This is a genomic window from Pseudomonadales bacterium (assembly GCA_024234615.1).
In the GTDB taxonomy this organism is placed as follows: Bacteria; Pseudomonadota; Gammaproteobacteria; order Pseudomonadales; family IMCC2047; genus JAJFKB01.
The window spans coordinates 520,172-577,842 of record JACKNY010000001.1 but is presented as its reverse complement, the minus strand read 5'-3'; the positions used below and the strand labels follow the sequence as shown (position 1 = coordinate 577,842).

The window sequence follows — 57,671 nt, the reverse complement described above, 5'->3', positions numbered from 1 at the left end:
CAGCAACCTAAGATTGATAACATAGCTCTTCGATTTGAATCGCTTTGCACCAAAAGCCTGCGGCAATACTGCTGTTTGATTATCATTATTTCGGAGTCCCATCGATGAAACTGGAAACCCTTGCTATCCACGGCGGTTTTAAACAAGACCCTACAACGAACGCCGTTGCTGTACCCATCTACCAAACAACGTCCTATGCTTTTGACGACACTCAACATGGCGCAGACCTGTTCAACCTAAAGGTGCAAGGCAATATCTACACGCGCATCATGAATCCGACCTGGGCCGTGTTAGAGGAGCGGGTGACGCAGATGGAAGGCGGCATCGGTTCGTTAGCCATGGCCTCAGGGATGGCGGCCATTACCGCTGCGATCCAGGCCATTGCCCGCACCGGCGATAACTTTGTCAGCGTCAGTCAGCTTTATGGTGGCACTTACAACCTGTTTGCCCACACCATGCCAGCCATGGGTATTGAAGTAAGAATGGCTTCGGGAGATGATCTGGCAGCACTGGAATCAAAATTTGATGACAAAACCAAGGCGCTGTTTTGTGAGTCCATCGGCAACCCGGCGGGCAATATTGTCGACCTAAAAGCCCTGGCTGATATAGCCCACAAATATAATGTGCCATTGATCGTCGATAACACCGTAGCCACACCCATGTTGTGTCGCCCTTTTGAGCATGGCGCCGACATCATTGTGCATTCGCTTACAAAGTACATGGGTGGGCACGGCACCAGTGTCGGCGGTATTATTGTCGACTCCGGAAAATTCCCCTGGAAAGATAACCCGCGCTTCCCGCAATTCAACGAACCCGACCCCTCTTACCACGGCGTGGTATATACCGAAGCCTTGGGTGATGCTGCTTTCATCGGTCGCTGTCGCGTAGTGCCGTTGCGTAACATGGGGGCTGCGCTGTCGCCCTTTAACGCTTTTTTGATTTTACAGGGCATCGAAACACTGGCACTACGTATGGAGCGGCACTGTGAAAATGCCCAAAAGGTCGCCGAATACCTGCATCAGCACCCACAGATAAACTGGGTGAGCTATGGCGGCCTCGCAGACAGCAAGTACTATGAGCTGGCAAAAACCTATATGAACGGCAAGCCTTCCGCAATCCTCAGCTTTGGTATCAAAGGTGGATTTGATGCAGGCGCTCGCTTTATCGATGCACTACAGGTCATCAAGCGACTGGTGAATATTGGTGACGCCAAATCTCTCGCCTGTCATCCCGCCTCCACCACACACCGCCAACTCGGCGAAGAGGAGTTGAAAACTGCGGGGGTCAGCCAGGATATGGTGCGCCTGTCTATCGGCATCGAAAATGTAGAGGATATTATTGCCGACATTGAGCAGTCATTGGCGGCCGCAAAATAGTACCTTCGTGAATGCCCTCTCCGTTTTGGGGAGGGTATTTATTCATCTAGAGAACCAAGTTTAGGATTAAATCTCTTCTCCTTAGAGAGCGCCCAAGAGCATAATAAAAGGCTAGGATGAGGGATTGGCTCAAAGTCCAATTCCAAATATTCTCAAACCTTAGAGTGAGTCAAAACCTTAATTCTCTGCAACTAGTTTTTATATAATTAACCGAAGGGTTGTCTTTTAAAATAAATGCCCCCTTTATTCTTTTTTTCTTTTTCCGAACCGCAAGGTTGTCAGTTTTTTTACAGCAGCATATACACATCCCTCGTAACCAACTGAATTTATACATTTAATTACAAATGGAACGATAATTGCTAAATTTTTTGTATCCTTATTTCCTAAGGGCTGATCAAAATGAAAAAACTGATTACATCACTCCTATTAGTTGTACTCGCTTCTTCCGCGAATGCCACAGTGATTTACTCCGGCAATTTCTCGGGCTCCAATACTACATCCAGTAGCGCAGTTCAAAGTCTTTCTGGATCATGGAGTTTCGAGTTTGACGAGAATCTCGTCATGCCTTCTGCATCATTCCAGATCCTTTATGGTGCAATGACATCGTTATCTTTGACCCCTGATCCTCTTGGTGCGACAAGTTTTAACACGTCAAACACATCCGCTCTTCTATTGTTCGTTAGTGGCGCGCTGAATAACATAAATATCTATGGTCGAGTTGGTGGCAACAGTCTTGAGCTGACGGCCGACGATTTCTATGTTGATTACAATGTAAACACCGGCAATACAAATCAGGTTCGCTGGAGTTTGGCGAGCGAACCTAATGATTCGGTTTTAGCATCTAGGGACACACTTGCGGGAAGTTTTAGTATATCCTCGGCTTCAGTTCCATCACCGTCTACGATGTGGCTGTTTGCTGTGGGTTATGTTGCCGCTAGCTTCAAGCGTCGTAAGCACCGAAACGATGGAATCAGGGAGTAGGTCTTGCTTTTTGCCCATCGGATATAGGGGCTAACAACCGCCTTCTTTTGATTGTCCCAATACTATGTACGTCCAAGTATGTGCGTAGCAATTTGTTAATCGACATTTGAAGTCAGTGTAAAAACTCCTGCCAGTTGGGCAAAAGGCAAGACCCGACCCTCATACCCTTGACTCTCATGCTCTCTCTCACAAAAACCTCCTTGAAAGATGATGGCTCGATAAAAGCCTAACAGGGCTGTAGAAAAACCTAGATTTCTGGTGACATGTTTACTTCATTATTGACGGGCATGTATCAGAGTCCGTGGCGTTAAGTAAACTGTCCTCGCAACTCAATCTATGAAAAAATAGTCAGGATGTTACTGCTAATCATTTTTATCCTCATTGCTGTGGTTTGCTCTTTTTTGTGCTCCATTGCGGAAGCGGTATTGCTGAGCATTCCCACTTCATACATCGTCAACGCCGAACAGCAAGGTAAGGCTTCTGGTCCGCTACTGCGCGCATTAAAAGACGATATCAATAGCCCCTTGGCAGTCATTCTTACCCTCAACACCATCGCCCATACCATGGGGGCAGCAGGTGCGGGCGCTCAAGTGGTGGCCGTATTTGGCAATGTCTATTTAGGCATTTTTTCCGCAGTACTCACCTTCGTTATTCTAGTTTTTTCTGAAATTATACCCAAGGCGTTAGGAGCGCATTATTGGCGCCAGCTCGCGCCTATCACTGGCCATACTCTAAACTTCTTTATCCGCGTCCTTTTTCCCTTCGTTTGGCTCTCCAATAAGATTACTCGTGGCGTAGCGAATGAACCAACACTGCAAGGTTTTAGTCGCCAGGAATTTCAAGCCATGGCGGAGCTCGGCGAGCAGGAAGGACAGCTGGACAAGCATGAGTCTATCGTCCTTAAAAACCTGTTTCGACTACGCGAAGTTCAGGTACGCAGCGTTATGACACCACGTTCAGTCGTCTTCGCGGTGCAGGAAGATATTGCAGTTGCAGATTTTCTCGACAAATACAGCCGCCGCGTATTTTCGCGCATCCCTATCTATTCAGACCCGGAGAAAATGACTGGTTTTGTACTGCGCAATGATCTCCTAGTGGCGCAAAGCGAAGGGCAAAGCCAGCGACCGCTTTCAGCATTTCGCCGTGAACTGCACGCGATATTGGACGCCTCCTCCCTACTACAAGCCTTCGACACTTTTGTCAGTACCAGTGTACAAATCCTTCTTGTGGTGAACGAGTACGGCGACACACAGGGCATCCTGACGCTGGAGGATGTACTGGAAAGCCTGCTTGGCCTGCAAATCATGGACGAACTGGATAGGGTAGAAAATATGCAGGTGTTGGCGCGTCGCTTGGGTGCGATGAGGCGTAAAAAAATGGGCTTGGATCAGGATCTACCTGAAACAAAATAAATCATCGGCAGCATTTCGAGAGAAGGTGATTGGGAAAATACTCCACTATGCTGCTTTGTTCTAGAGAAATAATCTACCAAAACAAAATGTTTCCCGAAACGACCTTACCGCATTAATCCCGCAAATACAAAAACCAGTAAATCATCGCCACAAACAGGCTACCGCCAACGATATTACCCAGCGTTACCGGCAGTAGGTTGTTCAACAGGAAGTTGGAAAGGCTGAGGCTCGTAATGTCTAAACCCGGCTTGATTTGCTCGGCGAGTTGCACCACTTGCGGCTCTAACTGCGCCAGCATTCCGGCTGGAACAAAGTACATATTTGCCACTGAATGTTCAAAACCCAGAGCAACAAACGCCGTAATGGGGAACAGGATTGCCAGAATTTTATCGGTGACACTGCGTCCGGCAAAACATAGCCAGACCGCCAGACATACCAGAATATTGCACAAAACCCCTCTGCTGAAGGCTTCTAAAAAACTGAGGTTTAGTTTGGACTCTGCGATGATCAATGCTTTAGCACCAACTGCTCCTGCGCCAGTCAGCCAATGTCCGCTCAGGTAAATCAACACGACCAAGCCAAGCGCACCGATAAAATTACCGACAAAAACGATAGACCAGTTTTTCATCAACTGAGTGAAGGTAATCTTTTTGTCCATGTAGGCCATCACCAGCAAGTTGTTGCCGGTAAATAGCTCGGCACCGGCTACCACCACCAGGATTAATCCCAAACAGAAGGATAAACCGCCGACCAGACGCATGAGTCCCTGATTGACCGCTATCGAAACATCATAGGTAACCAGTGTGAAAAATGTCGCGCCTAACCCAATAAAAGCACCCGCTAACAGCGCCAGCACAAATACCCGCAACGGGTCAGTCATGCTTTTGCTGATGCAAATTGTTTCAACACGGGCGGCAATTTCTTTGGGCGTATAAGCTTCTACGGCAAATTTATCCATGTTCGCAAATTCCCCTTGAGTGAGCTCGATGCTACGCCGCCATCATAACCGGACTCCGCTCAGCGTGCACCCAAATTCCCCTCACCCTGCCCCTCTCCCAAAGGGGGTGGGGATTTAATGGCTTCCAGTGCTTCGCTTTGCTGCAACCACTGGTCTTCGAGCTGCTCTGTTTGCTCGCGCAATTGACCCTGCCTTTGCAGCAGGCTTCGTAATTCGTCTTTACCGGAATCTTGGTACAGATCGGTGTCATGTAATCGCGTTTCGATGGCGGCTAGTTCTTTTTCATTATTGGCTATTTGTTGCTCGAGCTTTTTGATTGCCTGCGTGAGTGGTTTTAGCTGTTCACGCTGGGCCGCAGCCTCGCGCCGCAGCTGACTTTTATCGACCTTTTTCTCTACCCCGCCAGAGCTGCTATCGCTTAAACCTTCGTTCGGTTCACCTTCATCGCGCTGGGCGCGCACCAACCAGTTTTGATAATCTTCCAGGTCACCTTCAAACTCGCGCACCTTGCCATGCGCGACCAAGAGGAACTCATCGGCGCTGCTGCGTAACAGGTGACGGTCATGGGAAACCAAAATCATCGCGCCGGAAAAACTCTGCAAAGCCGCTGTTAGCGCCTGACGCATTTCTAAATCCAAGTGGTTGGTCGGCTCATCCATGATCAGTAGATTGGGTTTTTGCCAAACTACCAAGGCCAAGGCCAAACGCGCTTTTTCACCACCGGAAAAGTGTTCAATTGAATCGGTGGCCATATCACCACGAAAATCAAAGCCGCCCAAGAAATTACGAATGCTCTGCTCGCTTTCTTTGGGAGAAAGACGCTGTACATGCAGCATCGGGCTGGCATTAATATCCAATGCTTCTAGCTGGTGCTGGGCGAAATAACCCACCTTGAGGTTTTCTCCCAGTACCTTTTCGCCGCTTAACAGCGCTAGCTCGCCGATCAGCGTTTTCAGCAGGGTCGACTTACCTGCGCCGTTGGGCCCCAGCAACCCGATGCGACTACCTTCCATAATAATCAGGTTGACCTGATGTAAAACCGCCTGATCGCCATAGCCTAAATCTGCGTGCTTGAGCGACAACAGCGGATTAGACTTTTTGCCCGGCTCGAAAAAACTGAAATGGAAGGGGGAATCCACATGCGCGGCTTCAATCAGCTCCATTCGCGCCAGGGATTTTAATCGGCTTTGCGCCTGCTTTGCTTTTGTCGCCTTGGCGCGGAAGCGAGTGACGAAGCGTTGAATCTCCTCGACTCGTGCTTGCTGTTTCTGGTATTGCGCCTGTTGCAGCGCGAGCCGTTCCGCGCGCTGGCGCTCGTAGTTAGAATAATTACCGGTATAACAGTGGATGCTATTGCGTTCGATTTGGGCAATATGCGTGGTCACCATATCGAGAAAATCGCGGTCGTGAGAAATCAATAACAGCGTACCGCGATAGCGCAATAGCCATTGCTCCAGCCAGAGCGTTGCGTCCAAATCCAAGTGGTTAGTCGGCTCATCGAGTAACAGCAAATCGGAGGGGCACATTAGCGCCTGCGCCAGATTAAGGCGAATACGCCAGCCCCCGGAAAAGGCTTTGACCGGGCGTTGATAATCATCAATGCCAAAGCCCAAGCCATGCAGCAGTTGTTGCGCACGACTCGACGCACTATAGCCGTCTATGGCCTCCAGTTTCGCATAGGCATGCGCCAAGGCATCGTTATCGCCCTCTGTCTCCGCCCTGGCTATCTCTCTTTCGGTTGCGCGCAGATCCTCGTCACCGTCCAACACATGGTCTAATGCAGTCTGCTGGCTATGCCCCACTTCCTGCGCCATATGCGCGATGCGTCTATCTTTGGGAATGTAAAGTTCACCCGCATCAGGTTGTAGCTTGCCGAGGAGCATTTGAAACAGACTGGATTTGCCACAGCCATTGGCGCCGATAACCCCCACGCGCTGTCCGCTATGCACCAACAGGTTGGCATGTTCCAACAGCGGCTTGCCGCCACGCAGTAATTGAATATCACTAAGACTAATCATGGCGGCGGATTGTACCAGCCTAGGTTACAGCAGCAATAGCAGATGCAAGCGAAAAGCTTATGCTGTTGCTATTCAGGTTGCTGAATAGATTGAATATAGTCAGTTAGCGCCTGAATTTTTTCTTTGGCGTGCCTGACGGCGCTGTCATCATCTCCTTCACGTACAGAAAATTCGTAACCCCAGACCGGCATTCGTCTCGGAAAATGGGTTACGTCATCGCGCTGTCCATCAATCACTTGGTACACCAGATCCGCTGGAAAAATACCCGCGCTGGATTGCCTCAGGTAACGCAGATCGGGAATCGGTAATCCGATATCAACGCTGGCCGGGCCATCACCTTCCGCATAAATACCATGACAGTTCGCGCAATTTTCCTGAAACAGCGTTTGTCCGGTTTTCAAGCTGTGGCTCTGGCAGGCTGCTAGTAACACCATAACGCCCATAACAACAAAACATGTATATCTTTTTGGCATATTGAAGCCCCCAAGTTTTTTGCAGTGTAGCCTTTTCATAAGGCCGCTAACAAATAAATCAACGCTTCAACTTGACAGCACCCCATCACCCCCGATACTTAGATTACGAGTTTTTCTAAGAAAACATAAGATGAAATCCGGATTGGTGTTATCAGGTGGGGGGGCACGAGGTGCCTATCAAGTCGGCGTTTTAAAGGCCATGGCCGAGCTATTGCCCAAACATACCCATAATCCTTTCTCCATTATCAGCGGAACATCATCCGGTGCTATTAACGCCGTTGCACTGGCGGCCTCGGCCAATAACTTTCAACTTGCGGTTAAAAAAGTCGAACGCATTTGGCGTAATCTACATGTTGATCAGGTTTACGAATCTGGTGTCATAGACCTGTTGAAAAGTTGCGGGCGCTTGGTCGGATCGATGTTCAACCAAGGTATTGGTACTTCACGTCCGCTGGCCCTGTTGAACACAGACCCGTTGCGAGAGCTACTAAGCCACACAATTCAGTTTAAAAACATCCAAAAACGTATTGATGAAGGTTATCTCGAAGCTGTTTCCGTTACCGCATCCGGCTATACCTCTGGCGAGAGCGTTAGCTTCTTCCAAGGCAATCAACGGATAAAAAAATGGCGTAAAACTCGTAGCGTTGGGGTGCCAGCACTACTGGACATCGATCATCTACTCGCTTCCTCCGCCATACCTACCATTCTACCGGCGCAGAAAATTAGCCGGGAATACTTTGGCGACGGCGCGCTGAGACAGTTATCACCCATCAGCCCGGTAATTCATATGGGTGCCGACCGAATTTTCGTCATTGGCGTTAGCGGGCACCCTAAGCATCTGCCAAAAGAATATAGTGATACACATTCTCCCTCACTGGCCCACATGGTTGGCCACGTTTATAAATGCGCTTTTATCGACAGCCTGGAAGCCGATATCGAACACTTAGTTCGCGTCAACAGCTTGGTTAAAGGTTTAAAAGAATGCAATCAAGGTAAAATGATAGAGAAATTGCGTTATCTGGAGTTTCTTGCTATCGAACCGTCAATTCAGTTTGATGAAATAGCCGATAAGCACGTACGCGATTTACCTGCTGGCATGCGAGCAATCATGAAAATCACCGGCGCCACCGGTGGATTGGGCGGCGCGAGTATGGCCAGCTATTTGCTGTTTGAATCCGCATTTTGCCAGGAGCTGATTGATTACGGCTATCAGGATGCCATGGAGCAGGAAGCGGAAATTCTCGCCTTTCTGGGGTAAACCCTGATTACAGATGCTTGCCCTTGTCCCAGCCTTGGGCGGCGAGATATTTTTGCCCTGATTCAATCGCACCTTCTTCCAGGGTTGTACCCATTGAGTCATTCCAACGATTCAAATAACCAAATAGTGCTATCACACCGAGTATTTCCACAATTTCACCATCATCCCAATATTTTTTAACTTCTGCGCTGACCGCCTCATCCACGGCGTTGGGGATCTGAGAAGCAGCTATCGCCAATTCTAACGCCGCTCTCTCGGCATCGTTATAGAGGGGGCTGGTTTTAAATTCCCAAATCTTATCCAGCTTTTCCTGCTCAGCACCATAGCGTTCAGCGGCGCGAATGGTATGCGCCTGGCAGTAGCGGCAACCCGCCGTATGACTGCACATGTAGCCGATTAATCGTTTTAATGCACTGGTAACACGGCCATGATTTTCCATTACGGCTTTATTCAGATTGATAAAGGCAGTCCCAATCGCTGGCCGGCGCTGCATGGTTAATACGCTATTCGGACAAAACCCCAGGGTTTCGTTAAAGAATTTAGCCAACTCAGCAACTTCAGGGGAGGCATCAGGTGATAACGGTGTAACTAATGGCATTGCAAATTTTCCTCCGTATAAAGACCATCAGCAAAGATGCTAGGGATAGCTGAACTATTCGTAGACAAATCGATACCACAGCAAACCCAACATTTCGTGCAGCATTAATACACTATTGTGCAGCGCAGACGCTTGTGGCAGATAATCCAATATTTCCGGCATGTCATCATTACCAGATCTAAACCCAGTGGGTGCTGGGGTGAAGGCTAAACCGGCTTTTTTAAAACTGTATACCGCTCGCGGCATATGCCAAGCATGAGTGACGAGCAGTACTTTTTGTATCTGGTTTTGCTCGGCTATTTGTTGTGTATATTTTGCGTTCTCCCAGGTAGTGCGGCTTTGGCTTTCCTGCCACAACACGGAACCCATAAATTCATGCTCAATGATATTTTTCAAAAATTCAGATTCCGGAACCTTGTCCTTATCCCACATACCTCCAGCCACCAGAATTGGCAACCCCGTTTTACGCTGCAGCAGAGCACCATAACGCAAGCGCTCCAAGCCCATCGCTTTCGGCACATCAGCACCATACTCGACAGCATCTCGATACCTTCCTGCACCCAAAATCACAATCGCCTGATACTCGGATGTATTGATTTTTTTGATTTCCAAGGCCGGATAAGTTTCCAACGTTCGTGCTAAATATTCTGTGCTGACCGGCAAGGCTAACAGGGCGAGGCTGGCGATGGAGAGAAAAATCAGACTGTTACGCAAACGTGGCCGTGACGCCAAAAAAATGAGCGCAAAAAGGATAATCAGGATATTTATCGACGGTGGCAGCGCCAGTGTTTTTAGCAACGATCTAATCAGCATGGGAATCCTTTTGCAGCAACCCGTCTGTTCAGTTGGCTGACTTGCGGCGGTAAGTATCGCCGCCACACTCCAGGCAGTTTTCCAGCATTTTCGACTGAGTGATGACGTAAATATCTCCGCAATTTAAGCAGGAGAATGTTCCGGCAACCACGGTTTCGCCGGCCACATATATTTCCTCGTCAACTTGCTTCTTGGCATTTTGCAGTGCTAGGTGCTCCAGTGTGGTTTTATCCGCCACTGAAAGTAACAGGCTGGCGAGCTTATCTTCGAGCAAATGCAGATCAAACTTAAGCCAGTCAGCGACGCCTTTGCCGGTACGGCTAACAAAATGAGTTAAACTGTCGATATCTCGTTTCAGGTAGGCCCCTAACAGATCCAGCTCCTCTCTCGTCATTTCTTCAGCGGCTTCTTCCAGCTCGATTGCCTGCTCGATTTCATGCTGTATCGCATCGCTGGTTTTTTGTTCTACTTGCTCCAACGATTGTTGGATCCGCTGTAACAACCTGTCGTAGCTCGATTCGCCTACATTCGACTTTTCAGTTGTTTTATCACTCATCGAAGAACACCTCTGTTGATCTAAATAAAAGCTGGAGTGACCGGGCAAACCCAATTAATAACAGAGAATAACGACGCGCTTATAGTCGCGCCTAGCCACCTATAGTATGCTACGCGTTTCAAGTTTTAAGGTACAGCGTTAACCAATGGAAGAGCACTATCAACCGCGTGAAATAGAGCAGTCTGCGCAAAATTTTTGGCAGCAAAACCAAAGTTTTTCGGTCACTGAAAATCCGGCTCAAGAGAAGTTCTACTGTCTGGCGATGTTTCCCTATCCGAGCGGCAAACTTCACATGGGCCATGTACGCAACTACACCATTGCGGATGTCATTGCTCGCTACCAACGCATGTTGGGTAAAAACGTTTTGCAACCTATGGGATGGGATGCCTTTGGTTTGCCAGCGGAAAATGCCGCGATTAAAAATAATACCGCACCCGCTAAGTGGACCTACGCCAATATCGACTATATGAAAAACCAGCTCAAGCAGTTGGGTTTTGCTTATGACTGGTCGCGGGAACTGGCCACCTGTCAGCCCGATTATTATCGTTGGGAACAATGGTTTTTCACCCGTCTCTACGAAAAAGGTTTGGTTTACAAGAAGGTTTCCGGGGTTAACTGGTGCCCGAATGATCAAACCGTGTTGGCCAATGAACAGGTGGTTGATGGCTGTTGCTGGCGCTGTGATACGCCGGTAGAACGCAAGGAAATTCCGCAATGGTTTATTAAAATCACGGCCTATGCTGAGCAATTGTTGAAAGATCTAGAACAACTGGATGAGTGGCCCGAACAGGTACGCGCGATGCAGCGCAACTGGATTGGTCGTAGCGAAGGTGTGGAAATGTCGTTTCAATTAGCATCGCCTATAGCCGAACAGCCCGACCATTTCGAGATTTACACTACCCGCCCCGACACCCTGATGGGCGTTACCTATGTCGCGCTGGCGGCTGAGCACCCGCTCGCAATAGCTGCTGCTGCCAACAACCCAGTATTAGCGCAGTTTATTCAAGCGTGTAAAGTCAGTTCGGTTGCTGAGGCGGCTATGGCAACGATGGAAAAGCAAGGTGTCGATACCGGACTCAAAGCCATTCACCCTATCAGCGGTCGCGAAATACCTATCTATGCCGCCAATTTTGTTCTGATGGGCTACGGCTCAGGTGCCGTTATGGCAGTGCCCGGCCATGATCAGCGTGATTGGGAGTTTGCCCATCAGTACGGGCTGCCCATTGAACAGGTCATTGAGCCGGTATCTGAAGATCAGCACTGCGATCTATCCCAAGCCGCATTCACTGAAAAGGGCCGCTTGCTTAATTCCGGCGAATTCGATGGCCTCAGTTCAGAACAAGCCTTTGACGCGATCGCCGCCAAGTTAGAACAAGCCCGCAAAGGTCGCAAAACCATTAATTACCGTTTGCGCGACTGGGGCGTTTCCCGCCAGCGCTACTGGGGTGCGCCGATTCCGATCTTTAATCTGCCGGATAATGGTGAGATTGCGGTTCCCCTGGAGCGGCTGCCAGTACTATTGCCTGAAGATGTTGAAATGGACGGCGTACAATCACCCATCAAGGCTGACTCTGAATGGCGCAAAGCCGATTTGAATGGGCAACCCGTGGAGCACGAAACCGATACCTTCGACACCTTTATGGAATCCTCCTGGTATTACGCACGCTTTACCTGTCCGCAGTATCAAGAAGGTATGCTGGATGCCAATGCCGCAAATTACTGGTTACCCGTCGATCAATACGTCGGTGGCATTGAACATGCGATTTTGCACCTCCTGTACGCGCGGTTTTTCCATAAGCTGATGCGCGATGAAGGCTTGTTGAACTCAGATGAACCCTTCAAGCGACTGCTTTGCCAAGGCATGGTGCTCAAGGACGGCGTTAAGATGTCCAAATCCAAGGGTAACACCGTCGACCCGCAGGAACTCATCGACCAATACGGCGCCGATACCGTACGCCTGTTCACCATGTTTGCCGCACCGCCGGAACAATCGCTGGAATGGTCCGATAGTGGTGTCGATGGCGCGCACCGGTTTTTACGCCGTCTGTGGAAAGCCGTAGCTAACCACCTTAATGCAGGTGATGTACCGCCACTCGCGCTCGACCAGCTCACTGAAGCGCAAAGAAATATTCGTCGCAAAACCCATGAAACCATCGCCAAGGTATCCGACGACTACAGCCGACGACAAACCTTCAATACCGCCATTGCCGCGGTGATGGAATTACTCAACGAAGTCACTCGCCATGCCGACCATTCAACGCCACAGGGTTTGGCCGTCGAACGCGAAGCACTGGAAGCAGCCGTTGTGCTATTGGCTCCGGTAGTTCCCCATATCTCGCATGAACTCTGGCAATTGCTGGGACATACTGACCCTGTTATCGATACACCTTGGCCTAGCCATGACGAAACAGCGTTGACACGCTCAACCATCGAACTGGTGGTTCAGGTCAATGGCAAACTACGCGCACGCCTCGAAGTGGCGGTGGATGCCGATCAGGAGACCATTAAATCCATGGCTTTAGAGAACGAAAATGTCACCCGTTTTACCGATGGCAATACTATCCGTAAAGTGATCGTGGTGCCGGGTAAACTTGTTAATATCGTGGTGGGAGGATAACCATGCCGCAACTCCAAAAATTATCAAAACAATTCATTGCTCTGCTATTTCTCGCTGGAACTATCGCCCTTAGCGCCTGCGGCTGGCATCTGCGTGGCAACGAACCATTGCCTGAGGATATGCAAGTACTGTATCTAAGTATCGCCAATGAAAACAGCGACCTCAGTCGATCACTGCAACGTTCACTGCAGGCACTAGGTGTCACTTTAGTTGCAAAGTCTACTGAGGCACCACTGACTTTAGCGATAACCGAAATCGACAATCAACGCCGCACCATCAGCACCAGTAGTCGCGGCAAAGCGGCGGAATATGAGCTAACGACCTATATCACCTACGAGCTCAGAAATAAGCTGGGCGAACGGTTATTTGGTCCAGATACTGTTTCCGCTGAAAAAATTTACCTGTTCGACCCCAATAAAGTTGTCAGTGCGTTTGAAGAAGAACAGCTATTACGGCAAGAAATGCAGCGCGATCTGGTGCGGCAATTGATTCGACGTTATAGGGCTTCGCGGACAACAGAGGCGGAAACCCCTTAACCGGCACCTACGTATTCACTCCCATGAACATCCGGCTGGAGCAGCTTAGCGCACAACTTGAACAAGGGCTTAAGCCCGTTTACCTGGTATTCGGCGACGAGCACCTTCTCGTTCAGGAAGCGGCCGACACCATACGGGCAGCAGCACGAAATGCTGGCTTCAGTGAACGAGAAGTACACCAAGTTGACGCTAAATATAAATGGGACGAGTTCTTTGCCAGCAGCAACGCACTGTCTCTTTTCGCCGAACGTAAAATCATCGAACTGCGCCTCACCACTGGCAAACCGGGCGATGAAGGTTCCAAAGCATTACAGGCTTACTGCGCAAATCCCGCGGATACCAACCTACTGCTGGTGCTTGCACCGAAGCTGGATAAAAGCTCTCAGAACACAAAATGGTTTAAAGCACTGGATGCCGCCGGCGCACATATCGCCGTTTGGCCGGTCGACCATCAACAAATGCCGCAGTGGATCGCTCGCCGCATGCAGCAAGCAGGTGTCACGGCAGATCGCGATGCCATTAAGTTACTCGCAGAGCTGGTCGACGGCAACCTGCTTGCCGCCGCCCAGGAAATCGAAAAACTTAAACTGTTAGGCACTGATGAGCCGATTGACAGTCATAACATTCGCCAATCCGTCTCAGACAGTTCCCGTTATAATGTTTTTAATTTAGTCGATGCGGCACTTAAAGGTGATACTACTCTCTCTCACAAAATCCTCACTGGCTTGCGTGCAGAGGGAATTGAACCGGGCGCACTCATCTGGGTATTGAGCCGTGAGATCCGCCAGCTCGCGGCGATGACTCGATTAGTCGAACAGGGGCAATCAGTACAGCAGGTCATGCGCCAATACCATGTCTGGAGTAATCGTCAACAGATGACGGGAGCTGCGCTGGGACGCTTAAAGTCGCGTTCTCTCTACAGCCTATTACAACGTATGGCCCTTGCCGATCAAACCATGAAAGGCATGCGTCCCGGCAACATCTGGGATATTTTAGAACAAACAGCCTTAAGGCTAGCCGGTGCCAGATTAGCGACCGGATAAGGAACCCTGAATAGAATTAAAGAACCGCTAGTGACAAGAGCGCCCCATCATGAAGGACAATGAAATCCCGGTATTTTTAGCGCAAGCCTTCGTACACGCACCTAAAGGCTCTTTCAGCCTGAGACAAAAACAACAGGCCTCCGATATTTCACAGTTTGTCGGCGCCGATCTCTTTGGTTTATATCTGCTGGAAAAGGAACTCTTCCCACTCGCCACCCTTATTTCACAGCCGAAAGAAAAAATGGTGCGGGAATACGAGTATTACCGCAATCAAGACCCGTTATTTCATTATCTACTGCAACAGGGCGGCGCGGTTGAAGGTGTTGAGTTACTGGGTGAGGAACAATGGCTCCGCAATCCCATCGGCCAGTTATTGCAGCGCTGGCAAATGCAATACACCATCCAGGGAGCCATTTCTATTGAGGGTAAAATTGTCGGCACACTAAACTTTGCCCGCGCGCCGGATGCTGGCCGATTTAGTACCGAGGACACCGCAAAAGTCGCCGCACTCTGTCGCGAAGTGTCTGGGCTATTGGCCGATCAAGACGCTTTTGCCCAGCGTAAAAAAATGGATGAATGGCCGACTCACAGCTTTGTTACATCGGCGAAAACTGAAACTACTGAAGCAACCTTGATTACCGATTCTGAGGGAGAGATGCAACCGCCGATTGCTAGCGAAATAATAGCACTGGGTTTTCAACCCGCTGAGATAAAGCAAATTGTCGCAGCCAATATTCAGGCCTTACATGCTGACACTCACCAGCTGGTAGAACGTACTATTTTTACGCCTAACAACAGCTGTTTTAGCCTCACCACCCTGCCACTGCCGGGCGACGTGCTGAGCTTTATTACTATCATCAAAACTGTGCAAAAACAAAGGCCGCAAGCTGCCACACCTGAGCCCCAGCCGTTCGGTGCCAGAACCCAGCAGGCGCTCGACTTAGTGCTGCGTGGTTACTCCAACAAACTGATCGCCCGCGAAATGGCCGTTTCAGAAAATACCGTCAAGGATCACATCAAACGAATTTATCGTCACTTCGACGTCGCCAATCGCACTGAGCTAGCTTGGCGCTTGCGCCGGAATCAGGGGCATTAATATCGCCCCTTCTGGGCTCCAGCAACCTACCCTTGAGGAAAAGAAAAGTGCTCATGCATAATCCGCCAGCCCTGATCCGTTAAATACCAGATTAAGGTTTGACGAGCATCACCCGCATTGATACGGCCATCGGACAGCTGAGTTTCTATGTGCAAAGTGGCATGCGACCAGGCCAGCCTACCACGCCGATGCGCTTCCAAATCATCATTCAGTTGCAGGGAAATACGTTGCGCCTTAGGTGCTAAATTTTCTTGTACACCTGCGGCAAAAGCATCCCAGCCAGGATAAACCGACATTGGCTGCCAAGGCGTATAAATCGTCAGATTTTTGTCCTTAAGATAATATTGCTCCAAACGTTGCGGCAATTCACTCACGGGGCCCGCACCCCAGGCCCTAGCAATCTCTTGTGCCAGTGCCATTAACTCTTGATGCGGTTCGATACGCGGGTCTGCTGGCCGTTGCCCCTGAAAAACAGGCTGTTCCAAAGCCACTGGCGTAGAAAAAGTTTCATGCGCTAAACGCCAGCGGTCACCTTCCCATTCCCAAATCGAGGTGCCTCGACAGCGCGGTTGTGGTCTATCTCCGTTGGCTAATACCAGCGCTACTTCACAATGCATTAAATTCCATACCACGTCCTTGTAACGCCAACCCATAAACTGGTCAGTATCAACCACGGCGATATCCGCCTGTTCAATGCCATGCGCCAACCAGGTTTTAATCACATGCTGGTATTCCGCCCAACCACGAAACCCCTGTAACGGCAGAGAAGTATCCCAAAATAATGCGTCCGGACGGCGGGTGTAATCCGCCGCTGCGTCGTCAAATACCTTATCGTCCTTATGAAAAGACCAGGCTTGCAGATTGTTCTGCATCAGTTCGATAAAAGGTTTTAGTGCCTTGCCCTTCAGTTCTTTGGGTTTGTCGTCAGCATAGATTTTTGTCATCTGAAAACACAAGATCAAAGTCATCATCAGGTTAACGCAGCGAATTAGCGAAGCTCGATTCATTTTATTTTCTCTTAGGTCGATGGTTACCTCTGGCATTATCAAACACCGGGCTGAATGGCTCAACCACCCGAACGGGTAGATGTAAAGTACAACAATACCCCTTAAGTTATGGCGTAAATTATTGGAGGAACCATCATGTCTCAATTGACCGGTAAAATTGTTCTGATCACTGGCGGCGCTATGGGAATTGGTGCTGCAGCAGCACAAACCCTAGCCGCTGCCGGGGCCACCCTGATCGTCACCGACATTAATACTGAGGAAGGGCAGAAAACCACCGATCTGATCGTTAAGACTGGCGGCGACGCTCGTTTTAGGCAGTTAAATGCTACCTCTGAAGATGAATGGATTGCGCTCATCGATAAGTGCATTGTTGAATTTGGCGGCCTCGATATTCTAGTGAACAACGCGGGTATTTTTCGCGCAAAATCCATTGAAGATTCCAGCTTAGCAGACTGGCATCAAGTCATGGACACCAACATTGATAGCGTTTTCCTTGGCATGAAACACAGTCTGCCTGCCATGAAAAAACGTACTCAAAACAAAGCCGCTGGTTTCGGTGGCTCTATCGTCAACGTTTCATCTATTTCCGCCCAATCTGGCACCCCCTGTGCTCTCGCCTACACCGCTAGCAAGGCTGCTGTTGCCCACATGAGTAAATCTGCCGCTATGGAGTTTTGCGGGCTGGGCTACAATATTCGCGTTAACTGTATACTTCCAGGCATGATTCAAACCCCAATGCTCGACGGTTTGATTAAGGATATGGCCGGTCTCGGAGCCTTCGGCACCACTGATCCACAGCAGCTCGAACAAATTGCTGCCTCATTACATCCCATTGGCAGGTTCGGTAACCCGGAAGAAATCGCCAAGGGTATATTATTTCTTGCTTCGGATGATTCGAGCTATATGACCGGAGCAGAGTTAATTATTGATGGCGGATATATTGCCAGATAAGGCACAGTCAGCCATGACGAGAATGACCAGAAAATAACATGAAAACGCCGGTTTTTCTGTTGCACCAATTGCTAAGCACAAAAGGTTAGCGGTACTGTATATTCCCGCAATTCTTCTGTCTATCGAATCGCTTATAAAACTTAAATGACTGGCTCCTCAGCTTGCAAAGCTAAATATCTAACATATTATTTAGACATCAAAAATAATATTTCCCTGGAGATCCCTTTGTGAGATTAATAATAAAAATAAGTACCATGATAACTGCTGCTACATTGTTTACCTGCGCGCAAACTTATGCCTTCGGTCTTGGCGATATCGCCAAACGTGTTGCTGAAAAAGTGGCCGTGGAAAAAGCTGTTGAAAAAACCTCGGAAGTTCTCAGCGGGGACGGCGGTGCCAAGCAGGATGATACCAGCATTCCACCCCAACAACTGGATACCGCAGCACCTATTGCTGAAGCGCCATTTGCCATTACGCTTAAGGCCAATAGAGGCTCAGCAAAAGTATTTGCCAAACGCCCTAAAATTGCCCTTGCAGGCTACAATATTGCTGCCTTTCAAACCGCTAAAATTTCCGGGTTTACCTCTCGCGGTCAGGGCGCCTCAGCTAGCATGAGCTTCATTCTCGAAGGTGTCGACGCAACAATGCTACAACGGATTGCGGATGCCGCGCATAGCGATCTGGTAGCCCAACTGCAAGCCGCTAACATCGAGGTAATTGATGCACCAACGCTCTTCAAATCCCCGGAAAGTGATGAAATCAAACGCTCATCGGAACCGGTTAATGGTAAACAGATGGATGGCAGAGCGCCGAAAAAACTGTTGATGGTCGGCCCCTCAAATGTCGGATCGGTCGGGATCTTTAGCATGGTTCCCAAAGGCTTCAACGGTAATGTCGGCGATCAAGCCAGCGCAGCCCTGGATGCCATTGTCATTTATCCCAATTTGGGATTCGACTTCGCCTGGACTGGCGGCGGTGGTCGATCAATGCTGAAAAACAAAGCTAGCGTTGAAGGCGGCGCACGCTTTGCGCTTGACTCTATCAGCAACTTCTATGGGGTTTACTCCAAAGATGGTCGCTTTGTGGATGACGCTATCCAACTGATTCCAGGTGATGATGTCGGAGTACCAGATGTATTCGCCAGCGTCGAACAAGCCGGATCAAGAAACAATGGTGGCGCTGTCGCTATCTCTAATGCACTTGGCGTAGGAATGAGCAGCAATAAAGGCTCGGATTATGTCGTTTATGCCGATGCCAAGCGTTATGAAACCTTGGCATTAAATGCGGCAAAAGGTTTTAACGCTGCGCTGGTGCAGCAAATCAAAGCCGCCAAAGGTTTGTAACCTTAAGCAAACTCCGTCCAAGCCAACTCTCAGCACACTGCGCCTAAGCGGGTTGGCTTGGCAACGTTCAAATTTGTTCAGGTGAATTCGGGGCTAGTCGCCTCCCCTCTAAAGCTATTCACAGGAATAGTTCATAGCGGGAGTCTTTTCTGGTATCTTCAATGCGATATTTCATTCACCGGCTCCCTTAACACAGAGTTTCCCCAGTGGCAAACACAGTGACGAAACCAAATTACAAAGGGGCTCAGTTAAGGACGCAATTTCGATGCTTCGTCTACTTGAAGTAACAGCGCCGGATCAAGACGTTGACTCAATCCAAACCATTCTGGATAAAGCCCCAGTTATTCATATCTGGGTATCTGAACAAAATAATCCCATCCGACAATTGCGTATTCTGCTTGATGCTCAGCATACCGAGGAGTTGTCGGATCAGCTAATGAGTCAGTTCGGGTCAAAGGAAGATTTTCGATTAATCCTTTTCCCGGTTGAAGCAACCTTACCCGCCGTTGACCAAACTAGCGAAGCCAATTCGGAAGACTCCGTTGAAAGCGAAGCGGAGAACGGCTGTCCACAACGAATTAGTCGTGAAGAGCTCTATGAGGATCTAATCGACGCTAGTGTGGTGACCCGTCTCTACATCGTGATGGTGGCGCTCTCTACCATCGTAGCCGCTATCGGACTGTTACGCGGCGATGTCGCCATCATCATTGGCGCAATGGTGATTGCTCCGCTGCTGGGCCCGAATATTGCCTTGCCATTGGCCTTCACCTTGGGCGATCTTGAACTAGCCAAAAAATCCTTTAAAACCATCGGCATTGGTGTGATCACCGCCGGTATTTTATCGACGGCGATTGGTTGGGGAATTACGGTCGAACCGACCGCCCCCGAATTAATCGCCAGAACCCACGCTGGCACTGGCGATATTATTCTAGCATTCGCCGCCGGAGCCGCCGGCTCTTTAGCTTTCACCAGTGGCGCTCCTGCTGTGGTGGTCGGTGTTATGGTTGCCGTCGCGCTACTACCGCCACTGGTAGCGGCTGGTTTATTAGCCGGATCAGGCCATGCTGGACTGGCTACAGGCGCACTGATGCTGGCTTTAACTAACGTCACCTGTATCAACTTAGCGGCAGTAGCAACTTTCTTTCTACAAAAAGTACGCCCGCGAACCTGGTGGGAAGCGGCGCGAGCAAAAAAGGCCACTCGCTTCGCGGTCAGTATTTGGATCATTTTGTTGTTGATGCTGTTCGCTTTGATGTTGTTGGGTTATGTGGAAGCCGGTTAGGATAATCTTTTCAATTAACGAATTAGGTAAAAATGAATCTCTCGTACAAAAATTTACTTAGCCGATTACTGATCTTGCTAGTTTTTGCTCATGAGGCATATGGCCAGCAAACAAATCATCCTAAGCTCATTCTGATGATTACTGTTGATCAGTTGCGCGGTGATATGCCTTGGCGGTTACAGGATAGATTATCACCGGATGGGTTTCGTTATTTTATGGAGCAGGGGGTTGTCTACAAAAATGCTCATTACCAACATTCGAACACTTTAACTGCCGTTGGCCACGCCACACTCTTTACCGGTGGGCATTCGGCACAGCATGGGATGGTAGGCAATTACTGGTATGACCCGGCTGAAGAGCAACAGGTCTATTGCGTAGCTGATTCATCGTACCGAATCATCGGTGAAAAGGCTGGGAGCAACGCAGGGGCGTCTCCCAAAAATCTCAGCGCCAGCACCATTGGCGACGAACTGGTTCTTGCCAGCGCCAATCAATCACGCGTATTTTCGGTTTCAGTCAAGGATCGCGGCGCCATTATTCCGGGTGGCCACCTAGGCAAGGCTTTCTGGTATTCGCGCACCAACGGCCAATTTGTTTCCAGCAGCTTTTACTACGATGCTTACCCGCACTGGGTTGAAGAATGGAATAAGGCAAAGAAAGCAGATCAATATCAAGATACAACCTGGGATCTTCTGCACACACCAAGTTCTTATATCGCTGCCCAGCAGGACGATCGCTCTTACGAGCAATCATATAAACAGCTCGGGTACACATTTCCGCACTCCCTCTCTGGTAAAACCCCCAAAGACTACTATTCAACTCTGCGATTCACACCAATGGCGGATGAGCTGACTTTAGACTTTGCCGAAGCTCTCATTAAAGCAGAAAAGATTGGCCAAGGGCCTCATACCGATATGCTGGCAATCAGCTTTTCCGTCACCGACTATGTCGGCCATCTCTTTGGCCCTAATAGCCTTGAAGCAGAGGACAATCTGCTAAGACTCGATAGGACGCTCGCCAAGTTACTACGCCTGATTGATCGGCAAATAGGCCTTAGCAATAGTCTGATTGTTTTATCCTCAGATCATGGCACCGATGCGATCCCTGAGTACCGGAAATCACTTGGGTTCCCCGCCGGAAAACACCATCCGGAGCAACTTATCGCGCGAATGAATCAGCTGTTAAAAACACGATTCTCCACCAATGAAAATCTTATTCGCGCCTACCTGCACCCCAATATATATCTGAACCTACAAAGCATTTCGCAGCTTGGAATTAAACCCAAAAAGATTGAAAATTTTCTAGCGCAGGAGTTAATGAAAACCCCAGGAATAGCCTTGGCCGTTACCAGGACTGATTTGATGCAGGGTCAGATAGTGGGAAACCCACTGTTTAAAAAGGTGCAGCTCGCCTTTCACCCGATCCGCTCAGGCAATGTGCTCCTCGTTCAGGATCAGTTTTGGTACCTTAACCAAAGCACCGATGTCGCGGCTGTGCATGGTTCGCCATATGCTTACGATACCCATGTGCCTATTATGTTTGCTGGCAAGGACATTAAGCAGCCTAAAGTGGTTAATCGCCTGGTCAGCCCGTCTGATATTGTCTCCACACTCGCCGCGCAACTGAATATACCCTTGCCATCAGGCGCTAGCGGTCAACCACTCGACGAGGTATTTTCCAGTGACACAGCTCAGGCGCAATAGCTGAGCAGCTCATCAGAAAACATACCTGCCGGGCCGGCACCGGCATAAATCCGATGTTCAAATACTTGAATTTCCGGTAGTACATATTCCATGTAAAATTGTGCGCTAGCACGTTTAGCGCGATGTAACGGTGATTCGCTGGTGGCGGCAGCGGCCATTCGCAGCCACATCCAGGCACCAGCCATATGCCCTACCAGAAATAAGTAAGGTGTAGCGGCAGATTCCACATCACCTAATGAATTTTGGCCCTTTTTCACTAAGAAATCGGAAGCGGAAATGAGTCGTGCAAGGGCCTTTGTCAGATCATCAGACAGGCCCTTTAATTCGGGGTTATTGGCCTGATTCGCTATATCCTGTTCAATTTGCTGGATAAAAAGAGCATAACCACGCCCCTCTTTACGCAACAGCTTACGCATCACCAGATCCAAGGCCTGGATGCCGTTGGTTCCTTCATAAATGGACAAAACTCGGCAATCACGGACGTATTGCTCCATGCCTTCATCGGCAATATAGCCATGCCCGCCCATCACCTGCACCCCCAGGTTGGCGACTTGGTTAGCATGATCCGACGCCCAAGCTTTACAGACCGGTAATAGAAATTCAGCTAATAACCGGCTATCCTCTCGTTCTATTTCAGTTTTCCCATACAATGACTTATCAAGGTTAAACGATGCTTCCAGTACCAGTGCCCGCATGGCTTCGGTCAAACATCGCATCGTCGCTACCATACGACGAACGTCCGCATGTTGGATAATACCGGTATCTGCCCGCCCCCCTTGTTTGCGTTCATTCGCATAGGCAATCGCACTGTAGGTTGCGGCACTCGCGATACCCACACTTTGAGCCCCCACCTCAAGACGCATCAGATTCATCATGGTAAACAAGCATTTCAGGCCTTCTCCTTCCTCACCAATCCGGTAACCCACTGCCTGATCAAAGTTTAAAACGCAGGTGGGTGAAGCTTTGAGTCCCATTTTTTGTTCGAGCCGGGAGACCGATACATAATTGACTTTATCCGGCTGATCATAGGGGTGTTTCGGCACTAGAAATAATGTTAAACCACGAGTGCCTGTAATAGCGCCTTGAGTTCGCGCCAGGACAAAATGGAGTATCTGCTCTGTATAATTCTGGTCACCGCAGGTGATAAAAATTTTTGTCCCGCTCAGCAGATAAGTCTCGTCATGCTGTTTAACGGCACAGGTTCTAATAGCGCCAACATCGGACCCAGCCTGCGGCTCAGTAATCACAATCGTGGCACCCCACTCACCCGCAATAATAGGTGGTACTGCTTTCTCCTTTAATTCCGAATCCGCGTGTTCAATCAGCAGTGTCGCTGCCGCACGCAACATGCAGGGCATCATGCCAAAGGCAACACAGGAACCATTGACCATTTCCGCCATTGCCGTCGCCAGACTAATTGGTAACGCCTGACCACCAAACTGTTCAGGTAAATCCAAGCCGATCCAGCCACCTTCAGCATATTGCCTGAACGCCACCCGGAACTCATCCGGAACCTCGACGCGCCCATCAACCAGTCGACAACCTTGCCTATCTCCCAGTTGATTCAAAGGGCTAAGCACTTCGCTACTGAAACGACTCCCCTCCGCAATAACGGCTCTACCGAGGTCTGCATCAATCTGAGAATATTTAGGCAGCTTGAATAACTCACCCCAACCCAGCACGTCACTGAGAATAAAAGTAATATCCTGTGTGGGAGGTATATAGGTTTGCGACATGCTCATTGTTACTCTCGCTCAGACATCAGCGCACTAGCTGACTTTCAATATTCTTCATATCCAAGTAAACATGAGCACTGGTTACCTTGCCCTGTTCGTTAAACGTTAAAACCGCTACGTTTGGCATGCTGACTTTAATTCCCGTTTCTCGGTGAACACCAACCGTGTTCAGCTCTACAGAAGCATTGCGACCTTCGATAATCGTGCCTGTAATCTCTTGCACCATGTCTTCGTAACGCTGGCTAAGACTGATATAAAGCTGGCGAATTTGCGCCTTGCCTTTGGCATTACCCATAGGGGTAATGCGTTCTGCCTGCTCTGCCCAATTTTCCATCCAGGCGTCCATATCCCCCCGCATCAGGTCTTCATTAAAGGATTGGAAGAAGGCAGTTACCCAATGGTTTACCTGCGAGCGCTCAGCATCCTGAGCATTCGCTGTTACCACCACCGCAGCGATAGCTATGATCAGAATACCCCTGATTAACTTGATATATTTCTTCATTCAATATTCTCCTAGCCAGATTCATTCAACAAAAAACCGAGCCCTTTGCAAAAGGTAACGAACGACGATAAAACAGCGCTACTAAGGGGATGGGCTCAGACCAAAAATGGTTCCTTCCTGATATGGCACTGTCTCAACCTACACTGTCTTAACCTGATTTTTTGAGATACATAAACAACCCCATAAAGCCACTCATAAAACCGCTGATAGCACCACTTATCCCATTATTGACGGCATTCTCTACAGCGCCTCCGGGAAAAGGTACTAAAAAGTAGTTCGCCAAAAAAGATAAGGTTAAACCAACTATCGCACCGATGGTTCCAGCCAATAGCGCTTCCTTACTGTTAGTCGTCATGCTTAACTCCTATCGGTTAATTTGTGTTACTGTCTGTTACTTGATGACGTAATAATTTACGACTGACTTTCCCTGTATTGCCACGGGGCAATTCGTTGACAAAACGATATTCACGCGGTTTCTTATAGCTTGACAGTCCACTCTGGTTAACATGATCCGCCAGCTCATCGGCAGATACCGGTTCTTTACAAATAACAAAAGCGGTAACCTGCTGTCCCCATTGTTCACTCGGCAAACCAATCACCACACACTCGCTCACTGCGGGGTGACTCAACACAGCCTCTTCAACCTGCCCCGGCAGCACATTGATACCTCCGGTAATGATCATGTCGTCGATACGACCCTTTAAATAGAGGTAACCCGCTTCGTCCATCGAGCCCATATCGCCAGACCGCCACCAACGCCCTTCAAATATTTTTCTACCAAGAGCGGGCTGTTCCCAAAGTTGATTAGCAACCGAGGGTCCACTGAAAATGACTTCGCCATCTTCATCGGCAGCGACTCTGTCATCAACCGAGCCACCCGGGGCTATGACTCTAATTTCAACACCTGTACCCGGTTTGCCGACACTCTCGATCTTGCTCTCATCCAGGTAATCTTCAGGTGTCATAACCGCACAACCACCCCAGGATCCGGTTTCAGTAGTACCGTAGGTGTTGATAACACTGGCACATATCAGCTGGCGAATCTGGGTCATGGTTGCCGTATCCATCGCTTCTCCGGCATAGCCAACCCGCTCCAATGACGATAAATCATAATTTTCTGGGTTCTCGCGTAACAACATGCGCCACATTGTCGGCACCAAAAAGCAGACTGTGGCCTTCTCGTCTTGGATGGTCTGGAGATAACTCTGAGCGTCCCACTGGCTCAAATAAATGATTTTTGAAGCGCCATAGAGGAAAGGTAGAGTACAGTTGTACCAGCCAATAAATGCCGTGGTAAAAATATTAATGCTGCATGCGTTAGGATGCGCCGACATATAAGGAGCACCACAACGGGCGCTTGCCACCAAGGTACGGTGCGTGTGCATCACTCCCTTGGGAATACCGGTTGTGCCGGAAGAAAGCGCAATCACCGCCGTGTCATCCAGGGCAACCGGCATCGGTTCAAAATCAAGCTCATACTGATTCAGGTCTGCGGGGATAATTGGATCTGGACCGGATCTTGCCTGATCTGGTGGTGTAATAGCTGACACCGAACGAACCGCAGCGGAAATCAGCGTTCCTTTATCCAACAAGGATTTAGCCTTTTGTGCAAAGACGCCATCATAAACCAACACACGAGGGCTAAGCCGCTCAATGATGGCAGACAGCGTGTCTTCTGACTCCCGAGCATGTAGCGCACTCGGAATTGCCCCTAATTCTATTGCGCCGAATAATGCAATTACGTGACTGACTGAAGGTGGCATTAAGAGCGCGACCCGATCACCTTTGCGCACCCCTAAGGTGTGCAATAGCTTCGCCATACGCTCTATCTGATCCATCAATTGGGCGTAGGTATAGCGGGCAATACTATCAACTACCGCCTCGTTATTCGGATGATTTGCCGCCGCACGTCGAATTAAATCCCGCAAAGTCAGTGCTTGATCAGACATGATTGGATACCTGTATAAAACCATTACTATTTCGAGCGAAGGAATAGATGACTGTCGACCATCTATCCCCTGTTACTGCCCGATAATTAGCGCCGTCTAAATATCGTCCCGTGTCAATTTGTAATCTTGCAGACCGGGTTTGTACTCGCGCTTATTGAAAGATTTAAGTGCAGTGCGGATCCAGTCATCATGAGTCAGACGAGATAATTCATAGAGCTTGGCAATTTCGTAATCAACTGCTTCAGGGAACTCCATATTGAGATTGATGATTCTTTCATAAACCTCTTTGGTTTTCTGAAGGACGATACGGCCTTTTTTCAAGAGCCCAGCGACGACTTTATCTGTGTGCGAGTCTAACTCAGCCAGCGGAACTGCCTTTGATGCCCAGCCAAGCTCTACCGCCTCTTTACCAGTGAAAGTATCAGCGGTGAGCGAGTAATAGAGCGCCTGCTTGCGCGAAGGCATATTGTTGACAACCGTCCAGGTCGTGCCACCACCGGGGAAGATACCAAAGTTGACTTCCGATAGCCCCCAAATGGACTCTTCTGCGACAATGGCGATATCACACAGCCCGACAACCTCCATGCCACCACCAAAACACCAGCCGTTGACTTTGGCGATCGTTACTGCAGGAAATTTTTTGAGATGGCTCATCCATTCAAATGAAGGTTTCACACCGTCGACAAAATCTTCCGGGTTATCCCAGTTATCAAAAAAGCACTTCTCAAGATCCATGCCACCGATAAAAGCATTACCCGCACCCGTCAAGACCATCACTTTAACCTTGGCGGCTTCCACCTCTCTCAGGGCTACGCACATTTCGGAATGTAGAGCAGGGCTCATACAATTCTTTTTCTCCGGTCGATTTAGCGTGATTGTCGCCAATTCACCTTCTATTTCCAGAATAATATTTTCATAATTGCTCATAGTATTAACCTCTGATATTTTTAACTAAGCGGAAGGTAGCACTCAACAAGCCTGCTATTTAGTGGTTATATTTTAGGAATACCGCTCTGTGCAGGTAATACGAAATCCGAAAATCCAGTCCATATTCCGCAATAAACACGGGATAGTTCATAATATCTGCGACTATGGTAAGGACCACCAAGGATTTCCAATTGGCCTAGCTTAGGCTATGATGAAGCTATCTACATTTCTATGAAATCGCCATGCTTTATCGACCATTGGCAACACACCAGTTATTACAAAACGGAAATATCCGGGATACGATTCACGTCGGTAATGAACTATTCTGGCAGAACCGTTGTGAATCAGGTGATCCCGGCGGCTTGATTGATGCCCAGTTCAATGGCATCAACCTTGGCACCATGTCTATTGTTTATTTAACCTTCGGTGCGGATGTCAGTATCGAACCGGTCTGTAACGACCAGCATTTCCTTATCCAAACCACGCTGATAGGGCAAAGTAGCACTCTAAATGGACAACGTTTGATCACCACAGTCCCCAATGATATTGCGATAATTGACCCCTCATTACCCACCAAAATTAATTTCAAACAAGGCTGCGCACATTTAGCTCTTAAGATGGATCGATCTACGATCACACTCAAACTGGCTGATTTACTGCAACAGGATATTAACGAACCAGTGGTATTTGACCTGTTTTCGGAACAGGCTGAAGCCAACAAACGTGCGTGGTTGGAAACGATGCATTTTTTATGTGCATTTTACGATAAGCCTGACCAGCAAATATTACACAACAAGCATTTGCTACAAAGTCATATCGATATGGCGACCTGCGCTCTCATTAGCTCACAGCAACATAATTACTCAGCCCAATTAAACAATGACCGGCACACAGCAACACCACGCCATGTAAGGCGTGCCTGTGAGTTTATTGACAGCCGCATCCAAGAGACCATTACCATGAGCGACCTTTGTCGCATCAGCAATGTCACAGAACGGACGCTGCAAAACGGCTTTAAAAAACATCTCGGCCAGACTCCCTCGGAGTTTATCCAGTCCAGGCGATTGCACCATCTCCATCAAGCATTACAAAACGCGGCGGGGCAAACCAATGTGAGTCGCATTATGTGGGAACATGGTATCAATAACCCTGGCCGCTGGGCGCAGCTCTACTTTAAGCGCTATGGCTGCTACCCCTCAGAAACATTGAGTACCCGCCATAAATAGTCCGATTTGCCCGCGGCAAGGGTCGAACTTCTATTCGTCCTCTTCTAACATGTAGGTTGGCTTTTTCCAGATACCCCGCTCAAACATCTTTTCGGTAGCCGCCCGTACAATCTTATCGTTTTCGGCATGCCGCAGCGGCGGACATTCCAGGCAGCGATTCTTTTCATACATGGGTTGATCGTAAATAATCCGATACTGTTCAGTGCGCAAATCACGCAGCCAATTACCCCACAGGGAGCGCGCGCGATATTGTCGCAGTGCTTCAATATCGATAATACCGCCCGCGTAAGATGCCGTACCGCCAGAATGGTGCTTGGAAATCACACGCCCCTGGTAGTCGGCGATCATAGACTCACCACCTGTGACATCAATCGGGTGCAGCGACTCTGGGGTGACATAATAGCCGGCCGGGTTGGGCGCAATAACATACATGGTGTTATCAAGGGCGCGCGCACGATTTTGCACATCCCACAGGCCATTACCCACATAGGGCTCCGGGTAGCTTGGGCGATACATTATTTCAGCACCGTTCATTGCCAGGCCACGAGCCGTTTCAGGATAGCTGCCTTCCATGCAGACAATGGTACCGATGCGGCCTATTTCCGTATCAACTACCGGGAAGAAAGCATCCAGTCCATCACCGTAAAGCTCAATCCAGCGATCCCAGACATCGTGCGGAACCGTCGAGTGCTCACGTGCGAAAACCTGCATTTTGTAATGTACATGAATCACCTCACCATCAGGATTAATTACGAAAGCACAATTAAAGAAACGCTCTGGAAACTCCGGGTGTTTGGCTTTCGCTTGTGCGATGATATAAACATTCAGTGCCTTGGCCAGCTTGCCCAAGGCCTCTGTTTCGGTGCCAGGGATATCAATTGCCGTGCGTTTCACATAGTCCACGTGATCCCAATCAAATATCTCATCGGTAAAACCCTGCAACGCACCTTCTGGCAAGGTCAACAGCCGCACTGGCAGATCAATACTGGTTAACCAGTAGGCGGCGTGCGCCAACTCGGAAATATGATCGATATTATGTTGGATATCTTCGCGCTTTTGCGCCCCACGCATCATGGTTTGCAACGCCAGCGCCATGTACTGTTCAATAGGTTTTTGCCTAGCCATTGTATTTCCTCACTTTCAACTGAAGCTAATCCACTGTAGACGATTATTCGATAGCCCGACAATGAACAAAGCGAAGCCAATGGGCTAATTCAGAATCCTTAATTTAAGAAACCACCTGATAACCCCCAGTAAAATCGACAATAATTTCTGGGCTGTTCATCGAACCGCAAAATTTGGTAGGATAGGAGCGTTTAGGTGTTTCCTCTTGCAGCGAACAGGCCCTAGCATGATCCAGACAAACCCACTTTCCAATCACAACCTGTTTATTTCCCATGACCTGGGTGAAACACAGGATAAGGTCGGTCAATTCATCTGGCCACACCGTATGCAGGCGAGTCGAAGCAGCCATATTGATGCTCGCCTCGATGGTGTCGTATTGGGGGATATGGGGCTCTATTATCTGCAATACGGCGCTAATGTCAGCATTGATGCTGGCGAAATTTCCGATTACTACTTAATCCAAACTGCACTATCGGGCAAAGCCTGTGTTACCAATGGCAGTCACCAGGTCAACGCAACCGCTGGATTCACTACTTTAGTTTCCCCACAGGGTATCACCAAAATACAGATGGGGCCTGATTGCAGTTATCTGGTGTTAGTACTGAAACGTCAGGCCCTGGAGCGACAACTATCCAAACTGCTTGATAAAAACCTACAGCAGCCAATACTGTTCGATCTTTCTCCCAGCCAATCTAGTCAAACTCGTGCATTGCAACAAACGCTCGGATACTTTTGTCAGCAGTACAACGACTTTGCCGATCAACTCAATCAACCACGAGTCAATCATCAGTTCAGCGAACTAGTAATTTCTTTACTTCTCAATACCTGGCGACACAACTATTCTGAACAGTTACGCCAAACCTCGCCAGCGCCACTACCTTGGCATGTGCGTAAAGCCGCTGATTACATTAGGGAAAATATAAGCAACACTATTTCCTTGCAAGAAGTTGCATTACAGGTAGGTGTCACGCCCCGTACGCTACAAAACGGCTTCAACCACTTTTTAAACCAAACCCCTTCACGCTACATTCAGTCTATGCGTTTGAACCTTGTCCACGAGTCTTTGCAGCAGGCAAACCCACAAAACACGAGCGTTACCGAAATATTACTCGACAAAGGCATCAATGATGCGGGTAGATTTGCACAGCTGTATAAACGTCGCTTTGGGGAACTACCCTCCGAGACTCTGAAACGCTAACCTAGCCAGTATTTTTCGCCAGAGTTCCTAGGCGGTAAAAGAGTGCGATCTGTATGGTTTTTCGCGACAACGAAACGCCCAGACGGACTTGTCAGGCCATTGAGTATTTCGAGGAAGTGGACAATGCGGAGGACGTCCCTGTAATAGAAGCTAGAGAGCAACTCAGGCTGGCCAAATCGCAGGCATAAAAAAGCCGGGGCTTTAAACCCCGGCTTTAATTACTCAAGTGAAACTACTTATTTAGCTGGTTTTTCCACTTCTGTTTTAATCACCGCCATCACTCGACGGTTTTGCTGACGACCGTCTTTAGTGTCGTTGTCGGCACGTGGTTGTGATTCGCCATAACCAACCGCTTTAATTCGGCTTGCATCAACACCGTGCTGATCGATCAACACCTGGCGCACCGCGTTAGCGCGACGCTCAGACAGACCTTGGTTATAATCATCATCGCCAGTACTATCAGTATGGCCTTCGATAGTAGCGTTGGTCGATGGGAAAAGTTTCATAAATTCGCCAACATTCTTAATTTCTTCATAGAAGGCTGGTTTGACCACTGCTTTGTTGAGGTCGAACAGAACTTCCAGTTCCACTGATACTGTTTCTTTGATCACATACTGACAACCGTCTTCGTCAACGCGGGCACCAGCCGGTGTATTCGGACATTTGTCTTTGTAATCATAAACACCATCACCATCGCTATCCAGCGGACAGCCGTTGCTATCAACGGCAACGCCAGCAGGCGTATTAGGGCAACGATCCTGATCATCATAGACACCATCACCGTCGCTATCCAGTGGTGCAGCAACAGGTGCTGCCTTTTTACCACGACTACCAAAAAAGTAATCTAATCCGACCATCATTGCTAAGTCAGTGCTTGATTCAGAGGTATTACGAATCGCACGTAAATCGCCACGAAACGCTAAATTATCAGTGATGTATTTTTTAAACCCACCACCGAAGTTAACGAAAGTTTGGTCATCGGAACTAACACCTGCCAAATCGGGGTCTATATCAAACTCCCCAGCACCAAAAGCCAGATAGGGCACCACACCGCTAGCGGTTTCGCTAAAATGATATAGTAAATCAGCACGATAGCCACTGATGTCAAAATCGACATCGCCACCACCGATCAAATCCATCTCGGTATTGCCTAAATCAATATAGGTACCTTCAATACCCCAATGCTCTGAAAACTTATAGCCAAGGCCAAGTACACCGCCACTGGTATCGGAAATATCGTTGTCGCCAAACAAGTAATGGGTGGCGCCACCAAAAATATTGAGCCCAGTTCCTTCATCGGCAAACGCAGCGTTTGCCGTAATCAATGACAGGGCTGAAATGCCTATCAATGCAGAAATTCTCTTAAACATAATGTTTCTCCTCATGAATGAAAATCCTTTAACCGCTCTTTGCTTTGCTTCAGGATTAATACAAAGCTGAATGCGGCGCACACTATTACAACTGTTGTTGCTTAGCAATAGGCCCATTACAAATTTACAATCTATTACAATTACTCAGCATCGTTTTAATCATCTTTTTTTAATCAACTTCGTTTTAATCAACTTTTTCGCCCTTAGCCTGCTTATCCGCATGATATGATGACCGCACTAGCGGTCCACTAGCGACACTGCTAAATCCAATCTGCCGTGCATAATCAGCATATTGAGCAAATTCGTCAGGATGCACGAAGCGCTCTACCGCCAAATGATTCAAACTCGGCTGTAGATATTGGCCAATGGTGATCATATCCACCTGATGCGCCCGCATATCATCCATCACCTGATAGATTTCCTTAGACTCCTCACCTAAGCCAACCATAATACCAGACTTTGTCAGCACGCTGGGTATCCGCTCTTTGTACTTTTGCAAGAGGCTTAACGACCACTGATAGTCCGAACCAGGGCGGATTTTTTTATAGAGCCTAGGCACGGATTCTAAGTTATGGTTAAACACATCTGGCGGCTCAGCCGTTAGGATACCCAGCGCCACTTCCATACGCCCGCGAAAATCCGGCACCAAGACTTCAATTTTAATCGTCGGGTTAGCTAGCCGGGTTTCGCGGATACAGTCAGCAAAGTGACCGGCGCCGCCATCGCGTAAATCATCGCGATCAACGGAAGTCACCACCACATAACGTAATTTCATTTCAGCAATTGCCGCAGCAAGATGCTTGGGCTCATCCTGATCCAGCGGATTTGGACGGCCGTGCGCAACATCACAGAACGGACAGCGCCGCGTACAGATTTCACCCATGATCATAAAGGTCGCGGTTCCGTTACTGAAACACTCACCCAGATTAGGGCAACTGGCTTCTTCGCAAACCGATGCCAATTTACTTTTACGTAGTATTTGCTTGATATGCGCAACTTCAGGGGAAGTTGGCATACGTACACGAATCCAGTCCGGTTTGCGCGGTGCTTTTTCAGTCGGAATTACCTTGATAGGGATACGCGCAACTTTTTCGGCCCCCCGCAATTTAACGCCTTGCTTTACCCGCACCACTTTTTCTGGCCGATCGCCAACTTCTGTTAAGTTCCTTTCCATCAATAGATACTCATATTAGTTACGGGGGTCAGTATACCCCAGCTGCCCAATCAAACAACTCACTAGCTGTTCAAAAACCTGCTGTTCATCCGGTGTTTGCCTTACTAAATCCGCCAACTGCGTCACCGTCTGCCCAGGATAACCGCAAACATTAATTCGGCGGTAGGGCTCCAAATCCATGTTCCAATTAAAACTCAGACCATGATAGCTACAACCTTTTCTGACCCGTAGACCGAGCGAGGCAATTTTGCTGTTCCCGACGTATACGCCTGGCGCATCCTGCCTCGCACGGGCTGCTATTTGATAACTGTCCAGTAATTGGATGATGCTATTTTCTATCACACTAACCAGATCACGCACACCTATTTTTAGCCGTCGTAAATCGAGCAGTAAATAGATGATAGGCTGTCCGGGGCCATGGTAGGTCACTTGCCCACCCCGATCAGACTTGATCACCGGAATAGTACCCGGTTCAATCAAATGTTCTTCTTTACCCGCTTGCCCCAAAGTAAAGACGGGAGGATGAGTCACCAACCAGAATTCATCGCCCGTGGTTTCATCACGCTCGTTTGTGAATCGCTTCATGTCAGCCCAAACCTTCTCGTAAGGTTGCAAGCCAAGCTGATGGATTAGTGGAAGTGCTATGGTAGCCATGGTTCTATGCATTCAAAGCTTGAGGAATATATTGAGCCGAACCTATAGCACCATTTCAATGCGGCCGCTGGCCTTAAGATCTTCAAAAATGGCCGACAATTGTGCTTCGCCCGTCGCCACTATAGTCACAGTGATTGAACAATATTTGCCATTCCGACTTTCTCTTAGGCTAATGCGTTCAAAATCCAAGCCTGGCGCATGCACCTGAATAATATCGAGCACCATCTCCTTATAGTCTGGTGCAGCTCGACCCACCACCTTGATGGGATACTCGCAGGGGAATTCTATTTTAGGAGCGGGCGGTTGCATGTATTCCTACAAAATATATTTGATTAGCGGGTAACGAGCTCGGCTTTATAGGCCTGATAACGTTTCGCCACATTGTACCACAGCGGCCCGATTTTTCCGTTGCCCACTGATTTGCCGTTCAATTCGGTCACGGGAATAATTTCACGCGTTGAACTGGTGACCCATACCTCATCAGCCTGCAACAACTCTTGCTCTGAGATTTCCTGCTCACGACAATCGAAAGAGCCTTGTTCACCCAGCTCAACGATTAAATCCCGGGTAATGCCACCTAGAATGTAATCCGTTTTAGGTGGTGTGTAAACAACGCCGTTTTTCACGATAAAAACATTCGCAGAAGAGGATTCTGTTAGGTAGCCCTCCCGGATTAGAATCGCGTCTTCCACACCCTGCTGCGAGGCTGTTTGTTTCAATAGCACATTAGGCAATAGGCAAATGCTCTTAATATAGCAACGAGTCCAACGATTATCCGGCAGAGTGATCGCACGAATACTTTTTACCGAACCGAGATCAGCGCCATAAACTACCGGAGTAGCCATCATGAACAGCGTCGGCTTTGCATCGGCCGGAAAAGCATGGTCGCGTTTTGCCGAAACACCTCGCGTCACCTGGATGTAGAGCGATAGATCCGAGGTTTCCTGACGATTACGCGCAATCACCGCTTCAAATAGCGCAATCCAATCCTGTTCCTGCTGGACTAGTGATATTTGTGTGGCCGCCAGACTGCGCTCAAGACGTTGAATGTGTTCCCTTACTCTAAAGGCTTTGCCCTGGTAAACCGGAATCACCTCATAAACTCCGTCACCAAATAAAAAACCACGATCCAGCACAGAAATCTTAGCTTCTGCCAAGGGCAAAAATTCACCATTGAGATAAACAATGGATGCCATTAATTATTCCCCAGGTTAATCAATTAACTGTACAAAAAAGAGTACGATCTGATCCCATAAGCGTTTAAAAAAGCCTCCGGCCTCGACAGATTCCAAAGCCAGCAGTGGCGTCTCGACAATAGTTTCTTCACCCAGCTTGACCTTAACCTTACCATACTGATCCGCCAAAACAATCGGCGCTTCAATCACTGCATCTACATCCAGGCTCGCCGCCAAGGCACTTTTTTGACCACGAGGAATAGTCACATACACATCCTTCGTAATACCCAGTTTTACCGAGTCCATGGCACCGCCCCACACCCGAGGTTGATTAAGTATTTCGTTTGCACTATAGAGTTTGTGGGTTTCATAATAGCGAAAGCCGTAGGTCAGTAATTTCTGACTTTCTACGGCGCGAGACTCTTCGCTCGCCGCTCCCATCACTACCGAAATCAGGCGCATACCATTACGTTCAGCGGACGCCACCAGACAATATCCCGCTTCTTCCGTATGCCCCGTCTTCAGACCGTCAACACTGCGGTCCCGCCACAACAGCTTATTGCGGTTCGGTTGGCGAATCTGATTGAAGGTAAAATACTGCTCCGCATACATCGCATAGTGATCTGGATGATCGACAATGATAGCGCGCGCCAACTTTGCCAAATCCAAAGCAGTCGTGTAATGCTCTTCCTCCGGCAGTCCAGTGGCATTGAGGAAGTGAGAGTTGTTCATTCCCAGCCTGACCGCATGCTTGTTCATCAGATCGGCGAAAGCTTCTTCACTGCCAGCAATGTGCTCAGCAACAGCAATGCTGGCGTCATTACCTGATTGAATAATGATGCCACGCAGCAGATCCTCTAAGGAGACGAAGGTGCCCTCTTTGATAAACATACGAGAACCTGGTGCCTGCCACGCTTTGATGCTGACACGCACCTGATCAGTCAATTTAATATTGCCCTTATCCAGCTCAACAGCTGCAATGTAGCTGGTCATCAGCTTGGTCAGGCTGGCCGGTGGCAAGGGCTGGTCGGCGTTATTTTGAATTAACACCTCGCCACTTTGGGCGTCAACCAGCAAATAGCCCGTCGCCGCCAATTGTGGTGGCGCAGGAATGAGCGGGTTCGCCGCAATCGCGACTTGCGTCAGCATGAATAAGAATAGGGTTACAACCAGTGTGCTTAGTTTTGTCATAGCAATTTTTCTTAGCGAAATGAGTGTTAACATAGCGGCTATTTCAGCCCGCTATTCAATTAATTAGGAATTGGGCAAAGCCACAATCAGAGGCTTTCCCAAACCTAAGGCGGAGAGTTTCTCTTTTATTTGCTGCACCAACGCCATATCTTTTAGCGGTCCAATTTGGACTTTATGCAGGTTAGGTTCACGCGCTTTATCGAGGTTAATCACGACTAGCTCGTTCGTCACAGCCTGTACGCGCTTTTTCAGTTGGTTGGCGGTTTCGTATTTAGAAAAAGCGCCGACCTGAAGATAAACTTCGTTGCCCAAACCTGCGGGCTTCATCCTTGCCCATTGCCAGGCAATCGGATCAATGGCCTCTACTTTAATTGGCGCAGTGCCTTTATCCGCAAAACCTAATTTAATTGCAGCGGCGTAGGATAAATCAATAATACGCTCGGAGTGAAAAGGGCCGCGGTCATTCACCCGCACCACCACCTTGCGGCCATTATCAAGATTGGTAACCTGCAAATAGGTAGGCAAGGGTAGCGTTTTGTGCGCAGCCGACATACCAAACATATTATAAGTTTCGCCATTCGACGTCAGGTAACCATGGAATTTTTTACCATACCAGGAGGCAGTACCGGTTTCCTCATAGCCAGCGCTAGTCGGCATGATCTGATAACTCTTCCCCGCTACCTCATAAGGGCTTTTATTACCTTGACGGCTCAAAGGCTCAATGATGGGTGTCGCATCCGGAACCCTCTCTAAATCATTGTAGCTAAAGGGCGCAGAGTCCTGCTGCTGCCGATACCTCGACGGCGGCTCCGTCGATGCAGACTTCTGCGGCGGATTGGTATTACAACTAGTTAACAAGAAGCCTATCAATATTCCGAATAACGCTATCGGAGTCTTTCGTATGATCATCATTATTCAAGTACGCCCAGCTATTTCTTGACTGAGCTGATACACCGCCATGGCGTACAGCGCACTATGATTGTAGCGGGTAATAACATAAAAATTATTCAAACCAATCCAATGTTCATCACCGGCAGCCCCTGCAAAGCGCATCGCCGTCGCGGGCTGTTCTGGCGCCAACGCCTGCTGCGGCTTAAACCCAGCAGCTATCAACTCAGCCACGCTTCGTGTCGGCGTTAAATCAGAACGTTTTTTGACCAATAACGGTTCGTATTCTTTACCATCAACTAGTGCTCGCTCAGTCACGGGCTCATTCTTTTGCCACCCGTGTTCATGAAAATAATTCGCCACGCTGCCAATCGCATCAACGGGATTATTCCAGATATCCTTATGCCCATCCCCATCAAAGTCAACCGCATAGGCCCTAAAACTACTCGGCATAAACTGGCCATAACCCATTGCTCCAGCATAGGAGCCTTTTAGTGATAGCGGGTCTACCTTTTCATCACGCGCCAACATTAAAAACTCCTTTAACTCCTTACGAAAATATTCCGCTCGGCGGGGGTAATCAAATGCCAAAGTTGTCAATGCGTCAATCACGCGATTGGATCCAGTTACTCTCCCATAGCGCGTTTCTACCCCAATAATAGCAACAATGATTTCTGCAGGAACTCCGTAAATCGATTCAGCACGATTTAATGCCACGGAGTGTTCCTGCATGAACTCAAGACCCTGTTTGGTACGCTGCTCCGTCACCAGGATGGGTCGATAGTCCTTCCAGGGTTTAGCTTCAGCGGGAGCCTCCATTAACTTAATAATCTTCTCTTTAAAAACGGCCTCGTTAAAAATCGCCTGCAACGACTTCCTATCAAAGCCGTGCTGCTTAACCATTTCATCAATAAATACGCTCGCCTCTGGATGGGTGGCATAAGTCACGGGCTCAGCACAGCTCACAGGAACCACTGTAATAATGAGCAGGGTAATACACATATCCGCCACTTGGCGCATTGTTCGCTTGATCATATTTATCCTAAAAACCGTATGGCTAAAGGGAATTCCATTCAAATTTTTGTTTATCTGGGTAATAGTTTCTTGTGTGTTTTGATAGACATTAACAGTCCAAAACCTAAAAACAGGGTAACAATCGACGTCCCGCCATAGCTTATCAAAGGCAGTGGCAGTCCGACTATGGGTAAAATACCAGAAACCATGCCGATATTAACAAAAAAATAGAAGAAAAAGGTGAGTGACAGGCTGCCTGCCAACAATCTGCCATAAGTATCGTCTGCGGTAGTGGCAATATGAAGACAGCGCGTCACAATCAGCAGGTATAAAGACAGCAGCATGAGCAAACCGACAAAACCAAATTCTTCGGCAAATACAGCAATAATAAAATCCGTATGGCTTTCCGGTAAAAAGTCTAGATGCGATTGCGTACCCAATAACCAGCCCTTTCCGTAAAGCCCTCCTGACCCGATTGCCGTTTGCGACTGGATAATGTTCCAACCCGAACCTAAGGGATCACGGCCGGGGTCAATCAGCGTCAGCACTCGTTGTTTTTGGTAGTCCTTCATAACCGACCAAAGTATCGGCACAGAAGCCGCCAGCAAAGCGCCAAAACCAAACACCAAACGCCAGCGAATACCGGCGAACAAGAGAACGAAAATCCCTGATGCGGCAATTAATAACGAAGTACCTAAATCCGGCTGCTTGGCGATTAAAATCGTTGGCACGAAAATCATGACCAACCCCCAGAATATATGTTTCAGGCGCGGCGGTAATCGTTGGTGTGCGTAGTACCAGGCTAACGCCATCGGGACCGCGATTTTTATAATTTCTGAGGGCTGAAATTTTGGCAATCCGGGTATCGCCAGCCAGCGCTGCGCACCCTTAGCACCAACACCAACGAGTAATACCGCAATTAATAGCAAAACTCCAAAACCCATTAGCCAGGGTGACCAGATACGATAATGATGTGGGCTGATTTGGGCAAAAATCATCATGAGCAACAGGCCTATCCCCATTCGCATGACCTGCCGATAGACCATGTCCAGGTCCTGGCCACTGGCGCTGTACAACACCAAAAGCCCGACACCGCATAAGATAAAGATTAGGAATAATAATATCGGGTCGATATGCATGCGGGAAAAGAAGCTAGGCTTGCTCTGAAAGCTGTGCGCAGCATAGGGTAATTTTCTAATAAAATCACGCTGAGACATCGTTAGCTAGAACCTTCAACTAGGTAGGCGTCTAGTATTTTACGCGCCACCGGCGCGGCCGCAGTGCTGCCGCCACCGCCATTCTCGACAATCACCGCAATCGCAATTTTGGGTTCATTGACAGGTGCAAATGCAATAAACAAACCGTGATCCTTATTGCGTTCTGCAATATTTTTTTCATCATATTCTTCATCCTGTTTGATACCGATCACTTGTGCTGTTCCAGTTTTTCCCGCCATTTTGTATTGGGCTCCTCGGCCTGTTTTCCGAGCTGTACCGTGCTCGCCATGCACTACCAGCTCCATAGCGTGAATAATTTTTTCCCAGTCCTCGCCATTCTTCAATTGTATGTCTTCTAGCTGCGACAGTTCCCGCTCCATTGAACCTTTTTGTGTCGTCTTATCAGCAGGCTTATCTTCTTCATCCTCGTGTTTAATCTGTTTCACCAAATGCGGCTGTAGCCATCGCCCTCGATTGGCAAGAACGGCAGTGGCTGTCGCTAATTGCAGCGGTGTCGCCAGCATGTAGCCCTGACCAATACTCAGGTTAAGCGAATCACCTCGGTACCAAGACTGACCCAGACTATTTTTCTTCCAATCGGATGAAGGCAGCACTCCCTTCAGTGCTTCACCAATGTCTTTTCCGGTTTGCTGGCCAAAACCAAACTGCCAAATAAAATCATGCATTTCATCCACATTCATACGCTGCGCCATTTCATAAAAGTAGGTATCGCAGGATTGTACGATAGCAGTCTCTAGATTCACTCGACCATGGCCCCACTTCTTCCAATCACGATAGTAGCGCCCGCCCTTAGTGAGCTGAAGCCAGCCCGGGTCGTAAATAGTATGCTCCCAGTTGGTGTAACCCAGTTCCAACCCGGCAAGCGCGACAAAAGGTTTTAGGGTTGATCCAGGTGGATACTGGCCGCGTATCGCCCGATTAAATAGCGGTAAATCCGGTGAATCACGCAGCTCTGCATAGGCATCAAAATCAATGCCGGTGACAAAGAGATTAGGATTAAACGATGGCTTACTCACCATAACTAAAATACCGCCAGTTTCCGTATCAATGGCGACCACTGCACCGCGTTTATCCCCTAGTGCCTGCTCTGCGACCTGCTGTAAGCGTGCGTCCAAGTATAGTTGTATATCCATGCCCGGCCCTGGCGCTGACCGTTCTAATACTCTTAATACCCGGCCTCTGGCATTGATCTCAACTTTTTGGAACCCCGCCTGCCCCAATAATTCTCCCTCGTAAAATTTCTCTACACCCAGTTTACCGATACTGTCAGTACCGGCATAACGCGCTACATCAATACTTTTTAATTCCTGCTCATTGATACGCCCGACATAACCCAATACATGCGCGGTTGAGTCCTTCAAAGGATAGTGTCGCACTAATTGTGCTTCAACAGATACGCCGGGCAGACGATGCGCATTGACTGCGAGCTTTGCAATTTCCTCTTCAGTCAGCCGATAGCGTAGCGGTACAGACTGATAGGGCCGTCGACGCTGCTTCAGATCTGTCATAAATTTCTTACGATCACGCTCTGACACCGAGATGATTTCGCTAATCGTAGCAATTGTTTGCTCAATATCTGGCGTATGTTCTTTGGTGATAGTCACGCTGTGACTAGCGGTATTCTCCGCTAATAAACGGGCATTGCGATCATAGATAAGTCCACGGTTTGGCGCAATGGGCTGCAACAAGACCCGGTTCTTGTTGGATAGTGTGGTATAACGATCATACTGCACCACCTGTAAATAAAACATTCTGGCGACAAGCAGCAAAGTGAGAAAGATCAGCACAAACCAAAACACCAGCGCCCGCCCCGAGAAGGTTCGTGTTTCGCCGTACAGGTCTTTTAGGTCAAAATTATTCATTCTGGGTTATGCTAGCCTATTGGCCTATGAGAAACCTGCTTAGTGCACTGATTCATTTTTTCAACGGCCCAGAGAACTCTCATAGCAAGTATGCACAGCTCATGAGCGGTGATAGGGATGATTATTCAACAGTGTCCAGGCGCGATAAAGCTGCTCAGCGACAACGACTCGCACTAACGGATGAGGGAAAGTTAGTTTTGACAACGACCAGGATTGTCCTGCGCGTTGCAGGCAATCAGGCGATAATCCATCCGGCCCACCAACTAACAACGCAACATTAGTGCCAGACATTTGCCACTCACTGAGTTTTTGTGCCAACTGTTCGGTACTCCAGGCGCTACCTTTCACATCCAGCGCGACCACCTGATCCTTTTCTTCTATTGCCGCTAAAAGCTGTCTTGACTCTTTCGCAATCGCCCGCTGGATATCAGCGCCTTTCCCACGCTGGCCAAGAGGAACCTCGATAACCTCCAGCTTTAGTTCATGCGGTAATCGTTTTGCGTATTCATTAAATCCTGAATTGACCCAATCAGGCATTTTACCGCCAACGGCAATTAATTTAATACGCATAAACCAGTCTTATGGAGCCTCTTCCTGGCCATTCTCGACTGGCACTTGATCAGGAAGCGACCACAGTCTTTCCAAGTCGTAGAATAATCGTGTTTCCGGCATCATCACGTGCACCACCACATCACCCAAATCCACCAACACCCACTCCGATACATCCTGGCCCTCCTTACCTAACGGCAAAACTCCTTTTTCTTTCGCCTTAACAACCACATTTTCGGCAACCGAGCTGACATGTCGCCTTGAGGTGCCGGAGGCTACTACCATATAGTCCGTCACGTTGGATCGATCCCTGACATCAAGGCATTGAATATTAAGTGCTTTAGCATCATCTAAAGCATCAATCACTAAATCTTTCAACTGGTTTACCTGCATATTACCTCTTGGTTTTACTGAAACGGACTCTAGCCTGAACGGGCGACGCTGTTAAATAAGCTGGCTAAGCTGACAAGACATCCGATTTATCGAATCGCTGACACTGTGCCTGGATCTTAATGAAGATTGCGTTCCATATAATCCCATACTGACTCGGGAAGTAAATACCTAGGGGATAGCTTTTGCTGAATTAGTGCTCGAATATGGGTTGAGGAAATGGCGAGAGGCGTCATCCGTTGTACTAACACACGTCCAAACCCGCTTGCCTTTAATTCGGCAATATCAGTTGCTTCACGCGCATGCAGAAAACGCTCCATAATACCCTGCGTAGGGCCGGATGCCCCTGGTCTGGCGGCAACAATGATATGAGCCAATTGCGGAATTTCTTCCCATTCATGCCAGCTCGGTAAGGACAAAAACGAGTCCATACCCACCACCAATATCAGAGAGATTTGATCGCCGAGCTCATCCCGCAGTATTGCTAAGGTATCCGCCATATAGGAAACACCTTCACGCTCAATTTCGCGAGAGTCACAGCTCAATTCCGGCTCCGGCGCTATCGCAAGCTCAACCATTCTAAGTCGGTCTTGTGCGCTGTAGTGAGGCTGCGTTCGATGTGCCGGCACATGGCAAGGGATTAGCCGCATCTCATCCAGCTTCAAATTTTGTTTAAGCTCCAACGCCGTACGTAAATGACCAAAGTGGATGGGATCGAAAGTACCACCAAAGATTGCCACTGTTTTCATTACCAACTCATTGCCATTGCCCGCCCCTTATGACGGGTACGCCAGCTAGCTACGAATATGTCCATCGCCCAGCACAACGTATTTTTGCGAGGTAAGTCCCTCAAGCCCGACCGGCCCGCGCGCGTGAATCTTATCGGTAGAAATACCAATTTCCGCTCCCAAACCATATTCAAAACCATCGGCAAAGCGCGTCGATGCGTTCACCATCACTGAACTGGAATCCACTTCTGTTAAAAAGCGTCGGGCACGACTATAGTTTTCCGTAATAATAGAATCGGTATGATGCGACCCGTAGTAATTAATATGCGATATTGCTGCGTCCAAATCATCGACCAATTTGATCGACAGAACTGGCGCGAGATATTCAGTTGACCAATCCACTTCCGAAGCAGCATGAATATCGGGGAGCAGTGTCCGCGTTTTCTCACAACCACGCAGCTCAACACCTTCTGAGAGATATTGAGCCACCAGTTCAGGTAGAATTTCTGCCGCAACTGCCTGATGAACCAACAAGGTTTCCATAGTATTGCAAGTACCGTAGCGCTGGGTCTTCGCATTAAAGGCTACCGAGATGGCCTTTTCCCGATCCGCCTGATCGTCGATATAGACGTGACAAATACCGTCCAAATGCTTGATTACCGCCACCTTGGCATCACGACTAATACGTTCAATCAGCCCTTTGCCGCCGCGCGGCACTATCACATCGACATATTTCGGCATCGTAATCAACTCACCTACCGCCGCGCGATCCGTGGTTGCAATTACCTGCACCGCAGTTTCCGGCAACCCGGCGGAAAGTAAGCCCTGCTTAATACACTTCGCAATCGCCTGATTGGATCGAATCGACTCCGAACCACCTCGCAAAATGGTTGCATTACCAGATTTTAAACACAGACTCGCCGCCTCTACTGTCACATTGGGGCGCGACTCATAAATGATACCGACCACGCCCAGCGGCACACGCATCTTACCCACCTGAATACCCGAAGGCCGGTAATTCAAACCGGTAACCTCGCCCACTGGGTCAGGTAAAGCGGCCACCTGATGTAAGCCTTCTATCATGCCGTTTATGGTTTTGTCGGTAAGGGTTAAACGGTCAAGCAAGGCGGAGTCCAATCCACCCTGTTTGGCAGCAGCCACATCTTCAGCATTAGCCTGTAGAATTTCGCCGCGCGCACTGTCGATCGCTTTGGCCATTGCCAGCAAAGCATGGTTTTTTTTGCCTGTATCGGCCGCCACAATTTTACGAGAAGCGTCACGCGCGTTGCGGCCTACTTCGGCCATGTATTTTTTAACTTCCATTTGGTGCCTTTACATGAATCTCTGATCAAGAACGCGATTATACAATAAAAAAGGGCGCAGATACTTGCGCCCTTTGAACAACCCAATAAGCGACGTGCTACGGACAAACAGTTTTGCCTGCGCGGCCCGGTCTAAGCATCATTCGACCGCTTCTACTCATCACTATCTCCCTAGCACCACTAGCCAAATCGGACACAGCTCCCGGCCCACAAAAGGTAAAGGTTCTCATTGGTAACGCCCCTAATACCTGTCTAATGGCCCCGTCTCCTTTGAACGCCAAAGCGGGTAGTGAAAAATTCGGCTGTAATGTATAGCCCTGAGCTAGCGGCTCAAACCATCTGATAGCTTCATTTTTATCGACATTGGTACTCCTATCCACATCCTCGAAAACTACCCAGCCTTCGTGCCAGGAATCTATTCCGCTACACTTATCACCATTACGGGCACAAAGTAGTACTGTTTTATTTTTCTTGATTGCCTCACTTCTGGCGAGATTTACCGCAATGATAAATTGGTTTACCTGCGTATCTAATCGATTAGATAGGATCAGAGAGAAGAATCCCGGAACCACCAGGAAAACGAGTATTGCAGAAATAAATAAAACGCAAATTAGCTCAATTAGAGTAAACCCAGACCTTTGTTGGCATTCCATTGCCATCCTCCTTTCAAATAGAAATCCTTTCTATTGACTTTTTCGTACCTGCAACGAACTTATCACCAACAGTCTTCCAAAGTACCAGTGCCAGATTTACCTTTTACGCCCGTATTAGTAATTGAAATCGCTGTGCACTTCGCATCGCCAGCCTGTACCCCACCTGCTACTGGCTTTACTACCGCTGAAAATGTTGTGGCTGTAAAATTGCTGTTTATCAAATCCAACTCATAATAGCCTTCACTACTATTTGTGCTCGACCATCCTAAATTAGTATTGGAAGCAGTCCCCTTAATCGTAGTTGCATATTGCAAGTTTTGAGTAAAATGCCGCTCCTGAGCCTGTGCAAAATTCAACAACAGCGCCTGTGCATCTGATCTACGGGATTTTCTAACACTTTCCTGATAAGAGGGGAACGCAATGGCAGCCAAAATAGCTATAATTGCCAAAACTATCATGACCTCTATTAAAGTAAAACCTTTATAATTCCTACTATCCGTCATAAGAACGTTCCTGCATCTATAATATACGAAAAGTTATTTATCCATCACCCATATCTCTTCAATGACTAAATCACCCTGTAAGGCAGCGTTTTGGTTTAATCGAAACCGAACCTGTCTATCCGGTTGAATAGCAAAATCAGTAGCAGGGCCAGCCGAATCGTGAACTACTAGGCTTCGGGATAACGACCGCACTGCATCGCCGATAACAATAGAACGGTTTTGCAAATCTACGCTATAAACGACTCCAGAATCCATCAGTTTAATATTTGATTCGATTTTAAGCTGCTGCGCATTCCCTGAAAAACTAATCAAGAGACTTATTAGAAACGCTGTCAATAGAGATACTTTCATAACCTTCACCTTAATAATTCGTAATCAACACTCTCACCTGAATAATTGTCTCCAGGACTGTCTGCCAACATTTCCACCGGTATTCTCATATACCGAATCGATATTGCCAGAAGTATTACTCATTTGTTTACATTCATTTTCTGCACAGCCAATTATCGTTGGCGTAGACACCACACCCTGGTACTTACGCCCGCTCGGAGGTATCACAACCACGTTGCCATTCTCATCCGTATATGTATACGCATCTTGGCCATCAAAATCACCGTCATTATTTAAATCAAATGGCGGCTCAGGTAAGCGACCACCAGTTTCAGCGTCCAATTCCATTAAGAAGCTAGTGCCTCCAAAATCACACAAACTTTCCGACGGCAAGAGCGTGGTAAAAATGATACGCCCATTTCTATAAACCGGATTCGTAATTTGGCGCTCCCCACGGTTGTCTGGCGTGACTTTAGGATCCTTATTAATCAGATCAAGATACCAACCCCTCTCTGAATCCCAGTCTATGCTATTACTGGTAGTCACCCTCAGAATATAGTCATTCCCACCTGACGTAACTTCAGGCTCCAAAATGATTTCCTGTTTTAGTAAATCAGAACGTCCGGAAACGGTTGTACCGTTATCCCAAATGCCATAGAAGGTTTGAGTATCCTGAGATACTACTGAATTATCCGTTTTTTCGAGGTACTTTCCTGTACCAAAATAAACGATAAACCCCTCCCGACTCGTATCTAGCTGAAACGAAACGCTTGGACGATTCGTGATGGGCTGAGGATTACCTTCAGGTGAAATTGCTGTAAATAATGGCTCAGGCTTCAGGTTAACTCCGCTCCCAGAATGATAAGCAACATCCCATTGGGATGGCGTACCGGTTAAATCAAATTTCCATAAATTCCCACGTAAATCTCCAGCATAAATATAGTCAACATCAAAATCTCTATTTATGTCCACTGGCGTTACTGTTCCCAGGCCATTCGGGTTATCTAAAGTGTCCTCCGCAGTAGGTACGCTAATTTTTTTAATAAGTGCTCCGGTACTTATATTCACGATATAGAGTGCTGCGTGACCCGCCGCACTACGGCTTCCATCCACAACAGTATTGTTATAGCCATTACCGAATACAGCCACCCAAGCACCGTTATTCAGCTTCACAATATCAGGGCGACTGAAGGTATAACCCAAATCACTATCACCAGTTGCGCCCGCTTCACCTTCGTTAACACCTGAGTTAGTATTCAGGTCACCGAATTCCCACAATACTGTCGAACTGGCATTGCTTTCAGAAAAGTTTTGCGGGTTAGTCACATCCAGTGCAAAAACTCCCTGCCCCCCTGCGTTTGCTCCGCTTACTAGCACTGTATGCCAGGCATTACTATAAAATGCGTCACCCACCGTAGGAGTACCGTCAACATAATATTTGTGGGTATAGGATTGAGACGCTAAAGCCGGCAAATTTTTATAAACAAAATTAGGCACATAAGCCATCAGCTCTTTACCTTTGGAAGAACCGGTAGCAGCAAATCCGTGCAGCATGCCATCATTCGCGCCCACATAGAGCATACCCGTTCTACCCGCCTTTCCAGATTTGTAATCAGAATACTTAGCTGACTGAAAATCAGTGCCGTTAATAGTATCCGGATAGAGGAAACTCGGCGCCCCGACAAATGATGGCGCTGAATTAATGATATCTCCCAGCTTGCTTGAGCGTTTGCGAAAGCCAATAGTAGGACTGTCTCCCTGTGTGGACGCCCCTCCACGCAGGTAATTTATCAAATAGCCTCCATATACTTGGTTACTGATAGTGGCTGAAGGAGGTGCACCAACTAACAATGCATCTACCTGCGCTTGGCTGATTGTTGAATCACTCAAGCTTGTAATATTCGGCCATCGAAATGGTACGCCTTTAGCTCCGCTCGAACTGGGGTTATAGGTTAAAATAACACGCTTGTCTGGCTCTTGGCCGTTAAACAATCCTGTCGCACTAGAAGTATCCCAATCCGGATTTTCATCGCAAACAAAGCCCAAGGGTTTATCACATGGCGAACTTGGTTTTGTTGCCTTAAACCCCAGAGAAATGGGTAAAGCCCGCAGCTGCCCATCCCACTTTTCGCTATTAAATCGCGCTTGGTACACAAAACTGCCATTATTTAGACTGGTGGAATTGGTTGCTACCGCAGCCGCCGAACTACTACGCTCATCAATATTGGTGAAGGTCTCATTCAAACTGTTGATTAACGTTTCCGGACTACCCGCATTTAAGAACAACCCCCGCCCGTTATAGGCGGCATGGCGCATATCGTCAATAGTCGTAGCCTTGTCCGCCTTTAGCTCATATTTGTCGGTCGAGTTATAAACCCCATCATCAGGCAAAGGCCAGCCTAAACCATTGACCGGATCATCAAAAGCTACCTCTGGGTCTGTAGGATTTTGCGTTAAGTTTCCATTCACGCCAAAAGCAACTGTGTAGGTCACCAAATGCTGCGCACTGTTACCATCCACCGGACTTACCTTATTTTCGTGCGCCGACGACAAATCCTCTTCGAAATATTTCATCGCAACGTCGGCCAGGGAGTTACTAACATTATCAGCGTAGGCACCGCCATCAAATGCTGAGTCACTGGTGCCGCCATCTTCATTCCCAACACCCGGAGAGCTCCCATTCCAAAAACCATCGGACATGACTACGGCAAAATTTTGCTGGCATTCACCACCCTGGTTAGCAGCTAATATCGGACTGGCCGTTCCAGAAGAAAAAATACCGCCATTGCCTTTGAAATATTCACCCACATCTTTCAATTTGGTTCTTAAAGGAGTCCCGCCGTTGGAATATACATCAGACAAATTATCCAAGAGCGTATTTTTTTTTGTTGTATTCGTCATATCAGACACGACAGTTCTTACAGAATTATTGTTATGTAACGTCCCCAAACCAATTCGGGCAGAAGATCCTGCTATAAGTGCCGAAACTGCTTTTTTTGCAACGTACTCTCGTATCCTGTAATAACTATACCAGTTAGCAAAATTTGTCTTTTGTGTAGCACTCATGCTAGAAACGGGGACAAATTTGCTACTATCGATGGATAAACTACCACCACTGTTCGTATCAGCGCACTCTCCCACTGAATAAACCTTATTATTATCTGCATCATTCCAAGGCATATAGCCATAAGGATTATTACCACTATCAGTACCCGTCAAATTCGTTGTCCCATCATCTGGGTCGTAAGGATTCTTTCTGGCTGAGCTAATAGATTGATTTACATACGCATTACCATCTTCATCCTCACCATCCCAGGGTGTATAGGTAACCGTAGGGTCGTAAGCTAAAGTATTATAACCCGCGCACAATTCTAAATATTCGACTCCTGTATTGGGAGTAAAATCAAAGGCAGGGGACAGGTTTCGAGAATTCGCGTCATTTCTCAACGATGGCCAAGCAAGTTGCGCTTCATTGCTGCGCATTAATTCCCAATTCATACTACCGGAGTCATCAATAAGAAAGAAAATATTGGGCTGAATAGGTTTGCTTGACAGGAATAGCGGCACATTGGATATATCCAGCACTGCGGCTTGCGTAGGATTGATTCCACTCAAGGAGCACACACAAAATACGGTAGCACTTTTTATTGATTTGTTTAAAAAACTTTTCATCTTAAACTCCTGAGATATCTACTCTCATTTTTACTGTTTCCAGTCTCATCCTGAAATTCACATTAATACTGTTTGGCAAAAGTAGTCTGTAACAATACTTCCGCATCATTAGTGCCACCTACCGCTCGCGCAGTAATTCGATAAAAGTATTTTTGAGTTAGTGCTGTCTGGGAAGTCATTTCCGCACCTAATGGGATAAAGAGCTCTTCAATAATATAACGGGGATTAGCACTTAAATTACTTATACCCGTTGTGACGCTCAACCCTTTCGATGACCAATCACCGCTATACATGGAAAAGTTACCTTCAGTCCAAACCCCATTACTTCCAGTACTATTGGCGACAGGTGGAACTGTTCTAGTAACTATCCAGTTTTCTGCCTCCTGTAAAGCGGCTTCGGCTGCTTCAAAGGCAATATGATTATCTCGATAATTGCCTGACATTTTTTCCTCCAGGATGGTTGTCCCCAAACCTTGCACACCCAAGATGGTCATCACCAGCAATATAATCAAACTAATAAATAACACTGAACCACATTGTCGGTTTAAAGATAGCGATCTGTTTTGAGTGTACATCTCCCCCTCCAACTACAGCACCAAACTACGATTACGTAGTTGGATAGTGGTAGTAAAAACTTTTCTCATAAATCCACCTGAATAAGCAGACGTACCAAAGGAAGATACCGTGGTATCTGTGTCAGTAAAGTTACTCGCCTGAACATTATCAGTGGTGCGTAGTAACATCCTTAAACGCAGTGAAACAACGTGATCCCAACGTGCAGCAGTTTCAACCGTGTTGGCGGCAACATATCTATCAGGCACACCATCGTTACCATCATCCAGCCCATAGGTAACCTGAAGGTTTTCAACACCTTCAATGAGCTCAACCGCGTCAGTATTTTGCGCATGATCTTTAATATAGAGCGATGGAATGCCGGCCGGATTATTACTAATAAAGTAAGTGCTCGAATTGAACACATAGACTTCAGCATCAGCTTGATATTCTTTACTAAGAGCAGCGTGCGCCAAGGTTTGCTCGCCACCGCTCTCGCCAGCGTCATTGGTTACGTTAAAGATATCTGCTTTCTCACAGTCTGAAATCATAACGATAGTGTCTTTTTTAAGACCGCAGCTATTTGGCGCAGTCACCTTTATGTCTGAGCTTTTAGACGCCAAGTTCCCTGTTAAAGAAGCACCGCAACCTTTTGCGTACTGCACTGTGATAACATCCGTATTTGCAACTACACCTAAGACGCCTGTAGGAACAGCAGGAGTCCAGCTACTACCGGTATACTCACTACCTTTTACCGCGCTAGCGGCCGTCAAATCATCAGGAAAAGTCGGTTTAGGGCTCGCTACAATTTTAGGAGTAACTTTATTCAGGTTGGCGCAGCCAACAAAGCCAGCCTGACGCAAATTGCTCGTCAGCGTATTTAAGGCAAACCGCGCATTTTCTTGTACTCTGGAATTTGCGTTTTGTACCCGGTAAGTTTGTTTGCTGTTCACATAAATCTGAATCGTTCCGGCAATCAAAATCAAGCCTATAGTGATGGATACCATCAACTCGACCAAGGACAAACCCGCTTGTTTGTTATTCATTAGCACACCATCTACTTTCCTAATCATGCTTATGCCTATAACTCAGTATCTATTGAAAGCTGCTGCGTTGCTGTACCTCCGGCCCGGGTATCATCCCACTGCACTGTCACAGTAATCACGCGCCGTGTACCAGTGTCATCATTTGATACACTGCCGTTTCCAGAGGGTAATGATGCTGCTAGGTTAGCCTTCCAAGCCGTTAAGTCATTGGTTGCCAAGCTATTGCAAGAGCTTGGAACCGTACCACCCATGCTGAGAAGATAACAACTGGTGTTGATCGCCGTATCTCTATTAGCTCTCATGCTATCAATCATGTCGTAAGCCAAAATAGTCGCTTGCGTTCTTACCTCCGCACTGCTGTTTGATTTTAAACCGACGCTTTGCAAACCAGCCAAGCCAACCAAACCGATAGACAACACCAACAGCGCAACTAATACCTCAATCAATGAAACACCCTGTTGTTTAAGTAATTCTTTTGACACCTGTGTTATGGACATGAGGATGCTCCCTTCTCCACACTTGCTCCGCCACTTGCATTAATATTAATCGTCCGTGATTTTTGAGTATCAGCCCCTGAAGTTGCATCGCTGGCGCACAGTTCAAATGCATTACTGGGCAGACCGCCATTGGAGTCGACACCGTTGCCTGTTGAATTATACCCAACCCAATCTACCGCAGTGGTCGGAGCTAGCGTATAGCCTGTTTTTAATGCTTCAAATACCCGGATAATTGTATCTCCTGAACCTGCATCAATATCACCATCAAGATTATTGTCTTCAAACACCAGCCATCCACTTTGCCAGGATGTAGTGTCATCGCATTGAGTTGCGGCCACGTTACGCTTACAAAGCACTACCCGCTTATTACGTTTAACCGCTTCACTTTTCGCCGTGTTCAGTGCCGTTGTAAAATAATTAACCTGCGTTGTTAGGCGATTATTGCGGATTAAATCCGTAAAACTCGGCGCAGCTAACGTCATTAAAATTGCCGCAACAGCTAACGTCACCATCAGCTCCACCAAGGTAAATCCAGATTGCTTGATTAATTCTTTTTTCATAATTTATATCTTTTAGCAGAGATGGGTTTATTTGACCTCTATAATCGGATAATCGGTTCATTTACGTAGATAAATGGTTAAACTCAACTATAAATAGATGATGCGATTAAGTTTAGGAATATAGGCATTTCAAACCAGTATAGCTAACGAATAGCTTTTCCGTGCAAAAATTACCGCTATAATCCCACGTTATTGACCTCCCTTAGGCGCTTACCCAGTCCAATGGATTTATCCAGTATTCAACCACTTCTCGATTGGCTTAATTTGCACCAGCAATGGGTGGCGGCGGCTATTGTTCTTATAGCATTCTTAGAGTCACTCGCTCTCGCAGGAGTGGTTATTCCCGGCGTGCTGCTTTTGTTCGGCGCAAGTGCAGTGGCCGGCAGTGGGGCATTGAGCCTCTGGCAAGCGCTCGCTTGCGCTTTCACCGGTGCGGTGATTGGCGATTGCACCAGCTTCTTTTTAGGCAAGTCTTTAAAACAACGTATCAAAAGCATCTGGCCCTTTCGTAAATACCCAGATTGGATTCACAACGGCGAGGTATTTTTTAGTCGTCATGGTGGGATGAGTATTGTCATTGGTCGTTTTGTCGGCCCGATTCGCCCAGTAGTGCCCTTAGTGGCTGGCATGCTGAATATGCACTCTGGCCGTTTTGTCTCAATTAATCTAGTGTCCGCGCTCGGCTGGGCACCAACCTACGTCATTCCCGGCTATTTGTTCGGAGCTTCTGTGCATTGGGGGCTGCACTTTCCGGAAGGCTTCAATCGTTTACTATTTTATACCGGTGGCATTGCCATCGTTGGCTTTCTGATTATGAAGCTCAGCCATTGGCACCTAAGCCCTAAATCTCGACTCTATCAAAGTCTACAACGCTGGGCTGAGCGACAGCACCATATGCGCTTATGCTGGTATTGGCTGGCAGAACCACGCGATCAATCACACACTTTTCCACTCACCAGCCTGCTGTTGCTGCTAGGCTCAATCAGCAGCTTTGTCCTGCTCGCCTATCTGGTCAACGACACTGACATACTAACAAACCTGAACCGGCATATATTCTATTTCTTTCAATCGATCAAACACCCTTGGCTGGATAATGCTTTTGTAGTCATTTCTATGCTGGGAGATAAACGCCATATCCGAATAGTGGCTGGCATCTTTGCCCTGTGGTTATTGTATAAGCGGCATTATTCAGCGGCGATTATTTGTGTGGCAGCAATTTTGGTCACGGAAAAGATCGTGCAATCACTCAAACATGGCTTTGAAATTGCCCGCCCTATTTTGAGTGAGGATGGTTTGCTTTCACTAACCTCCTTTCCAAGTAACCATGTGACGCGCGCTACGGTGTTATTTGGCTTGCTCGCCTCCTATACTGCACAGGAATTTTCTCACCAACGCCGCTGGTGGATTTATGGCATCGCATTCTTGCCGATGCTACTGGTAGCGGTTGCTCGCTTATACTTTAACCAGCATTGGCTGACGGACGTCATCGGGGGGTTTTTAGTAGGCCTCAGCATTTGCGCCATCAGTCGCATTGCGTTTAGTCGCTTTAATCGGCGGGCGATTGTTGCTGACGCTAGCTTTCTAATAGCGCTTTTAACGGCGCTAACCGCCTCAGCTGTCTATCTGGCATTGCACTATGGATAGAGATCAGCCTGTATCAGGTTTGAACACCTTGGAGTGATTTCAGCAGTTTATTGAATGCGCCAATGCGCATTGGCGGCTCATTCAGTTCCAGCAAGTACTGTTTCTCTCTATCACTAAAGGGCATCAAACCCGACAAACACCAAAACAGCGAATTCAGCTCACTCTCATCAACACTGAGCCCCAGTTGTTGCACCGCCGGGTGTTGACGCAGGGTGGTTAGTAATTCCAACAAAGAATCGAGCTGTTGGTGTTCGAAAACCGGTGTTTCCTTCAAACGCTCCACCTCCCCCAACAAGAGCCCATTAGACTGGGTTCGTGCTGAACGAATCATGACCCTTGACACCCCCTCTACGGTGATCCCCAGTAACCCATTATCCAGCTGGTGCCAGTCAACGATTTTTGCTTCGGCACCGACTGAAAATAGATTAGCAACCGAACCTACTTCTTTCCCTTCATTAATCAAGACAATGACGAAGCCTTGTTCTTGTTTCAGACAGGATTTCACCATTTCCAAATAACGCTGTTCAAAAATTTGCAGTGGGATCCGGCAACCCGGAAAAAGGACGGTATGTAACGGGAACAACGGAAGTGACAACATCAGGTAACGTATTTAGTTTTATTCAGATGACTTTAATTGTTTCAGCAACCGGTTATGAATACCTTCAAAACCGCCATTGCTCATAATCACGACATGATCGCCCTCCTCAAGCTGTTCACAAAGCGACGATATAATGGCGTCGGTACTCTGATATAACTTGGCCTGATTTTGACTAGCTTGGACAACATCCTGCAAATCCCAACTCACTCCTTGGGGTTGGTACCACAGCACCTGATCCGCCGCACTGCTGGCTGTGGCAAGCTGACTTTTGTGAATACCCATGCGCATGCTGTTAGAGCGGGGTTCGATCACCGCGAATATGCGCTGAAAGCCTACCTGTTTACGCAAACCATCCAGGGTGGTAGCGATAGCTGTTGGATGATGAGCAAAATCATCGTAGATAGTGACGCCGCGAACCTGGCCAATTTGCTCCATACGCCGCTTAACGCCTTCAAAACAACCGAGTGCTGCTATCGATTGTTCCGGCAACACACCCACATGTCGCGCTGCCGCAATCGCCGTTAAGGCGTTGCTCATATTATGTCGCCCGCTATGCGTCCAACTCACCACTCCGACAGGTGTACCGTCGTGCAAAACCTGGAAGCGGCTACCATCGTCACTCTCAGGTTGCACCGTCCATTTAACAACTTGATTTGCTGTCAGTGAACAATGCTCCACCTTTGTCCAGCAGCCCTGATTTAATACCTCGGCGATATTCTGGTCCTCAGCTGGCGCTACAATCAAGCCCTCACTCGGAATAATTCGTACCAGATGATGGAACTGCTTTTGTATCGCGGCCAAGTCTTCAAAGATATCAGCATGATCGAATTCGAGATTGTTTAGAATGACTGTACGCGGCCGATAATGGACAAATTTAGAGCGCTTATCAAAAAAGGCAGTATCGTATTCATCTGCCTCAATGACGAAAAACGGTGTCGTGCCAAGGCGAGCAGAAATATCAAAATTCTTCGGCACACCACCGATAAGAAATCCAGGCGACATGCCCGCATAATCTAAAATCCAGGCGAGCATACTGGAGGTAGTGGTTTTGCCATGAGTACCGGCGACAGCAAGTACCCACTTATCCTGCAACACTTGTTCGGCCAACCATTGTGGCCCGGATATATAGCGACGATCCTGGTTAAGCATGGCCTCCACCGCCGGATTGCCACGCGATATTGCGTTACCGACGACCAAGACATCCGCATGCTTTCCATGCTCCGGGGCATAGCCTTGCATCAAGCTGATGCCCGCCGCCTCCAACTGAGTGCTCATTGGCGGATAGACATTTTGATCGGAACCACTAACCTGATGACCCAGCGCTTTGGCGAGAATGGCCAAGCTGCCCATGAAGGTACCACAGATACCAAGAATATGTATGTGCATGGATAAATGCTTACTCTTACGCTAATTTTATTGAACAATATTATGCCGATCATAGACCACAATTGATAATAGTTTTAGGAATCCTGTTACCTCTATGCGGCTGAAGACGACACCATAAACTGATTTCCGCTGAAAGCGCACAATTTCACCATGCATATCCTTAACGAATAAAGTATTATCCCGCCCAGATTTACAGATGACGATTTAAAGATTTCAGGAGCACGAAAGATAGCACCATGGCCAAGAATGCTTTTTATGCCCAGTCCGGCGGTGTGACTGCGGTAATCAATGCGACCGCCTGCGGCGTAATCGAAACAGCACGACAGTTTCCAGAAAAGATTGGGAAAGTATTCGCAGGGGCGAACGGTATTTTAGGCGCGCTACACGAAAACCTAATTGATACTTCCATTGAAAGTAAAGATTCCATCGCCGCATTGCGCCACACCCCCGGTGGTGCCTTTGGTTCCTGTCGCTACAAAATGAAAGATTTCGACACGCACCGTGCGGAATACGAGCGTTTAATCGAAGTCTTCAAGGCGCACAATATCGGTTATTTCTTCTATAACGGTGGTGGCGATTCTTCCGACACTGCCTACAAAGTGTCACAACTCAGCGAAAAACTGGGCTATGAAATTTGCTGCATCGGCATTCCTAAAACCGTCGATAATGACCTGCCCTTCACAGATAACTCCCCCGGTTTTGGTTCGGTCGCTAAATATGTTGCGGTATCCACCAAAGAAGCCAGTATGGATATCGCCTCCATGTGCGAAACCTCCACTAAAGTTTTCATTATGGAAGTAATGGGACGTCACGCAGGCTGGATCGCGGCCGCTGGCGGTTTGGCCGCTACCCAAGCGGGTGACCCACCGCATATTATTATTTTTCCGGAAGTGCCTTTTAATAAATCCGCCTTTTTAGAAAAGGTAACACAAACAACTGCTGAAAAAGGCTATTGCGTCATTGTCATTTCTGAAGGCGCACAATATAGAGACGGCACCTTCCTCGCCGATGCTGGTAGCAAAGACGCCTTTGGACACACACAATTAGGCGGAGTCGCTGCAACGCTGGCGCAAATGATTAAAAAAGAACTCGGCTTGAAATATCATTACGCTGTCGCCGATTATTTGCAGCGTTCAGCACGGCATATCGCTTCGAGCACGGACTTAGAACAGGCTTATGCCGTTGGCAAAGCGGCAGTGGAACTGGCCCTGGCCGGTAAAAATGCCGTCATGCCAATTATCGTACGCGAAGCGGGCGCGCATTATGCCTGGCACATTGAGGATGTTGCATTATCAAAAGTCGCGAATGTGGAAAAGAAAATGCCGAAGGAATTTATCTCGGCAGACGGCTTCCATATTACCGACGCCGCGCGTGCCTACCTAAGCCCCTTGATTCAAGGCGAAGCCTATCCACCCTATGAAAACGGCATTCCCCAGTACGTGCAACTGCTAAATCAACGGGTCGAGAAAAAACTACCGCCCTTCGCGGCAAAATAACGCCAAAATTGGTATTCCGTGGCGCAACATTTTATAATGCGCGATCGAATTCGCACCCCACATATAGGAAAGAGTAGCATGAGTTTTAATAGCGTACCCGCAGGCAAAGAACTCCCAAACGACATCTATGTCGTGATAGAAATTCCGGCTAATAGTGACCCGGTTAAATATGAAATTGATAAAGATTCGGATGCGCTTTTCGTTGACCGATTCATGACCGCTCCGATGTTTTATCCGGCAAACTATGGCTATATCAACCAAACCCTGGCAGACGATGGTGATGCGCTGGACGTACTGGTCGTCACGCCTTATCCCGTGCTAAGCGGTTCAGTCATTCGTTGTCGCCCCGTCGGCATTCTCAACATGACCGACGAAGCGGGCGAAGACGCCAAACTGGTTGCAGTACCCCATGATAAACTCAGCAAACAGTATCGCGACGTACAGGAAATTTCTGATTTACCGGAACTGCTGATCAATCAAATCAAGCATTTCTTT

54 protein-coding genes (1 of these 54 cut by a window edge) are annotated in these 57,671 nt (G+C 48.0%); 17 read left to right on the top strand and 37 right to left on the bottom strand.

The features are described 5' to 3' along the window. Window positions 1-104 precede the first annotated feature (104 nt). The 3 genes from H6995_02790 to H6995_02780 all read left to right on the top strand — a co-directional run bounded on the left by H6995_02790 (window position 105) and on the right by H6995_02780 (window position 3,769). Complete coding sequence (locus H6995_02790; protein MCP5213916.1) at window positions 105-1,376, top strand: bifunctional O-acetylhomoserine aminocarboxypropyltransferase/cysteine synthase; 1,272 nt, start codon at window positions 105-107, stop codon at window positions 1,374-1,376. Window positions 1,377-1,775: 399 nt separating this feature from the next. After that, window positions 1,776-2,357, top strand: coding sequence for a PEP-CTERM sorting domain-containing protein (locus H6995_02785; protein MCP5213915.1), 582 nt, complete (start codon window positions 1,776-1,778; stop codon window positions 2,355-2,357). Window positions 2,358-2,710: 353 nt separating this feature from the next. Beyond that, the gene (locus tag H6995_02780; GenBank protein ID MCP5213914.1) at window positions 2,711-3,769 is read left to right on the top strand and encodes a DUF21 domain-containing protein; all 1,059 of its coding nucleotides are present in this window, start codon (window positions 2,711-2,713) and stop codon (window positions 3,767-3,769) included. A gap of 112 nt (window positions 3,770-3,881) precedes the next feature. Here H6995_02780 and H6995_02775 read toward each other — a convergent pair whose 3' ends face one another. The 3 genes from H6995_02775 to H6995_02765 all read right to left on the bottom strand — a co-directional run bounded on the left by H6995_02775 (window position 3,882) and on the right by H6995_02765 (window position 7,218). Further along, a complete protein-coding gene (locus H6995_02775) occupies window positions 3,882-4,727 on the bottom strand; it encodes a formate/nitrite transporter family protein (protein MCP5213913.1) in 846 nt (281 codons plus the stop codon). Window positions 4,728-4,786: 59 nt separating this feature from the next. Beyond that, window positions 4,787-6,745 (bottom strand): ATP-binding cassette domain-containing protein, encoded by a 1,959-nt coding sequence (locus H6995_02770; GenBank protein ID MCP5213912.1) that lies wholly within the window; start codon window positions 6,743-6,745, stop codon window positions 4,787-4,789. Window positions 6,746-6,813: 68 nt separating this feature from the next. Next, window positions 6,814-7,218 carry a cytochrome c gene (locus tag H6995_02765; protein MCP5213911.1) on the bottom strand — a complete coding sequence of 135 codons (405 nt, stop codon included), beginning with the start codon at window positions 7,216-7,218 and terminating at the stop codon, window positions 6,814-6,816. 130 nt (window positions 7,219-7,348) lie between these two features. Here H6995_02765 and H6995_02760 point away from each other — a divergent pair, with 130 nt between their 5' ends. Further along, complete coding sequence (locus H6995_02760; protein ID MCP5213910.1) at window positions 7,349-8,476, top strand: patatin-like phospholipase family protein; 1,128 nt, start codon at window positions 7,349-7,351, stop codon at window positions 8,474-8,476. A gap of 7 nt (window positions 8,477-8,483) precedes the next feature. Here the strand turns inward: H6995_02760 and H6995_02755 are convergent, their stop codons facing one another. The 3 genes from H6995_02755 to H6995_02745 are packed head-to-tail and all read right to left on the bottom strand — an operon-like array spanning window position 8,484 to window position 10,443. Beyond that, on the bottom strand, window positions 8,484-9,074 hold the full coding sequence (locus tag H6995_02755; protein MCP5213909.1) for a carboxymuconolactone decarboxylase family protein: 591 nt from the start codon (window positions 9,072-9,074) through the stop codon (window positions 8,484-8,486). A 54-nt stretch (window positions 9,075-9,128) separates the two neighbouring features. Then, entirely contained in the window at window positions 9,129-9,887 is a 759-nt protein-coding gene (locus tag H6995_02750) for a YdcF family protein (protein ID MCP5213908.1), read from the bottom strand. Window positions 9,888-9,915: 28 nt separating this feature from the next. Then, window positions 9,916-10,443 carry a metalloendopeptidase gene (locus tag H6995_02745; protein ID MCP5213907.1) on the bottom strand — a complete coding sequence of 176 codons (528 nt, stop codon included), beginning with the start codon at window positions 10,441-10,443 and terminating at the stop codon, window positions 9,916-9,918. Window positions 10,444-10,588: 145 nt separating this feature from the next. On the opposite strand from H6995_02745, the gene H6995_02740 reads away from it, so the two are divergent. Genes H6995_02740 through H6995_02725 form a run of 4 tightly spaced genes read left to right on the top strand, consistent with a single transcriptional unit; the run spans window position 10,589 to window position 15,735 of the window. Continuing rightward, a complete protein-coding gene (locus H6995_02740; protein ID MCP5213906.1) occupies window positions 10,589-13,060 on the top strand; it encodes a leucine--tRNA ligase in 2,472 nt (823 codons plus the stop codon). Between the two features lie 2 nt (window positions 13,061-13,062). Next, window positions 13,063-13,596 (top strand): hypothetical protein, encoded by a 534-nt coding sequence (locus H6995_02735; GenBank protein MCP5213905.1) that lies wholly within the window; start codon window positions 13,063-13,065, stop codon window positions 13,594-13,596. Window positions 13,597-13,619: 23 nt separating this feature from the next. After that, the gene (locus H6995_02730) at window positions 13,620-14,639 is read left to right on the top strand and encodes a DNA polymerase III subunit delta (GenBank protein ID MCP5213904.1); all 1,020 of its coding nucleotides are present in this window, start codon (window positions 13,620-13,622) and stop codon (window positions 14,637-14,639) included. A 49-nt stretch (window positions 14,640-14,688) separates the two neighbouring features. After that, complete coding sequence (locus tag H6995_02725) at window positions 14,689-15,735, top strand: response regulator transcription factor (GenBank protein MCP5213903.1); 1,047 nt, start codon at window positions 14,689-14,691, stop codon at window positions 15,733-15,735. A gap of 26 nt (window positions 15,736-15,761) precedes the next feature. On the opposite strand, the gene H6995_02720 is transcribed toward H6995_02725, so the two are convergent. Beyond that, window positions 15,762-16,778, bottom strand: a complete 1,017-nt coding sequence (locus tag H6995_02720; protein MCP5213902.1) for a nuclear transport factor 2 family protein — start codon at window positions 16,776-16,778, stop codon at window positions 15,762-15,764. 99 nt (window positions 16,779-16,877) lie between these two features. Here H6995_02720 and H6995_02715 point away from each other — a divergent pair, with 99 nt between their 5' ends. From H6995_02715 to H6995_02700, 4 genes are all read left to right on the top strand, one after another. Next, a complete protein-coding gene (locus tag H6995_02715; protein ID MCP5213901.1) occupies window positions 16,878-17,693 on the top strand; it encodes a glucose 1-dehydrogenase in 816 nt (271 codons plus the stop codon). A gap of 227 nt (window positions 17,694-17,920) precedes the next feature. Further along, a complete protein-coding gene (locus H6995_02710; GenBank protein MCP5213900.1) occupies window positions 17,921-19,036 on the top strand; it encodes a hypothetical protein in 1,116 nt (371 codons plus the stop codon). Window positions 19,037-19,301: 265 nt separating this feature from the next. Continuing rightward, entirely contained in the window at window positions 19,302-20,318 is a 1,017-nt protein-coding gene (locus tag H6995_02705; GenBank protein ID MCP5213899.1) for a TIGR00341 family protein, read from the top strand. Window positions 20,319-20,452: 134 nt separating this feature from the next. Then, complete coding sequence (locus tag H6995_02700; protein MCP5213898.1) at window positions 20,453-22,021, top strand: alkaline phosphatase family protein; 1,569 nt, start codon at window positions 20,453-20,455, stop codon at window positions 22,019-22,021. Here H6995_02700 and H6995_02695 read toward each other — a convergent pair. From H6995_02695 to H6995_02675, 5 genes are all read right to left on the bottom strand, one after another. After that, a complete protein-coding gene (locus tag H6995_02695; GenBank protein MCP5213897.1) occupies window positions 22,009-23,763 on the bottom strand; it encodes an acyl-CoA dehydrogenase in 1,755 nt (584 codons plus the stop codon). The two genes, H6995_02700 and H6995_02695, sit on opposite strands and share 13 nt — an antisense overlap. Window positions 23,764-23,782: 19 nt before the next feature. Further along, window positions 23,783-24,259 (bottom strand): nuclear transport factor 2 family protein, encoded by a 477-nt coding sequence (locus tag H6995_02690; GenBank protein MCP5213896.1) that lies wholly within the window; start codon window positions 24,257-24,259, stop codon window positions 23,783-23,785. Between the two features lie 148 nt (window positions 24,260-24,407). Beyond that, on the bottom strand, window positions 24,408-24,614 hold the full coding sequence (locus tag H6995_02685) for a hypothetical protein (protein MCP5213895.1): 207 nt from the start codon (window positions 24,612-24,614) through the stop codon (window positions 24,408-24,410). A 16-nt stretch (window positions 24,615-24,630) separates the two neighbouring features. Further along, complete coding sequence (locus H6995_02680) at window positions 24,631-26,208, bottom strand: acyl--CoA ligase (GenBank protein MCP5213894.1); 1,578 nt, start codon at window positions 26,206-26,208, stop codon at window positions 24,631-24,633. Window positions 26,209-26,304: 96 nt separating this feature from the next. Continuing rightward, the gene (locus H6995_02675) at window positions 26,305-27,135 is read right to left on the bottom strand and encodes a p-hydroxycinnamoyl CoA hydratase/lyase (protein ID MCP5213893.1); all 831 of its coding nucleotides are present in this window, start codon (window positions 27,133-27,135) and stop codon (window positions 26,305-26,307) included. Window positions 27,136-27,377: 242 nt separating this feature from the next. Here H6995_02675 and H6995_02670 point away from each other — a divergent pair, with 242 nt between their 5' ends. Then, entirely contained in the window at window positions 27,378-28,361 is a 984-nt protein-coding gene (locus H6995_02670) for an AraC family transcriptional regulator (protein ID MCP5213892.1), read from the top strand. Window positions 28,362-28,391: 30 nt separating this feature from the next. Here the strand turns inward: H6995_02670 and H6995_02665 are convergent, their stop codons facing one another. Beyond that, window positions 28,392-29,486 (bottom strand): hydrolase, encoded by a 1,095-nt coding sequence (locus tag H6995_02665; protein MCP5213891.1) that lies wholly within the window; start codon window positions 29,484-29,486, stop codon window positions 28,392-28,394. Window positions 29,487-29,712: 226 nt separating this feature from the next. Here H6995_02665 and H6995_02660 point away from each other — a divergent pair, with 226 nt between their 5' ends. Then, window positions 29,713-30,684 (top strand): AraC family transcriptional regulator, encoded by a 972-nt coding sequence (locus H6995_02660; GenBank protein MCP5213890.1) that lies wholly within the window; start codon window positions 29,713-29,715, stop codon window positions 30,682-30,684. Window positions 30,685-30,920: 236 nt separating this feature from the next. On the opposite strand, the gene H6995_02655 is transcribed toward H6995_02660, so the two are convergent. The 22 genes from H6995_02655 to H6995_02550 all read right to left on the bottom strand — a co-directional run bounded on the left by H6995_02655 (window position 30,921) and on the right by H6995_02550 (window position 52,052). Beyond that, window positions 30,921-32,054 carry an OmpA family protein gene (locus tag H6995_02655; GenBank protein ID MCP5213889.1) on the bottom strand — a complete coding sequence of 378 codons (1,134 nt, stop codon included), beginning with the start codon at window positions 32,052-32,054 and terminating at the stop codon, window positions 30,921-30,923. A 184-nt stretch (window positions 32,055-32,238) separates the two neighbouring features. Further along, window positions 32,239-33,228, bottom strand: a complete 990-nt coding sequence (gene lipA, locus H6995_02650) for a lipoyl synthase (GenBank protein ID MCP5213888.1) — start codon at window positions 33,226-33,228, stop codon at window positions 32,239-32,241. A 15-nt stretch (window positions 33,229-33,243) separates the two neighbouring features. Further along, window positions 33,244-33,882, bottom strand: a complete 639-nt coding sequence (lipB, locus tag H6995_02645) for a lipoyl(octanoyl) transferase LipB (protein MCP5213887.1) — start codon at window positions 33,880-33,882, stop codon at window positions 33,244-33,246. Between the two features lie 42 nt (window positions 33,883-33,924). Then, window positions 33,925-34,191: a DUF493 domain-containing protein gene (locus H6995_02640; GenBank protein MCP5213886.1), complete on the bottom strand. Its 267-nt coding sequence runs from the start codon at window positions 34,189-34,191 to the stop codon at window positions 33,925-33,927. A 23-nt stretch (window positions 34,192-34,214) separates the two neighbouring features. Then, complete coding sequence (locus tag H6995_02635) at window positions 34,215-35,078, bottom strand: D-amino acid aminotransferase (GenBank protein MCP5213885.1); 864 nt, start codon at window positions 35,076-35,078, stop codon at window positions 34,215-34,217. A 15-nt stretch (window positions 35,079-35,093) separates the two neighbouring features. After that, window positions 35,094-36,248: a D-alanyl-D-alanine carboxypeptidase gene (locus tag H6995_02630; GenBank protein ID MCP5213884.1), complete on the bottom strand. Its 1,155-nt coding sequence runs from the start codon at window positions 36,246-36,248 to the stop codon at window positions 35,094-35,096. Window positions 36,249-36,311: 63 nt separating this feature from the next. Then, window positions 36,312-37,157, bottom strand: coding sequence for a septal ring lytic transglycosylase RlpA family protein (locus tag H6995_02625; GenBank protein ID MCP5213883.1), 846 nt, complete (start codon window positions 37,155-37,157; stop codon window positions 36,312-36,314). Window positions 37,158-37,163: 6 nt separating this feature from the next. Beyond that, on the bottom strand, window positions 37,164-38,156 hold the full coding sequence (gene mltB / locus H6995_02620) for a lytic murein transglycosylase B (GenBank protein MCP5213882.1): 993 nt from the start codon (window positions 38,154-38,156) through the stop codon (window positions 37,164-37,166). A 65-nt stretch (window positions 38,157-38,221) separates the two neighbouring features. Next, the gene (gene rodA, locus H6995_02615; GenBank protein ID MCP5213881.1) at window positions 38,222-39,367 is read right to left on the bottom strand and encodes a rod shape-determining protein RodA; all 1,146 of its coding nucleotides are present in this window, start codon (window positions 39,365-39,367) and stop codon (window positions 38,222-38,224) included. 2 nt (window positions 39,368-39,369) lie between these two features. Next, window positions 39,370-41,250: a penicillin-binding protein 2 gene (gene mrdA, locus H6995_02610; protein ID MCP5213880.1), complete on the bottom strand. Its 1,881-nt coding sequence runs from the start codon at window positions 41,248-41,250 to the stop codon at window positions 39,370-39,372. 99 nt (window positions 41,251-41,349) lie between these two features. Then, complete coding sequence (rlmH, locus tag H6995_02605) at window positions 41,350-41,820, bottom strand: 23S rRNA (pseudouridine(1915)-N(3))-methyltransferase RlmH (protein MCP5213879.1); 471 nt, start codon at window positions 41,818-41,820, stop codon at window positions 41,350-41,352. Between the two features lie 9 nt (window positions 41,821-41,829). Further along, window positions 41,830-42,192: a ribosome silencing factor gene (gene rsfS / locus H6995_02600; GenBank protein MCP5213878.1), complete on the bottom strand. Its 363-nt coding sequence runs from the start codon at window positions 42,190-42,192 to the stop codon at window positions 41,830-41,832. 116 nt (window positions 42,193-42,308) lie between these two features. Continuing rightward, a complete protein-coding gene (gene nadD, locus H6995_02595) occupies window positions 42,309-42,938 on the bottom strand; it encodes a nicotinate-nucleotide adenylyltransferase (GenBank protein ID MCP5213877.1) in 630 nt (209 codons plus the stop codon). A 45-nt stretch (window positions 42,939-42,983) separates the two neighbouring features. Beyond that, on the bottom strand, window positions 42,984-44,240 hold the full coding sequence (locus H6995_02590) for a glutamate-5-semialdehyde dehydrogenase (GenBank protein MCP5213876.1): 1,257 nt from the start codon (window positions 44,238-44,240) through the stop codon (window positions 42,984-42,986). A gap of 97 nt (window positions 44,241-44,337) precedes the next feature. Next, window positions 44,338-44,892 (bottom strand): GspH/FimT family pseudopilin, encoded by a 555-nt coding sequence (locus tag H6995_02585; protein ID MCP5213875.1) that lies wholly within the window; start codon window positions 44,890-44,892, stop codon window positions 44,338-44,340. Between the two features lie 62 nt (window positions 44,893-44,954). Continuing rightward, window positions 44,955-45,395, bottom strand: a complete 441-nt coding sequence (locus H6995_02580; protein MCP5213874.1) for a prepilin-type N-terminal cleavage/methylation domain-containing protein — start codon at window positions 45,393-45,395, stop codon at window positions 44,955-44,957. Between the two features lie 33 nt (window positions 45,396-45,428). Further along, window positions 45,429-45,746: a hypothetical protein gene (locus tag H6995_02575; GenBank protein ID MCP5213873.1), complete on the bottom strand. Its 318-nt coding sequence runs from the start codon at window positions 45,744-45,746 to the stop codon at window positions 45,429-45,431. Between the two features lie 33 nt (window positions 45,747-45,779). Further along, window positions 45,780-49,397 carry a pilus assembly protein gene (locus H6995_02570; protein MCP5213872.1) on the bottom strand — a complete coding sequence of 1,206 codons (3,618 nt, stop codon included), beginning with the start codon at window positions 49,395-49,397 and terminating at the stop codon, window positions 45,780-45,782. A gap of 62 nt (window positions 49,398-49,459) precedes the next feature. Then, window positions 49,460-49,972, bottom strand: a complete 513-nt coding sequence (locus H6995_02565) for a hypothetical protein (protein MCP5213871.1) — start codon at window positions 49,970-49,972, stop codon at window positions 49,460-49,462. 12 nt (window positions 49,973-49,984) lie between these two features. Next, window positions 49,985-51,022: a PilW family protein gene (locus H6995_02560; protein ID MCP5213870.1), complete on the bottom strand. Its 1,038-nt coding sequence runs from the start codon at window positions 51,020-51,022 to the stop codon at window positions 49,985-49,987. Between the two features lie 8 nt (window positions 51,023-51,030). Continuing rightward, window positions 51,031-51,492: a type IV pilus modification protein PilV gene (pilV, locus tag H6995_02555; protein MCP5213869.1), complete on the bottom strand. Its 462-nt coding sequence runs from the start codon at window positions 51,490-51,492 to the stop codon at window positions 51,031-51,033. Beyond that, complete coding sequence (locus tag H6995_02550; protein MCP5213868.1) at window positions 51,483-52,052, bottom strand: GspH/FimT family pseudopilin; 570 nt, start codon at window positions 52,050-52,052, stop codon at window positions 51,483-51,485. Before H6995_02550 ends, pilV begins: the two co-directional genes overlap by 10 nt. A 222-nt stretch (window positions 52,053-52,274) precedes the next feature. On the opposite strand from H6995_02550, the gene H6995_02545 reads away from it, so the two are divergent. Then, a complete protein-coding gene (locus H6995_02545) occupies window positions 52,275-53,696 on the top strand; it encodes a bifunctional DedA family/phosphatase PAP2 family protein (protein MCP5213867.1) in 1,422 nt (473 codons plus the stop codon). A gap of 13 nt (window positions 53,697-53,709) precedes the next feature. Here H6995_02545 and H6995_02540 read toward each other — a convergent pair whose 3' ends face one another. Both H6995_02540 and mpl read right to left on the bottom strand, forming a co-directional pair. After that, window positions 53,710-54,291, bottom strand: coding sequence for an LON peptidase substrate-binding domain-containing protein (locus H6995_02540; protein ID MCP5213866.1), 582 nt, complete (start codon window positions 54,289-54,291; stop codon window positions 53,710-53,712). 21 nt (window positions 54,292-54,312) lie between these two features. Beyond that, window positions 54,313-55,680: a UDP-N-acetylmuramate:L-alanyl-gamma-D-glutamyl-meso-diaminopimelate ligase gene (gene mpl / locus H6995_02535; GenBank protein MCP5213865.1), complete on the bottom strand. Its 1,368-nt coding sequence runs from the start codon at window positions 55,678-55,680 to the stop codon at window positions 54,313-54,315. Window positions 55,681-55,916: 236 nt separating this feature from the next. Here mpl and H6995_02530 point away from each other — a divergent pair, with 236 nt between their 5' ends. Both H6995_02530 and ppa read left to right on the top strand, forming a co-directional pair. Beyond that, window positions 55,917-57,176 (top strand): 6-phosphofructokinase, encoded by a 1,260-nt coding sequence (locus tag H6995_02530; GenBank protein MCP5213864.1) that lies wholly within the window; start codon window positions 55,917-55,919, stop codon window positions 57,174-57,176. Between the two features lie 78 nt (window positions 57,177-57,254). Beyond that, window positions 57,255-57,671, top strand: partial view of an inorganic diphosphatase gene (gene ppa, locus H6995_02525; GenBank protein ID MCP5213863.1) — the 5' portion only. The gene runs 117 nt beyond the window's last position; 417 of the gene's 534 nt are visible here — the first part of the coding sequence; the start codon lies at window positions 57,255-57,257; its stop codon lies beyond the right edge, outside the window.

What these genes read in the sequence shown, in the direction of transcription:
- H6995_02790 (MCP5213916.1), top strand. Translation starts at nt 105, where the DNA reads ATGAAACTGGAAACCCTTGCTATCCACGGCGGTTTTAAACAAGACCCT.
- H6995_02785 (MCP5213915.1), top strand. Translation starts at nt 1,776, where the DNA reads ATGAAAAAACTGATTACATCACTCCTATTAGTTGTACTCGCTTCTTCC.
- H6995_02780 (MCP5213914.1), top strand. Translation starts at nt 2,711, where the DNA reads ATGTTACTGCTAATCATTTTTATCCTCATTGCTGTGGTTTGCTCTTTT.
- H6995_02775 (MCP5213913.1), bottom strand. Translation starts at nt 4,727, where the DNA reads ATGGATAAATTTGCCGTAGAAGCTTATACGCCCAAAGAAATTGCCGCC.
- H6995_02770 (MCP5213912.1), bottom strand. Translation starts at nt 6,745, where the DNA reads ATGATTAGTCTTAGTGATATTCAATTACTGCGTGGCGGCAAGCCGCTG.
- H6995_02765 (MCP5213911.1), bottom strand. Translation starts at nt 7,218, where the DNA reads ATGCCAAAAAGATATACATGTTTTGTTGTTATGGGCGTTATGGTGTTA.
- H6995_02760 (MCP5213910.1), top strand. Translation starts at nt 7,349, where the DNA reads ATGAAATCCGGATTGGTGTTATCAGGTGGGGGGGCACGAGGTGCCTAT.
- H6995_02755 (MCP5213909.1), bottom strand. Translation starts at nt 9,074, where the DNA reads ATGCCATTAGTTACACCGTTATCACCTGATGCCTCCCCTGAAGTTGCT.
- H6995_02750 (MCP5213908.1), bottom strand. Translation starts at nt 9,887, where the DNA reads ATGCTGATTAGATCGTTGCTAAAAACACTGGCGCTGCCACCGTCGATA.
- H6995_02745 (MCP5213907.1), bottom strand. Translation starts at nt 10,443, where the DNA reads ATGAGTGATAAAACAACTGAAAAGTCGAATGTAGGCGAATCGAGCTAC.
- H6995_02740 (MCP5213906.1), top strand. Translation starts at nt 10,589, where the DNA reads ATGGAAGAGCACTATCAACCGCGTGAAATAGAGCAGTCTGCGCAAAAT.
- H6995_02735 (MCP5213905.1), top strand. Translation starts at nt 13,063, where the DNA reads ATGCCGCAACTCCAAAAATTATCAAAACAATTCATTGCTCTGCTATTT.
- H6995_02730 (MCP5213904.1), top strand. Translation starts at nt 13,620, where the DNA reads ATGAACATCCGGCTGGAGCAGCTTAGCGCACAACTTGAACAAGGGCTT.
- H6995_02725 (MCP5213903.1), top strand. Translation starts at nt 14,689, where the DNA reads ATGAAGGACAATGAAATCCCGGTATTTTTAGCGCAAGCCTTCGTACAC.
- H6995_02720 (MCP5213902.1), bottom strand. Translation starts at nt 16,778, where the DNA reads ATGCCAGAGGTAACCATCGACCTAAGAGAAAATAAAATGAATCGAGCT.
- H6995_02715 (MCP5213901.1), top strand. Translation starts at nt 16,878, where the DNA reads ATGTCTCAATTGACCGGTAAAATTGTTCTGATCACTGGCGGCGCTATG.
- H6995_02705 (MCP5213899.1), top strand. Translation starts at nt 19,302, where the DNA reads ATGCTTCGTCTACTTGAAGTAACAGCGCCGGATCAAGACGTTGACTCA.
- H6995_02700 (MCP5213898.1), top strand. Translation starts at nt 20,453, where the DNA reads ATGATTACTGTTGATCAGTTGCGCGGTGATATGCCTTGGCGGTTACAG.
- H6995_02695 (MCP5213897.1), bottom strand. Translation starts at nt 23,763, where the DNA reads ATGAGCATGTCGCAAACCTATATACCTCCCACACAGGATATTACTTTT.
- H6995_02690 (MCP5213896.1), bottom strand. Translation starts at nt 24,259, where the DNA reads ATGAAGAAATATATCAAGTTAATCAGGGGTATTCTGATCATAGCTATC.
- H6995_02685 (MCP5213895.1), bottom strand. Translation starts at nt 24,614, where the DNA reads ATGACGACTAACAGTAAGGAAGCGCTATTGGCTGGAACCATCGGTGCG.
- H6995_02680 (MCP5213894.1), bottom strand. Translation starts at nt 26,208, where the DNA reads ATGTCTGATCAAGCACTGACTTTGCGGGATTTAATTCGACGTGCGGCG.
- H6995_02675 (MCP5213893.1), bottom strand. Translation starts at nt 27,135, where the DNA reads ATGAGCAATTATGAAAATATTATTCTGGAAATAGAAGGTGAATTGGCG.
- H6995_02670 (MCP5213892.1), top strand. Translation starts at nt 27,378, where the DNA reads ATGCTTTATCGACCATTGGCAACACACCAGTTATTACAAAACGGAAAT.
- H6995_02665 (MCP5213891.1), bottom strand. Translation starts at nt 29,486, where the DNA reads ATGGCTAGGCAAAAACCTATTGAACAGTACATGGCGCTGGCGTTGCAA.
- H6995_02660 (MCP5213890.1), top strand. Translation starts at nt 29,713, where the DNA reads ATGATCCAGACAAACCCACTTTCCAATCACAACCTGTTTATTTCCCAT.
- H6995_02655 (MCP5213889.1), bottom strand. Translation starts at nt 32,054, where the DNA reads ATGTTTAAGAGAATTTCTGCATTGATAGGCATTTCAGCCCTGTCATTG.
- lipA (MCP5213888.1), bottom strand. Translation starts at nt 33,228, where the DNA reads ATGGAAAGGAACTTAACAGAAGTTGGCGATCGGCCAGAAAAAGTGGTG.
- lipB (MCP5213887.1), bottom strand. Translation starts at nt 33,882, where the DNA reads ATGGCTACCATAGCACTTCCACTAATCCATCAGCTTGGCTTGCAACCT.
- H6995_02640 (MCP5213886.1), bottom strand. Translation starts at nt 34,191, where the DNA reads ATGCAACCGCCCGCTCCTAAAATAGAATTCCCCTGCGAGTATCCCATC.
- H6995_02635 (MCP5213885.1), bottom strand. Translation starts at nt 35,078, where the DNA reads ATGGCATCCATTGTTTATCTCAATGGTGAATTTTTGCCCTTGGCAGAA.
- H6995_02630 (MCP5213884.1), bottom strand. Translation starts at nt 36,248, where the DNA reads ATGACAAAACTAAGCACACTGGTTGTAACCCTATTCTTATTCATGCTG.
- H6995_02625 (MCP5213883.1), bottom strand. Translation starts at nt 37,157, where the DNA reads ATGATCATACGAAAGACTCCGATAGCGTTATTCGGAATATTGATAGGC.
- mltB (MCP5213882.1), bottom strand. Translation starts at nt 38,156, where the DNA reads ATGCGCCAAGTGGCGGATATGTGTATTACCCTGCTCATTATTACAGTG.
- rodA (MCP5213881.1), bottom strand. Translation starts at nt 39,367, where the DNA reads ATGTCTCAGCGTGATTTTATTAGAAAATTACCCTATGCTGCGCACAGC.
- mrdA (MCP5213880.1), bottom strand. Translation starts at nt 41,250, where the DNA reads ATGAATAATTTTGACCTAAAAGACCTGTACGGCGAAACACGAACCTTC.
- rlmH (MCP5213879.1), bottom strand. Translation starts at nt 41,820, where the DNA reads ATGCGTATTAAATTAATTGCCGTTGGCGGTAAAATGCCTGATTGGGTC.
- rsfS (MCP5213878.1), bottom strand. Translation starts at nt 42,192, where the DNA reads ATGCAGGTAAACCAGTTGAAAGATTTAGTGATTGATGCTTTAGATGAT.
- nadD (MCP5213877.1), bottom strand. Translation starts at nt 42,938, where the DNA reads ATGAAAACAGTGGCAATCTTTGGTGGTACTTTCGATCCCATCCACTTT.
- H6995_02590 (MCP5213876.1), bottom strand. Translation starts at nt 44,240, where the DNA reads ATGGAAGTTAAAAAATACATGGCCGAAGTAGGCCGCAACGCGCGTGAC.
- H6995_02585 (MCP5213875.1), bottom strand. Translation starts at nt 44,892, where the DNA reads ATGGAATGCCAACAAAGGTCTGGGTTTACTCTAATTGAGCTAATTTGC.
- H6995_02580 (MCP5213874.1), bottom strand. Translation starts at nt 45,395, where the DNA reads ATGACGGATAGTAGGAATTATAAAGGTTTTACTTTAATAGAGGTCATG.
- H6995_02575 (MCP5213873.1), bottom strand. Translation starts at nt 45,746, where the DNA reads ATGAAAGTATCTCTATTGACAGCGTTTCTAATAAGTCTCTTGATTAGT.
- H6995_02570 (MCP5213872.1), bottom strand. Translation starts at nt 49,397, where the DNA reads ATGAAAAGTTTTTTAAACAAATCAATAAAAAGTGCTACCGTATTTTGT.
- H6995_02565 (MCP5213871.1), bottom strand. Translation starts at nt 49,972, where the DNA reads ATGTACACTCAAAACAGATCGCTATCTTTAAACCGACAATGTGGTTCA.
- H6995_02560 (MCP5213870.1), bottom strand. Translation starts at nt 51,022, where the DNA reads ATGATTAGGAAAGTAGATGGTGTGCTAATGAATAACAAACAAGCGGGT.
- pilV (MCP5213869.1), bottom strand. Translation starts at nt 51,492, where the DNA reads ATGTCCATAACACAGGTGTCAAAAGAATTACTTAAACAACAGGGTGTT.
- H6995_02550 (MCP5213868.1), bottom strand. Translation starts at nt 52,052, where the DNA reads ATGAAAAAAGAATTAATCAAGCAATCTGGATTTACCTTGGTGGAGCTG.
- H6995_02545 (MCP5213867.1), top strand. Translation starts at nt 52,275, where the DNA reads ATGGATTTATCCAGTATTCAACCACTTCTCGATTGGCTTAATTTGCAC.
- mpl (MCP5213865.1), bottom strand. Translation starts at nt 55,680, where the DNA reads ATGCACATACATATTCTTGGTATCTGTGGTACCTTCATGGGCAGCTTG.
- H6995_02530 (MCP5213864.1), top strand. Translation starts at nt 55,917, where the DNA reads ATGGCCAAGAATGCTTTTTATGCCCAGTCCGGCGGTGTGACTGCGGTA.